56 protein-coding genes and 2 riboswitches (2 of these 58 only partly in view) are annotated in these 53,829 nt (G+C 67.9%); of the genes, 32 read left to right on the top strand and 24 right to left on the bottom strand.

Annotated elements, in window-relative coordinates:
- A protein-coding gene (locus tag ACIQC0_RS04390) for a glycoside hydrolase family 65 protein (RefSeq protein ID WP_400532886.1) crosses the window boundary here: on the top strand, positions 1-426 show its end. It extends 1,917 nt beyond the left edge of the window; 426 of the gene's 2,343 nt are visible here — the last part of the coding sequence; its start codon lies off the left edge, out of view; it ends in the stop codon at positions 424-426.
- Positions 427-438: 12 nt separating this feature from the next.
- Here ACIQC0_RS04390 and ACIQC0_RS04395 read toward each other — a convergent pair whose 3' ends face one another.
- The 7 genes from ACIQC0_RS04395 to gcvP form a co-directional block, all read right to left on the bottom strand.
- Positions 439-1,728: an MFS transporter gene (locus ACIQC0_RS04395; protein WP_377216603.1), complete on the bottom strand. Its 1,290-nt coding sequence runs from the start codon at positions 1,726-1,728 to the stop codon at positions 439-441.
- Positions 1,729-1,773: 45 nt separating this feature from the next.
- A complete protein-coding gene (gene lipA / locus ACIQC0_RS04400; protein ID WP_400532888.1) occupies positions 1,774-2,787 on the bottom strand; it encodes a lipoyl synthase in 1,014 nt (337 codons plus the stop codon).
- 13 nt (positions 2,788-2,800) lie between these two features.
- Positions 2,801-4,198: an L-serine ammonia-lyase gene (locus ACIQC0_RS04405; RefSeq protein ID WP_400532890.1), complete on the bottom strand. Its 1,398-nt coding sequence runs from the start codon at positions 4,196-4,198 to the stop codon at positions 2,801-2,803.
- A 92-nt stretch (positions 4,199-4,290) separates the two neighbouring features.
- Positions 4,291-5,598 (bottom strand): serine hydroxymethyltransferase, encoded by a 1,308-nt coding sequence (glyA, locus tag ACIQC0_RS04410; RefSeq protein ID WP_400532892.1) that lies wholly within the window; start codon positions 5,596-5,598, stop codon positions 4,291-4,293.
- Complete coding sequence (gene gcvH / locus ACIQC0_RS04415) at positions 5,595-5,978, bottom strand: glycine cleavage system protein GcvH (RefSeq protein ID WP_377216754.1); 384 nt, start codon at positions 5,976-5,978, stop codon at positions 5,595-5,597. The genes glyA and gcvH overlap by 4 nt, the downstream gene beginning before the upstream one ends.
- 98 nt (positions 5,979-6,076) lie before the next feature.
- Entirely contained in the window at positions 6,077-7,198 is a 1,122-nt protein-coding gene (gcvT, locus tag ACIQC0_RS04420; RefSeq protein ID WP_400532894.1) for a glycine cleavage system aminomethyltransferase GcvT, read from the bottom strand.
- A gap of 13 nt (positions 7,199-7,211) precedes the next feature.
- Complete coding sequence (gcvP, locus tag ACIQC0_RS04425) at positions 7,212-10,085, bottom strand: aminomethyl-transferring glycine dehydrogenase (protein WP_400532896.1); 2,874 nt, start codon at positions 10,083-10,085, stop codon at positions 7,212-7,214.
- Positions 10,086-10,240: 155 nt separating this feature from the next.
- Positions 10,241-10,341: riboswitch (glycine riboswitch) on the bottom strand.
- Between the two features lie 256 nt (positions 10,342-10,597).
- Positions 10,598-10,697: riboswitch (glycine riboswitch) on the top strand.
- Positions 10,698-10,849: 152 nt separating this feature from the next.
- Here gcvP and purU point away from each other — a divergent pair.
- From purU to ACIQC0_RS04440, 3 genes are all read left to right on the top strand, one after another.
- Complete coding sequence (gene purU / locus ACIQC0_RS04430; RefSeq protein ID WP_400532898.1) at positions 10,850-11,764, top strand: formyltetrahydrofolate deformylase; 915 nt, start codon at positions 10,850-10,852, stop codon at positions 11,762-11,764.
- Positions 11,765-12,280: 516 nt separating this feature from the next.
- Positions 12,281-13,093 (top strand): hypothetical protein, encoded by an 813-nt coding sequence (locus ACIQC0_RS04435; protein ID WP_377216758.1) that lies wholly within the window; start codon positions 12,281-12,283, stop codon positions 13,091-13,093.
- Positions 13,077-13,826: a LamB/YcsF family protein gene (locus ACIQC0_RS04440; RefSeq protein ID WP_377216759.1), complete on the top strand. Its 750-nt coding sequence runs from the start codon at positions 13,077-13,079 to the stop codon at positions 13,824-13,826. Before ACIQC0_RS04435 ends, ACIQC0_RS04440 begins: the two co-directional genes overlap by 17 nt.
- 32 nt (positions 13,827-13,858) lie before the next feature.
- On the opposite strand, the gene ACIQC0_RS04445 is transcribed toward ACIQC0_RS04440, so the two are convergent.
- Positions 13,859-15,208, bottom strand: a complete 1,350-nt coding sequence (locus ACIQC0_RS04445; RefSeq protein ID WP_400532900.1) for a DUF445 domain-containing protein — start codon at positions 15,206-15,208, stop codon at positions 13,859-13,861.
- A 49-nt stretch (positions 15,209-15,257) separates the two neighbouring features.
- Between ACIQC0_RS04445 and ACIQC0_RS04450 the strand changes: the two genes are divergently transcribed.
- From ACIQC0_RS04450 to ACIQC0_RS04470, 5 genes are all read left to right on the top strand, one after another.
- Positions 15,258-16,163, top strand: coding sequence for a glycerophosphodiester phosphodiesterase (locus ACIQC0_RS04450; protein WP_400532902.1), 906 nt, complete (start codon positions 15,258-15,260; stop codon positions 16,161-16,163).
- Positions 16,164-16,171: 8 nt separating this feature from the next.
- A complete protein-coding gene (locus tag ACIQC0_RS04455) occupies positions 16,172-16,702 on the top strand; it encodes a hypothetical protein (protein WP_400532904.1) in 531 nt (176 codons plus the stop codon).
- Positions 16,699-17,478 carry an AzlC family ABC transporter permease gene (locus ACIQC0_RS04460; protein WP_400532906.1) on the top strand — a complete coding sequence of 260 codons (780 nt, stop codon included), beginning with the start codon at positions 16,699-16,701 and terminating at the stop codon, positions 17,476-17,478. The genes ACIQC0_RS04455 and ACIQC0_RS04460 overlap by 4 nt, the downstream gene beginning before the upstream one ends.
- Entirely contained in the window at positions 17,475-17,786 is a 312-nt protein-coding gene (locus ACIQC0_RS04465) for an AzlD domain-containing protein (RefSeq protein ID WP_377216764.1), read from the top strand. Before ACIQC0_RS04460 ends, ACIQC0_RS04465 begins: the two co-directional genes overlap by 4 nt.
- 395 nt (positions 17,787-18,181) lie before the next feature.
- Complete coding sequence (locus ACIQC0_RS04470; protein ID WP_400532908.1) at positions 18,182-18,388, top strand: hypothetical protein; 207 nt, start codon at positions 18,182-18,184, stop codon at positions 18,386-18,388.
- On the opposite strand, the gene ACIQC0_RS04475 is transcribed toward ACIQC0_RS04470, so the two are convergent.
- Together ACIQC0_RS04475 and ACIQC0_RS04480 are read right to left on the bottom strand one after the other, a co-directional pair.
- A complete protein-coding gene (locus ACIQC0_RS04475; RefSeq protein WP_400532910.1) occupies positions 18,366-18,605 on the bottom strand; it encodes a hypothetical protein in 240 nt (79 codons plus the stop codon). The two genes, ACIQC0_RS04470 and ACIQC0_RS04475, sit on opposite strands and share 23 nt — an antisense overlap.
- A gap of 159 nt (positions 18,606-18,764) precedes the next feature.
- Positions 18,765-19,373: a TetR/AcrR family transcriptional regulator gene (locus tag ACIQC0_RS04480; protein ID WP_377216768.1), complete on the bottom strand. Its 609-nt coding sequence runs from the start codon at positions 19,371-19,373 to the stop codon at positions 18,765-18,767.
- A gap of 118 nt (positions 19,374-19,491) precedes the next feature.
- Here ACIQC0_RS04480 and ACIQC0_RS04485 point away from each other — a divergent pair, with 118 nt between their 5' ends.
- Together ACIQC0_RS04485 and ACIQC0_RS04490 are read left to right on the top strand one after the other, a co-directional pair.
- Positions 19,492-19,815 carry an MTH1187 family thiamine-binding protein gene (locus ACIQC0_RS04485; RefSeq protein ID WP_377216769.1) on the top strand — a complete coding sequence of 108 codons (324 nt, stop codon included), beginning with the start codon at positions 19,492-19,494 and terminating at the stop codon, positions 19,813-19,815.
- A 49-nt stretch (positions 19,816-19,864) separates the two neighbouring features.
- The gene (locus tag ACIQC0_RS04490; protein ID WP_400532913.1) at positions 19,865-20,542 is read left to right on the top strand and encodes an O-methyltransferase; all 678 of its coding nucleotides are present in this window, start codon (positions 19,865-19,867) and stop codon (positions 20,540-20,542) included.
- Between the two features lie 52 nt (positions 20,543-20,594).
- On the opposite strand, the gene ACIQC0_RS04495 is transcribed toward ACIQC0_RS04490, so the two are convergent.
- The 6 genes from ACIQC0_RS04495 to ACIQC0_RS04520 form a co-directional block, all read right to left on the bottom strand.
- Complete coding sequence (locus tag ACIQC0_RS04495; RefSeq protein WP_377216771.1) at positions 20,595-20,771, bottom strand: CsbD family protein; 177 nt, start codon at positions 20,769-20,771, stop codon at positions 20,595-20,597.
- 100 nt (positions 20,772-20,871) lie between these two features.
- Positions 20,872-21,129 (bottom strand): hypothetical protein, encoded by a 258-nt coding sequence (locus tag ACIQC0_RS04500; protein ID WP_377216772.1) that lies wholly within the window; start codon positions 21,127-21,129, stop codon positions 20,872-20,874.
- Between the two features lie 349 nt (positions 21,130-21,478).
- A complete protein-coding gene (locus tag ACIQC0_RS04505; protein ID WP_400532915.1) occupies positions 21,479-22,555 on the bottom strand; it encodes a YihY/virulence factor BrkB family protein in 1,077 nt (358 codons plus the stop codon).
- Between the two features lie 119 nt (positions 22,556-22,674).
- The gene (locus ACIQC0_RS04510) at positions 22,675-23,319 is read right to left on the bottom strand and encodes a DUF3618 domain-containing protein (RefSeq protein ID WP_377216774.1); all 645 of its coding nucleotides are present in this window, start codon (positions 23,317-23,319) and stop codon (positions 22,675-22,677) included.
- A complete protein-coding gene (locus ACIQC0_RS04515; RefSeq protein ID WP_400532918.1) occupies positions 23,316-23,774 on the bottom strand; it encodes a phage holin family protein in 459 nt (152 codons plus the stop codon). The genes ACIQC0_RS04510 and ACIQC0_RS04515 overlap by 4 nt, the downstream gene beginning before the upstream one ends.
- Complete coding sequence (locus ACIQC0_RS04520; protein WP_400532920.1) at positions 23,774-24,724, bottom strand: hypothetical protein; 951 nt, start codon at positions 24,722-24,724, stop codon at positions 23,774-23,776. The genes ACIQC0_RS04515 and ACIQC0_RS04520 overlap by 1 nt, the downstream gene beginning before the upstream one ends.
- A 189-nt stretch (positions 24,725-24,913) precedes the next feature.
- Here ACIQC0_RS04520 and ACIQC0_RS04525 point away from each other — a divergent pair, with 189 nt between their 5' ends.
- Positions 24,914-25,390, top strand: coding sequence for a hypothetical protein (locus ACIQC0_RS04525; protein WP_400532922.1), 477 nt, complete (start codon positions 24,914-24,916; stop codon positions 25,388-25,390).
- Here the strand turns inward: ACIQC0_RS04525 and ACIQC0_RS04530 are convergent.
- On the bottom strand, positions 25,387-26,433 hold the full coding sequence (locus tag ACIQC0_RS04530; RefSeq protein WP_400532924.1) for an NAD-dependent epimerase/dehydratase family protein: 1,047 nt from the start codon (positions 26,431-26,433) through the stop codon (positions 25,387-25,389). The genes ACIQC0_RS04525 and ACIQC0_RS04530 overlap by 4 nt on opposite strands.
- 184 nt (positions 26,434-26,617) lie before the next feature.
- Here ACIQC0_RS04530 and ACIQC0_RS04535 point away from each other — a divergent pair, with 184 nt between their 5' ends.
- The 11 genes from ACIQC0_RS04535 to ACIQC0_RS04585 all read left to right on the top strand — a co-directional run bounded on the left by ACIQC0_RS04535 (position 26,618) and on the right by ACIQC0_RS04585 (position 38,339).
- Positions 26,618-27,448, top strand: a complete 831-nt coding sequence (locus tag ACIQC0_RS04535) for a sigma-70 family RNA polymerase sigma factor (protein WP_377216779.1) — start codon at positions 26,618-26,620, stop codon at positions 27,446-27,448.
- 115 nt (positions 27,449-27,563) lie between these two features.
- Positions 27,564-28,133, top strand: a complete 570-nt coding sequence (locus ACIQC0_RS04540) for a D-glycero-alpha-D-manno-heptose-1,7-bisphosphate 7-phosphatase (protein ID WP_400532926.1) — start codon at positions 27,564-27,566, stop codon at positions 28,131-28,133.
- Positions 28,133-29,221, top strand: a complete 1,089-nt coding sequence (locus ACIQC0_RS04545; protein ID WP_400532931.1) for a glycosyltransferase family 9 protein — start codon at positions 28,133-28,135, stop codon at positions 29,219-29,221. Before ACIQC0_RS04540 ends, ACIQC0_RS04545 begins: the two co-directional genes overlap by 1 nt.
- Entirely contained in the window at positions 29,218-30,279 is a 1,062-nt protein-coding gene (locus tag ACIQC0_RS04550) for a glycosyltransferase (protein WP_400532933.1), read from the top strand. Before ACIQC0_RS04545 ends, ACIQC0_RS04550 begins: the two co-directional genes overlap by 4 nt.
- Entirely contained in the window at positions 30,276-31,529 is a 1,254-nt protein-coding gene (locus ACIQC0_RS04555) for a glycosyltransferase (protein WP_400532935.1), read from the top strand. Before ACIQC0_RS04550 ends, ACIQC0_RS04555 begins: the two co-directional genes overlap by 4 nt.
- On the top strand, positions 31,526-32,245 hold the full coding sequence (locus tag ACIQC0_RS04560; RefSeq protein WP_400532937.1) for an SIS domain-containing protein: 720 nt from the start codon (positions 31,526-31,528) through the stop codon (positions 32,243-32,245). The genes ACIQC0_RS04555 and ACIQC0_RS04560 overlap by 4 nt, the downstream gene beginning before the upstream one ends.
- On the top strand, positions 32,242-33,663 hold the full coding sequence (locus ACIQC0_RS04565) for a PfkB family carbohydrate kinase (RefSeq protein ID WP_400532939.1): 1,422 nt from the start codon (positions 32,242-32,244) through the stop codon (positions 33,661-33,663). Before ACIQC0_RS04560 ends, ACIQC0_RS04565 begins: the two co-directional genes overlap by 4 nt.
- 36 nt (positions 33,664-33,699) lie before the next feature.
- Complete coding sequence (locus tag ACIQC0_RS04570; RefSeq protein WP_400532941.1) at positions 33,700-34,413, top strand: SDR family oxidoreductase; 714 nt, start codon at positions 33,700-33,702, stop codon at positions 34,411-34,413.
- A gap of 43 nt (positions 34,414-34,456) precedes the next feature.
- Positions 34,457-35,872, top strand: coding sequence for an aldehyde dehydrogenase family protein (locus tag ACIQC0_RS04575; protein ID WP_400532943.1), 1,416 nt, complete (start codon positions 34,457-34,459; stop codon positions 35,870-35,872).
- Entirely contained in the window at positions 35,872-37,389 is a 1,518-nt protein-coding gene (rfaE2, locus tag ACIQC0_RS04580; protein WP_400532945.1) for a D-glycero-beta-D-manno-heptose 1-phosphate adenylyltransferase, read from the top strand. The genes ACIQC0_RS04575 and rfaE2 overlap by 1 nt, the downstream gene beginning before the upstream one ends.
- 32 nt (positions 37,390-37,421) lie before the next feature.
- Complete coding sequence (locus ACIQC0_RS04585) at positions 37,422-38,339, top strand: spermidine synthase (protein WP_400532947.1); 918 nt, start codon at positions 37,422-37,424, stop codon at positions 38,337-38,339.
- A gap of 28 nt (positions 38,340-38,367) precedes the next feature.
- Here ACIQC0_RS04585 and ACIQC0_RS04590 read toward each other — a convergent pair whose 3' ends face one another.
- The gene (locus ACIQC0_RS04590; protein WP_400532949.1) at positions 38,368-39,285 is read right to left on the bottom strand and encodes a LysR family transcriptional regulator; all 918 of its coding nucleotides are present in this window, start codon (positions 39,283-39,285) and stop codon (positions 38,368-38,370) included.
- A gap of 137 nt (positions 39,286-39,422) precedes the next feature.
- Here ACIQC0_RS04590 and ACIQC0_RS04595 point away from each other — a divergent pair, with 137 nt between their 5' ends.
- Positions 39,423-40,172 carry a 3-hydroxybutyrate dehydrogenase gene (locus ACIQC0_RS04595; RefSeq protein WP_400532951.1) on the top strand — a complete coding sequence of 250 codons (750 nt, stop codon included), beginning with the start codon at positions 39,423-39,425 and terminating at the stop codon, positions 40,170-40,172.
- A gap of 38 nt (positions 40,173-40,210) precedes the next feature.
- On the opposite strand, the gene ACIQC0_RS04600 is transcribed toward ACIQC0_RS04595, so the two are convergent.
- Positions 40,211-40,588: a winged helix-turn-helix transcriptional regulator gene (locus ACIQC0_RS04600; protein ID WP_400532953.1), complete on the bottom strand. Its 378-nt coding sequence runs from the start codon at positions 40,586-40,588 to the stop codon at positions 40,211-40,213.
- 120 nt (positions 40,589-40,708) lie between these two features.
- Between ACIQC0_RS04600 and ACIQC0_RS04605 the strand changes: the two genes are divergently transcribed.
- From ACIQC0_RS04605 to ACIQC0_RS04625, 5 genes are all read left to right on the top strand, one after another.
- The gene (locus ACIQC0_RS04605) at positions 40,709-41,572 is read left to right on the top strand and encodes an SDR family oxidoreductase (protein ID WP_400532955.1); all 864 of its coding nucleotides are present in this window, start codon (positions 40,709-40,711) and stop codon (positions 41,570-41,572) included.
- A 177-nt stretch (positions 41,573-41,749) separates the two neighbouring features.
- Positions 41,750-42,562: an IclR family transcriptional regulator gene (locus tag ACIQC0_RS04610; RefSeq protein WP_400532957.1), complete on the top strand. Its 813-nt coding sequence runs from the start codon at positions 41,750-41,752 to the stop codon at positions 42,560-42,562.
- Between the two features lie 125 nt (positions 42,563-42,687).
- Positions 42,688-44,406: a urocanate hydratase gene (locus ACIQC0_RS04615; protein ID WP_400532959.1), complete on the top strand. Its 1,719-nt coding sequence runs from the start codon at positions 42,688-42,690 to the stop codon at positions 44,404-44,406.
- 8 nt (positions 44,407-44,414) lie between these two features.
- Positions 44,415-46,007, top strand: a complete 1,593-nt coding sequence (gene hutH, locus ACIQC0_RS04620; RefSeq protein ID WP_400532961.1) for a histidine ammonia-lyase — start codon at positions 44,415-44,417, stop codon at positions 46,005-46,007.
- A 160-nt stretch (positions 46,008-46,167) separates the two neighbouring features.
- Positions 46,168-46,404 carry a hypothetical protein gene (locus ACIQC0_RS04625; RefSeq protein ID WP_377216796.1) on the top strand — a complete coding sequence of 79 codons (237 nt, stop codon included), beginning with the start codon at positions 46,168-46,170 and terminating at the stop codon, positions 46,402-46,404.
- Between the two features lie 72 nt (positions 46,405-46,476).
- Here ACIQC0_RS04625 and ACIQC0_RS04630 read toward each other — a convergent pair whose 3' ends face one another.
- Genes ACIQC0_RS04630 through ACIQC0_RS04645 form a run of 4 tightly spaced genes read right to left on the bottom strand, consistent with a single transcriptional unit; the run spans position 46,477 to position 49,939 of the window.
- Positions 46,477-46,866, bottom strand: coding sequence for a universal stress protein (locus tag ACIQC0_RS04630; RefSeq protein WP_377216797.1), 390 nt, complete (start codon positions 46,864-46,866; stop codon positions 46,477-46,479).
- Positions 46,867-46,896: 30 nt separating this feature from the next.
- The gene (locus ACIQC0_RS04635) at positions 46,897-48,435 is read right to left on the bottom strand and encodes a tripartite tricarboxylate transporter permease (RefSeq protein ID WP_400532963.1); all 1,539 of its coding nucleotides are present in this window, start codon (positions 48,433-48,435) and stop codon (positions 46,897-46,899) included.
- Complete coding sequence (locus ACIQC0_RS04640) at positions 48,435-48,938, bottom strand: tripartite tricarboxylate transporter TctB family protein (RefSeq protein WP_377216799.1); 504 nt, start codon at positions 48,936-48,938, stop codon at positions 48,435-48,437. The genes ACIQC0_RS04635 and ACIQC0_RS04640 overlap by 1 nt, the downstream gene beginning before the upstream one ends.
- Positions 48,935-49,939, bottom strand: a complete 1,005-nt coding sequence (locus ACIQC0_RS04645; protein WP_377216800.1) for a Bug family tripartite tricarboxylate transporter substrate binding protein — start codon at positions 49,937-49,939, stop codon at positions 48,935-48,937. Before ACIQC0_RS04645 ends, ACIQC0_RS04640 begins: the two co-directional genes overlap by 4 nt.
- A 255-nt stretch (positions 49,940-50,194) precedes the next feature.
- Here ACIQC0_RS04645 and ACIQC0_RS04650 point away from each other — a divergent pair, with 255 nt between their 5' ends.
- Positions 50,195-51,769, top strand: coding sequence for an ATP-binding protein (locus tag ACIQC0_RS04650; RefSeq protein WP_400533270.1), 1,575 nt, complete (start codon positions 50,195-50,197; stop codon positions 51,767-51,769).
- Positions 51,766-52,434: a response regulator gene (locus ACIQC0_RS04655; protein WP_400532966.1), complete on the top strand. Its 669-nt coding sequence runs from the start codon at positions 51,766-51,768 to the stop codon at positions 52,432-52,434. Before ACIQC0_RS04650 ends, ACIQC0_RS04655 begins: the two co-directional genes overlap by 4 nt.
- Positions 52,435-52,439: 5 nt before the next feature.
- On the opposite strand, the gene hutG is transcribed toward ACIQC0_RS04655, so the two are convergent.
- Positions 52,440-53,399, bottom strand: coding sequence for a formimidoylglutamase (gene hutG / locus ACIQC0_RS04660; RefSeq protein ID WP_400532968.1), 960 nt, complete (start codon positions 53,397-53,399; stop codon positions 52,440-52,442).
- Positions 53,400-53,529: 130 nt separating this feature from the next.
- Here hutG and ACIQC0_RS04665 point away from each other — a divergent pair, with 130 nt between their 5' ends.
- Positions 53,530-53,829 carry the 5' end (the start) of a cation:proton antiporter gene (locus ACIQC0_RS04665; RefSeq protein WP_400532970.1) on the top strand. It continues 1,005 nt past the right edge of the window, so the window shows 300 of its 1,305 coding nt (coding positions 1-300); its start codon is at positions 53,530-53,532; the stop codon falls past the right edge of the window.

Raw genomic sequence — 53,829 nt, forward strand, 5'->3', positions numbered from 1 at the left:
GAGGCGCTGGCACACTTCACTAACGCGGCGTTCATCGACCTCGACGACACCCACGGCAACACGATCGACGGTGTGCACATCGCGTCCACCGGCGGCGTGTGGAGCTCGCTGGTGTGTGGCTTCGCTGGCCTGCGTGACCAGGGCCCCGTGCCGTTCTTTGACCCGCGCCTGCCGGCCTCCTGGGATGGGCTGTCGTTCCACCTGATGATCCGCGGACGGCTCCTGCAGGTAACGCTCGACGCCGGTTCCCTTACCCTGGTGGTGCAGGACGGCGAACCGCTCGAGGTTGACGTGCGGGGGCAGCTGCTCACCGTGGGCGCCGCGCCATTGAAGGTGGCGCTGGGGCCGGTCGACGCGCCCGAGGCGACGGTCTTCCCGAGCCAGCTGCCGACGTCGAGCATTCCTGTGGTGCGAGGCCGCAGCTAAGCGCCTCGTGCGTCAGTCTCCGGCCGCCGTCGTGCGTTCCAGCCCCGGTGAGTGGTCCAGGGGGTGGGCCAGTTCGTCGTCCGGCATCCTGGCGGCGGCCAGCGCGACCACCGCCATGACCGGGCACACGGCCCCGGCCACCAGGAAGATCAGCCAGATGGGCAGCACCTCGGCGGCCGGGCCAGCTAAGGCCATGGACACCGGCATCAGGGCCAGCGAGACGAAAAAGTCCAGGCTGGACACCCGGCCCAGCAGGTGCGCAGGCACGCGCCGCTGCAGCAGTGTGCCCCAGATGACCATACCGATGCTGCCGGTGGCGCCGAAGACGAACAGCGCCGCGGCAACGGCCCAGAAGCTGTCCATGATTCCGACGGCGGCCAGCGGCAGGGTGCCCGTGCCCCACGCCGCCATCATCACCGTGAGGTAGCGGCGGGGGAGCGGCAGCGATGCGGTCAGCAGCGAACCCAGCGCCGAACCAGCACCAAGGATTGCCAGCAGGAAGCCGAACATGCGGGAGTCGCCGCCCAGCTGGTCGCGCACCACAAAGGGGACCAGCACCTCGATGGGGCCGATGAGGAACAGCACGGAGATGCACGCCCAAAGCAGCGTCCAGAGGAGCCAGGGCGTGCGGACTGTGTACGCGACGCCTTCCCGGAGGTCCTGGACGAAGGTGGACTTCCTGGCCGGCTCGGTGCCTGCCTCCGTCCCTGGTGCTGGCCGGCCCAGGAAATTCAGCACGACGAACGCGAGCAGGTGGCACACTGCCACGGCGGTCACCGCGTGCGACGGCGACAGGGCCGCCACCACGACGCCCGCCACCGCGGGACCGGCGGCCTGCTGCAGCACAGGGCGCATGGTCCCTTCCATCCCGTTGGCGGCCAGGAGGTCGCCCGGGGGAAGGATGCGCGGCAGGATGGCGGAGTAGGCCGGGAAGAAGAAGGCTGCGCCCACGCCCAGCACGAACGCTCCTGCCGCCAGGTGCCAGATCTGCAGCAGCCCGGTCATTGCCAGTCCACTCACGGCGGCGATGACGGCGAGGTTGGCACCCTCCACGGCGATGATCAGGCGGCGCTGTGGAATCCGGTCCGCAGCGATGCCGCCGGCCAGAACGAACGCCACGAGGCCCACGCTGCCGGCAGCGGCCACCATGGACAACTCCAGCGGGCCCCCGCCCAAGTGGATGACCTGGTAGACCATGGCCACCGCCCACATGCCCGAGCCGAAGATCGAAATGGCCAAAGCGGAGGTCAGGACCCGATATTCACGGTGGGCAAACGGACGCAGGGCCTTGGGGGTGGGCATCCCCCAATCCTAGTTCCGCACCTCTTAAAGCAGCACGGGGTCGGGTTAGCGGGCGAGGAGGCTGGCGGCTTCCTGGCGGGTGGTGCCGGAGTCCTGGATGCCTTCGGCGATGTGGGCGAGGTGTTCGGGGATTTCGCGTCCCTTTTTGCGCATGGCGGTGGCCCAGAGCCGTCCGGCCCGGTAGGAGGACCGGACCAGGGGCCCGGACATGACGCCGAGGAAGCCGATCTCTTCGGCTTCGTGCTGCAGGTCCAGGAATTCCTGGGGCTTGACCCACCGGTCCACGGGCAGGTGCCGCTCGGACGGGCGCAGGTACTGGGTGATGGTGATCAGGTCACACCCGGCCGCGTGCAGGTCCCGCAGGGCCTCGGAGATTTCCTCGCGGGTTTCGCCCATGCCCAGGATCAGGTTGGACTTGGTGACCATGCCCAGGTTCCGGCCCTGGGTGATGACATCCAGGGACCGTTCGTACCGGAACGCGGGCCGGATCCGCTTGAAGATCCTGGGCACGGTCTCGACGTTGTGCGCGAAGACCTCCGGGGCGGAGTCGCAGATCGCCTTGATGTGCCCGGGGTTGCCGGAGAAGTCAGGGATCAGCAGCTCCACGCCGGTGCCGGGGTTCAGTTCGTGGATCTTCCGGACCGTTTCGGCGTACAGCCACACGCCCTCATCGGCGAGGTCGTCGCGGGCCACCCCGGTCACGGTGGCGTAGCGCAGGTTCATCGACTGGACCGACCGGGCCACCTTGGTGGGTTCGAACATGTCCACCGGGGACGGTTTGCCGGTATCGATCTGGCAGAAATCACACCGCCGGGTGCATTCGGACCCGCCGATCAGGAACGTCGCTTCCCGGTCTTCCCAGCACTCGAAGATGTTCGGGCAGCCGGCCTCCTCACACACCGTGTGCAGGCCCTCTTTCTTGACCAGGTTCTTCAGTCCGACGAACTCCGGCCCCATCTGGACCTTCGCCTTGATCCACTCCGGCTTCCGCTCCACCGGGACAGCCGCGTTACGCTGCTCAATCCGCAGCATCTTCCGGCCCTCAGGTGCCAATGTCATCAGTACTCTTTCCTTAGCATTCCACGACGTTGACGGCGAGGCCGCCCATGGCCGTTTCCTTGTATTTGGAGGACATGTCCTTGCCGGTTTCGCGCATGGTCACGATGACCTCGTCAAGGGAAACACGGTGGGTGCCGTCGCCCCACAGCGCCATCTTCGCAGCATTGATGGCCTTCGCTGCAGCGATCGCGTTGCGTTCGATGCAGGGAACCTGCACCAGGCCGCCGATCGGATCGCAGGTCAGGCCCAGGTTGTGCTCCATGGCGATTTCCGCGGCGTTTTCCACTTGTTGGGGCGTGCCGCCCATGACTTCGGCCAGGCCGGCGGCGGCCATCGACGACGCCGATCCCACCTCGCCCTGGCAGCCTACCTCGGCGCCCGAAATCGAGGCCTGTTCCTTGTAAAGCACCCCGACGGCGCCGGCGGTCAGCAGGAACTTGACCACGACGTCGTCGCGATCTTGCTGTGTGGCCTTGTCCATGCCCGGGGCGTAGTGGAGCGCGTAGTAGAGGACGGCGGGAATGATGCCGGCTGCGCCGTTTGTGGGGGCGGTGACCACCCGTCCGCCGGAGGCATTTTCCTCGTTGACGGCCAAGGCGATCAGGTTCACCCATTCCTGCCAGTACTTCGGGTCCCGGTCCTTGTCCTCCTTCAGGAGGCGTTCGTGCCAGTCGGGCGCACGACGGCGGACCTTCAGTCCGCCGGGCAGCAGCCCCTCGCGCTTCAGCGACGTTTCCACGCACGCTTCCATGACCGCCCAGATTTCCAGCAGCCCTTCGCGGATCTCCTCCTCGGAGCGGGAGGCGCGCTCGTTGACGAACATGATCTCGCCGATGGACAGGCCCTTGGACTGGCAGCGGCCCAGGAGCTCCGCGGCGGTCCGGAACGGCAAGGGCAGTTCCTTCTTGGACTCGTCCAGTTCCTTGAGGGCCGCATCTTCTTCGCCCTCGCGGACGATGAAGCCGCCGCCCACGGAGAAGAACGTGGCGGTGTGCAGGACTTCGCCGTCCGTGCCGGTGACGGTGAAGGTCATGCCGTTGGTGTGGCGGGGCAGGACGGTCAAGGGGCGGAGCACCATGTCCTTCACGCCATAAGGCAGGGGAATGGAACCTGCGAGCTGGAGGGTGCCGGTTTCGGCGATGGCCGCAAGCCGGTCCTCTACTTCCTGGGGCAGGATCTTCTCGGGGTGGAAACCTTCCAGGCCCAGCAGGATGGCGGTCATGGTGCCGTGCCCGTGGCCGGTCGCAGCCAGGGAACCGTAGAGGTCCACCCGCAGGCCAGCCACGTTGTCCAGGGCGCCGGAAGCCTTGAGCTCCTCGGCAAACACCGCGGCAGCCCGCATAGGGCCCACGGTGTGCGAACTCGAGGGCCCGATCCCAATGGAAAAAAGATCAAAGACGCCAACGGCCATGACAGGTTCCTAACTAAAAGTTATGTGCCGAGATGGCAGTTCACACCAATGTTCTTCCGAATCATTGCCGTGAACTGCCATCTCGCGCATAGTTAAAGCCCCGGGTAGAGCGGGTGCGCAGCGGCGAGTGCCTCCACGCGGTGACGCAGGCCGGAAAGGTCAGCGTCGGCGTCGGCCGTCAATGCCTCGGCGATGATATCCGCAACCTCGGCGAAGGCAGCCTCGCCGAAGCCACGGGTGGCCAGGGCAGGGGTGCCGATGCGGAGGCCGGAGGTGACCATCGGCGGGCGAGGGTCGAACGGAACGGCGTTGCGGTTGACGGTGATGTCAATCGCGGCCAGGCGGTCTTCGGCCTGCTGGCCGTCCAGCTCGCAGTTGCGCAGGTCAACGAGGACCAAGTGCACGTCCGTGCCGCCCGAGACCACGCTGATGCCCTTGGCGGCTACGTCAGGCTGGACCAGGCGCTCGGCCAGGATGCGGGCACCGGCCAGGACGCGCTCCTGGCGCTCCTTGAACTCCGGCGAGCCTGCGATCTTGAAGGCCACGGCCTTGCCGGCGATCACGTGTTCCAGCGGGCCGCCCTGCTGTCCCGGGAACACGGCCGAGTTGACCTTCTTGGCGATATCGGCGTCGTTCGAGAGGATGATGCCGCCGCGCGGACCGGCGAGGGTCTTGTGCGTGGTGGAGGTGGTGACGTGGGCGTGCGGCACCGGTGACGGGTGCAGCCCGGCGGCCACCAGGCCGGCGAAGTGGGCCATGTCCACCATCAGGTAGGCGCCGACGGAATCGGCAATCCGGCGGAACTCGGCGAAGTCCAGCTGGCGTGCGTACGCGGACCAGCCGGCCACGATCAGCTGCGGCTTGTGCTCCTGCGCCAGGCGTTCCACCTCAACCATGTCAATGGTGTGGGTGTCTTCGCGGACCTGGTAGGGGACCACGTTGTAGAGCTTGCCGGAGAAGTTGATCTTCATGCCGTGCGTCAGGTGGCCGCCGTGGGCCAGGTTCAGGCCCATGATGGTGTCGCCGGGCTTAATGAGCGCGTGCATCACTGAGGCGTTGGCCTGCGCACCGGAGTGCGGCTGGACGTTGGCGTATTCGGCGCCGAACAGGGCCTTCACGCGGTCGATGGCCAACTGTTCGATGACGTCAACGTGCTCACAGCCCCCGTAGTAGCGCTTGCCCGGGTAGCCCTCGGCGTACTTGTTGGTCAGCACGGAGCCCTGCGCCTGCATTACGGCCACCGCGGTGTGGTTCTCCGAGGCGATCATCTCCAGGCCGTCGCGCTGGCGGCCCAGTTCGGCGTCGATCTTTACTGCAATCTCCGGGTCCAGGGCGGACAGGTCTGCGTTCAGGCTCGGAGCGTCCACCTGCTGGAAAGCGGCGGTGGCGGCGGCGCTCACAGCTCGCCGCCGTTGGCTGCTGCGTATTCCTCAGCGGTCATGAGGGGGCCTTCCTCGGACACGGCAACCTTGAAAAGCCAGCCTGCGCCGTAGGGGTCGCTGTTGATGAGGGCGGGATCGGCCACAACGGCTTCGTTGATCTCGGTGATCTCGCCGGTCACGGGGGCATACAGGTCCGAGACGGACTTGGTGGACTCCACCTCGCCACAGGTTTCGCCGGCGGTCACGGTGGAACCGACCTCGGGCAGGTCCACGTACACGATGTCGCCCAGTGCTTCGGCGGCGACGGCGGAGATGCCGATGCCGGCGGGGCCGTCGCCATCGGCGGCAACCCACTCGTGCTCGGCGGAGTACTTCAGTTCAGCGGCAACTTTAGCCATGGTGATATTTCCTTAAGTTCGGGTGTCAAAAAGTGAGAGAGCGTCGGTCCAAACCGCGCATCAAGTGAGAGAGCGTCCGGGAGTGGCCGGCCACTCGTTTACTTCTGGCGCTTGTAGAACGGCAGGGCCACAACCTCGAAGGGTTCGGCCTTGCCGCGGAGATCGATGTCCAGGGCGGTGCCCACCTCGGAGTGTTCGACGTCGACATAGGCCATGGCGACCGGGTAACCGAGCGTGGGGGAGGGCTGGCCGGAGGTCACCTCGCCCACGACGTTTCCGTCCTTCAGCACGGGGTAGTGGGCGCGGCCGGCGCGGCGGCCCAGGCCCTTGAGGCCCACGAGCCTGCGCCCGATGGTGGAGCCCGCGCCGGCTGCCTTGAGCTCGGCCAGGGCGGCCTTGCCCACGAAGTCGGACTCCTTGGCCAGGGAAACAACCGGGCCAAGGCCTGCGGCGTAGGGGTTTCCTTCGCGGGAGAGCTCGTTGCCGTAGAGCGGCATGCCGGCTTCGAGGCGCAGGGAGTCGCGGCTGGCGAGGCCGGCCGGGATGAGGCCCTGGTCCTTGCCGGTTTCGAGGAGTGCGTCCCACAGGCCGGAAGCCTGGCCATTGGGCACGTAGATCTCGAAGCCGTCTTCGCCGGTGTAGCCGGTGCGGGCCAGGAGCAGGTCCAGACCGTTGATGCCTACCTCCACCGCCGCGTAGTACTTCAGTTCGCTCACCAGGCTGTGCTGGTCCGCGGGGACCAGGGTCAGCAGGATTGCTTCGGCGTTGGGGCCCTGCACCGCGATGAGCGAGGTTTCGGCGGAGACATCCTCCACCGTGACGTCGAAGTTGGCGGCGCGCTCGGCCAGGGCGGCGGCCACAACAGCGGCGTTGCCGGCGTTGGGAACCACCAGGTACTTGTCTTCGGCGCGGCGGTAGGAGATCAGGTCATCGATGATGCCGCCATCTTCCTGGCAGATCAGCGAGTACTTGGCCTTGCCCACGGCCACGGCGGAGAGCTTGCCGGCCAGGGCGTAGTCCAGGAATGCCGCGGCGTCCGGGCCGGTAACCCAGACTTCGCCCATGTGGGAGAGGTCGAACAGGCCGGCGGCGTTGCGCACGGCGTGGTGTTCGGCCAGTTCGGATTCGTACTTGAGCGGCATCTGCCAGCCACCGAAGTCGGTGAAGGAGGCGCCGGCCTTCTTGTGCTCGTCGTAGAGCGCAGTGAATTTCTCGGTCATTGGAGCGTGTCCTTTAGTTGTCGGAACCGGCCGCGGAGTCCTCAAACTCCTCAAGCGGCGGGCAGGAGCAGATGAGGTTGCGGTCGCCGGCTGCGCCGTCGATGCGTCCTACGGGCGGGAAGTACTTGTCCTGCTTCAGGGACGGCAGCGGGAACGCGGCCTGCTCGCGGGGGTAGCTACGGTCCCAGCCGGTGTTGACGACGGCGGCTGCCGTGTGGGGGGCGTTGCGCAGCGGGGAGCCGGCCAGGGTGAAGTCACCGTTGGCAACCTGCTCGATCTCGGCGTGGATGCTGATCATCGCGTTGATGAAGCGGTCGATCTCGCCGAGGTCCTCGGATTCGGTGGGCTCCACCATCAGGGTTCCGGCCACCGGGAACGCAAGGGTGGGGGCGTGGAAGCCGTAGTCGATGAGGCGCTTGGCCACGTCCTCGGCGGTGACGCCGGTGCGGGCCGTCAGTTCACGCAGGTCCAGGATGCACTCGTGTGCCACGAGTCCGCCTTCGCCGGTGTAGAGGACGGGGAAGAAGCCGTTCAGGCGGGCTGCGACGTAGTTCGCTGCCAGCAGCGCGGACTTGGTGGCCTCGGTCAGTCCGGCGCCGCCCATGAGCTTGACGTAGGCCCAGGAGATGGGCAGCACGCCGGCGGAGCCGTAGCGCGAGGCGGAGATCGCCACGCCGTGGCCTTCCTCGTGCGCGGCCTTGTTGGCGTCGCCGGGCATGAAGGGGGCCAGGTGCGCCTTGGCTGCAACGGGGCCGACGCCGGGTCCGCCGCCGCCGTGCGGGATGCAGAAGGTCTTGTGCAGGTTCAGGTGCGAGACGTCGCCGCCGAACTTGCCCGGCTGCGCCAGGCCCACCAGGGCGTTCAGGTTGGCACCGTCAACGTACACCTGGCCGCCCGCAGCGTGCACGGCGTCGCAGACGTCGCGGACGTCGCCGTCGTATACGCCGTGCGTGGACGGGTAGGTGATCATGATGCAGGACAGGACGTCCTTGTTAGCCTCGATCTTCGCCGTCAGGTCCGCGTGGTCGATGGTGCCGTCCGGTGCGGTGGCAACCACGACGACCTTCATGCCGGCCAGGACCGCGGAGGCGGCGTTGGTGCCGTGCGCGGAAGCCGGGATGAGGCAGACGGTGCGCTGCTCGTCGCCGCGGGACAGGTGGTAGCCGCGGATGGCCAGCAGGCCGGCGAGCTCGCCCTGGGATCCGGCGTTGGGCTGGATAGACACCTGGTCATAGCCGGTGATCTCGGCAAGGTCGGATTCCAGGCCTTCGATCAGTTCACGCCAGCCGGCGGTCTGGGATTCCGGTGCGAACGGGTGGATGGAGGCGAATTCCGGCCAGGAGATGGCTTCCATCTCGGCGGTGGCGTTCAGCTTCATGGTGCACGAGCCCAGCGGGATCATGGTGCGGTCAAGGGCCAGGTCGCGGTCGGAGAGCCTGCGGATGTAGCGCAGCAGCTGGGTTTCGGAGCGGTGCGTGTTGAACACCGGGTGCTCGAGGTAGCCGGAGGTGCGGACGACTTCGGCGGGCAGCTCGAAGCCGGAGGCGTCACCCACCGGACCGGCACCGAAGGCGACGGCCACCGCGGAGAGAGTTTCCGTCGTCGTGGTTTCATCCACGGACACACCCACCGTGTCCTCGTCGACGAAGCGGAGGTTGATGCCGCGCGCCTCGGCGGCGGTGATGACCTTGCGTGCCTTGCCCGGCACGCGGACGGTCAGGGTGTCGAAGAAGGTGCCGGACACCAGTTCGCGACCGGCGGTTTCCAGCGCGGTGGCCAGGATGCGGGCGTTGTTGTGGACGTTCTCGGCGATCGCCTTCAGGCCGTCCGGGCCGTGGTAGACGGCGTAGAAGGAGGAGACGATGGCCAGCAGGGCCTGCGCGGTGCAGATGTTGGAGGTGGCCTTCTCGCGGCGGATGTGCTGCTCGCGCGTCTGGAGGGCCAGACGGTAGGCGGGGGCGCCGGCGTCATCCTTGGACACGCCCACCAGGCGGCCGGGGAGGGAACGCTCCAGGCCCTTCTGGACGGCCATGTAGGCGGCGTGCGGGCCGCCGAAGAACAGCGGAACACCGAAGCGCTGGGTGGAACCGACGGCGATGTCGGCGCCCTGCTCACCTGGAGGGGTGATCAGGGTCAGGGCCAGGAGGTCTGCGGCGACGGTGACCAGCGCGCCGCGGGATTTGGCCTCGGCGATGACGCCGGCCTGGTCCCACACGCGCCCGGACACGCCGGGCTGTTGCAGGACGATGCCGTTGATCGTGCCTTCGGGGAGGCCCGCGGACAGGTCGGCGACTTCCACCTCGAAGCCGAGGGCCTCTGCGCGGCCCTTCACGATGGCGATGGTCTGGGGCAGGACGTCAGCGTCCAGGACCGTCTTGCCGTCCTTGGCATCCTTGTTCTTGTTGGCCCGGCGCATCAGCAGCACGGCTTCGGCCACGGCGGTGGCTTCGTCCAGCAGCGAAGCGTTGGCGATGGGCAGGCCCACCAGGTCCTGGACCATGGTCTGGAAGTTCAGCAGTGCTTCAAGGCGGCCCTGGGAGATTTCCGGCTGGTACGGCGTGTACGCGGTGTACCAGGCGGGCGCTTCCAGGATGTTGCGGCGGATCACGGCCGGGGTGATGGTGTCGTAGTAGCCCTGGCCGATCATCTGGACGGCAGTCTTGTTCTTGGCGGCCAGGCGGCGCAGCTCGGCGAGGACTTCGACCTCGCTGAGTGCGTCCTGCAGGCGAAGGGCAGTCTCCTGGCGGATGGCTGCCGGAACCGCCACGTCTACAAGGCCGTCCACGGAGTCGTAGCCAACGGTCTTGAGCATGGTGTCGATATCGGACTGGCGGCGGGCGCCAATGTGCCGGTCAACGAACGTTGATTGAAGGGACTGAATCGTCATGAGGAACTCCAGGTCTGGCCTGCCATTAGGGTGGCGCGGTATACGGTGGGTTCCTCCCCGCTCTGTATTGGACCTGAGAGATTCCGCAGGATCATGAAGATCCGCTTGCACCGTCGGTGAGCCAGGCGCGATGCCTGGCTGCTTTCCAGAGTTGCCTCGCCGCGACGGTACATGGGCCTGAGAGATTCCTGGGGAGGATTTGCTCCTACGGCGCCTGCCCGGATGTCGTCCGGGAGAACTCTCCCGCCGCAGCTCGAAAGGCTTATTAAAATGTGGGTGATTCGGCTCACAAGGTACACGAAATCAGGGCCAAAGGCAAATTTGGGGCGCTTCATCCGGGTGGAAAGCAGCTGCCCTGAATCCTCCTTCGGCAGGCCGGCAACGGCACAGGTTTGACATTCTCTGGTGGCCGGCAACACACTGATTCCGGACCGTGCGGCACGGACCGGGGCGGCCTCTCGGGGCAGCCTGCGGACCGGGCTTTATCCCGTACGACAACCGAAAAATGCCTTTGACCTGTGGCGGGAGAGATCTGCCCGGTACATCCAGCAGGCGCCGTAGGAGCAAATCCTCCCCAGGAAACTCTCAGGCACCCGGTACCGCCGCGGCGAGGCGACTCTGAAAAGCAGCCGGACTCCGGCTCACCGACGGTGCAAGCAGCGGACCCCGCCAACGGGGCGCTGCGGAATCTCTCAGGTCTATACAGAGCGGGGAGGAGCCGAATCCCTGCGGCGCCCGGCGCTGCTTGAACGATGGAGTTCCACATGACCGTTCCTTCCTCCCCGTCTGCCGGTGCGGCAGCGCCGCGCAACGAGCTCCGGCAGCCAAGCGCCGATGGGTTTGTCCTCGCGTTCCAGTGCCCCGATTCCCTGGGGATCGTCCAGGCCGTGGCGGGATTCCTGCTCGCGCAGGAGTGCTACATCCTGGACATCAAGCAGTTCGGCGACCAGGCCAGCGGCCAGTTCTTCATGCGGGTCCACTTCACGGCCCCCGAAGGCGCCGGGGCCGAGCGGCTCCGCGGGGATTTCGCGCCCGTCGCCGCCGACTGGCAGATGGAGTGGCAGCTGGAGCGGCACGGCCGGAAACAGCCCATCCTGGTGATGGTGTCCAAGTACGACCACTGTCTCCGCGACCTGCTCTTCCGGGCCCAAAACGGCGAGCTTCCGGTGGAGATCGTGGCCGTCGTCTCCAACCACCCGGACCTGGCCGCGCTGGTGGACTGGCACGGGGTCCCGTTCCACCACATTCCGGTCACCCCGGAGACGAAACCCGACGCCGAAGCGCAGCTTTTGGCGCTCGTGGACAGTTACGGGGCGGAGCTGGTGGTCCTGGCGCGCTACATGCAGGTCCTCAGCGACGGTGCCACGGAGCGGCTGAGCGGGAAAGCCATCAACATCCACCACTCGTTCCTGCCCAGCTTCAAGGGTGCCAAGCCCTACCACCAGGCCTACGAACGCGGGGTCAAGACCGTGGGCGCCACGGCCCACTACGTCAACTCCGAACTGGACGAAGGACCCATCATTTCCCAGCAGGTCATCGAGGTGGACCACACCTACAGTGCGGCGGACCTGGTCACGGTGGGCAAGGACGCCGAGTGCAAGGCGCTGACCAACGCCGTCCGCTGGCACGCCGAGGGGCGCATTCTCCTCTCCGGGAACCGCACGGTCATCCTGCGGTAAACGGTCCCGGGTGTGTGTTGTCCGGCCCCCTTCCACAGTCCGTACTGTTTTCGACGCGCATCTTCGTGGGCGCTGCGCATGTCCCCTGACGCACCCCATATATGGGCGTCGCCGGCGAGGATGCGCCTCGACCACAATTTTGCGCGTCGAAACCCGACGGCGCAGGGCCGATCCAGGCGGTCAAGGCTTCCGGCACACTGCGTGGGGTGCTGTTCGGGCGGCGGGACCGGGGTTCGACGGCATCCAGGCGGCCATCGCGGTGAGGGCGAGAATGATGACTTTGTGCTTCGACGTGGCCCATCGTGCCAACCCGCGGGGTGTCAAACGATGTCCCGACATGCGTCAACTATGTCGTGAAACCAGGCATAACCGCACCGGCTGCGGCGCCTGCGCGCGCAGTGGCCGGACCGCTGGACGGTAACCGGGCCAGTAAACCTGAAGCATGCTTAGTATTGCCCGTAGGATGGAGGAAAACGCGGCAGCTGCTGCTGCCGCCGGACGCGAACGAAGGTGACCATGGCCAGGCGCAGCAATCCCGCATTCCGCATCGCCCAGGAAGCCGCGCACAACGCGGTGTTCGACGCAGACGGCAAGCCCAAGCCCGGTGTCCACAACGTGCTCCTGCGCGCTGTGGAAATCCAGCGGCCCCTGGTCCTGGCGTACATCAAGAGGCTCCAGCGTAAACACCCGCGGGCAACGGCGGCGCAGCTGGCCGCGTTCCTGGAGCGCGACTACCTGCGCGCCGTGGCAGGCGGGGGCGCCGTGGTAGGTGCCACCGCCGTCGTTCCCGGTGTGGGGACCGTGGCGTCGCTGGGACTTTCCGCGGCCGCAACCGTGGGCTTCCTTGAGGCCACGGCGCTGTACGCCACCTCGCTGGCGGAGCTGCACGGCATCAGGATGACCAACCCGGAGAAGGCCAGCACCATGGTCATGGCCATCATGCTTGGCGAGGAGGGTGCCATGCTGCTGGGCACGCTCAGCGGGCAGGCCGCCACCAATGGCATGGGGGGTACCGCGGCCTGGGACAGTGTCCTGTCGAAGGCGATGCCGGGCTCCGGCTGGGGAATGGTGCGTAAGCGGATCCAGAAGGCGTTCCTGAAGAACCTGCTGAAGCGGCAGGGGACTGCCCTGTTCGGCCGTGCCCTGCCCTTCGGCATCGGCGCGGTAGTGGGCGGAGCGGGTAACCTCGTGATGGGCCGTGCTGTGGTGGCCAACGCCAAAGAGGCGTTTGGTCCCATGCCGGACACCATTCCCGGGGAGCTCTCGGCCGCCGCCGCAGCTCCGGACAACCCCGCGTTGGAAGGCGACACTCTTGGATCTCAACGCTGACCTCGGCGAATCATTCGGCTCCTGGACCATGGGGGACGACGCCTCCATGTTCAGCCTGGTCACCAGCGCCAACGTGGCATGCGGCTTCCACGCCGGAGATCCCGTCACCATGCTGGACAGCTGCCGCGCCGCCTACGAACTCGACGTCACGGTAGGTGCGCACGTCGGCTACCGTGACCTCGCGGGGTTCGGGCGGCGGAGCATCGACATGAGCTTCGATGAGCTGTTCGGGGACGTGCTCTACCAGCTGGGCGCGCTCGACGGCGTTGCGCACGCCGTGGGTGCCTCCGTGGACTACGTGAAGCCGCATGGCGCGCTGTACAACCGCATCGTCACCGACGCCGAGCAGGCGTCAGCAGTGGTGGCCGCCGTCAACTCCTACGATCCCGGCCTGCCCATACTCGGGTTGCCGGGCTCGGAACTGCTCAAGCAGGCACAGGACGCCGGTCATCCCGTGTTCGTGGAGGCCTTTGTGGACCGCGCCTACCTGGCGGACGGCAGCCTGGTGCCGCGCTCCCGGGAGGGTGCCGTGCTGCACGACGTCGACGCCATCGTGGAGCGGGCCGTGCGCCTTGCGACCAAGGGCGAGGTGGAAGCCATCGACGGTGCCGTGGTCCGGGTCAGGCCAGACTCACTGTGCATCCACGGGGACACCCCGGGTGCGGTGGAAATGGCAGCGCGAGTCCGGACCGGCCTGGAATCTGCAGGCGTGGAACTGGCCTCCTTCGCCTGACTCCAGCCGTACCTGCAGTCAAGGAATGGGGGCTAGCCGAAGACCAGGTGCGCAACGGAGAAGATGGCCAGTCCGGCCAGCGAACCCACCACGGTGCCGTTGATCCGGATGTACTGCAGGTCCCGGCCCACCTGCAGCTCGATCTTCCGGGACGTTTCTTCGGCATCCCAACGGGCCACCGTGTCCGTGATGACGCCGGCGATATCGGAGCGGTAGGTCCGCACCAGATACCCCGCAGCGTCGCCGATCCAGGCGTTGACCTTGCCGGCCAGCTCCGGATCGGTCACCAGGCGGGAACCGAAATCCCGCACTGCGGCCTTGAACTTGATTGTCAGGTCGCTGTCCGGGTCGTCCACGGCGCCGAGCAGGGCGCTCTTCACGGTGTCCCAGGTGCGCGAGGCCAGTTCGCGGACCTCCGGATCGCCCAGCACCTGCGCCTTGATCCCCTCGGCCCGGGCGATCATGACGGGGTCGTGCTGCAGGTCCCGGGCCAGGTCGCCCAAGTACGTGTCGATCTGCCGGCGCACCTGGTGGTTCGGGTCGGCTTGCACCGCCCGCACGAACTTCAGGATCTCCACGTACACCTTGTCGCCCACAAGTCCGTCCACGAACTGCGGAACCCAGGTGGGGGACCGGTCCGAGACCAGCCGGGAGACGGTTTCGTGGTTGTCGTCAACCCAGTCGGCTGCGCGGTCGACCAGCAGGTCCACCAGGGCGTGATGGTGCCCGTCGTGAAAAATCCGCTCGGCGAGCCGTCCCAAGGGCGGTCCCCACGGCGGAGTCAGCAGATGCTTGCGCACCATGCCTTCGATGACTGCCTGGACGTCGTCGTCATTGAGGACCCTGAAGGCGCCGCGGATGACGGCGGCACCCTCCTTGGCCACCCGGTCCGCGCCGGCCGGAGTGGCCAGCCACTCCCCGGCGCGGCGGGCAATGTTCACGCTGGCCAGCTTCTCCTGCACCACCTGCTCGGAGAGGAAGTTGGTCTCCACGAACTCACCCAACGACGCGCCGATCTGGTCCTTGCGGCGCGGAATGATGGCGGTGTGCGGGATCCTGATGCCCATCGGGTACTTGAACAGCGCGGTCACCGCGAACCAGTCGGCCAGCGCGCCCACCATGCCGCCCTCCGCTGCCGCCCGCACATACTGCAGCCACGGGTACTCGTCCTGCAGCGCAAACGCCACCACGAAAACCACCGCCATCGCGACCAGCAGCGCCAGGGCCAGCGCCTTCATTTTCCGCAGCGCTGCCGCCTTTTCGGCGTCCGCCTCCGTCAGCTGGTGGCGTACGACGGCGGTGCGGCCACGCGTGCGCGGTGCCGCCTCGGGGGCCGGGGCGCGCGGGTCGTTGCGGGTAGTTGGCTCAGAGTTCACCTGCATGTGCCCAGCCTAGTCCCGCACCCAGGGTCCGGTCGGCTAGCGTGGCTCCATGACAGTTGACGGACCAAGCCAGCACCGGCCGCTCGTCTTTGCCCACCGCGGCGCGAGCGGGGCGTTCGCCGAACACACCCGCGCGGCCTACCTGCAAGCCCTGGCCGACGGCGCTGACGGCGTGGAGTGCGATGTCCACCTCACCCGGGACCAGCACGTGGTCCTCCTGCATGACGCCAACCTGGACCGCACGTCGGACGGCACCGGCCCCGTGGCTGAGCGCACGCTGCAGGAGCTGCAGCACCTCGACTTCTCCTCCTGGAAGGGCGCCCGGATCCCGGAAGCCTACGGAGCCAGGTCTGAGCAGTTCCTGACCCTGCCGGACCTCCTGGACCTGCTTCGCGCGGCTGGGCGTCCGCTGCGGCTCGCCATTGAGCTCAAGCACCCCAGCCCGTACCAGCTGAAGCTGGAAGACCGGGTCCTGGAGGTCCTGCGCGCCGAGGGCTGGAACTCGGAAAACTCCACCCTGGACAACGTGGAGGTGACCTTCATGAGCTTCAGCCCCGAATCCGTCCGCCACCTGCTGGAATCCGTCGCTGCACGCTATGTATGCCAGCTGGTGGACAACATCGACATCCACGAGATCCGGGACGGCCTGGGCCTGGGGCCCCTCACGGGCGGCGCGGTGGCCAACCTGATGAAGGCCACCCAGTTGGAGGCCGAACGGATCCTTGACGCCGGCACTGCCGCACTGGCCGGGCCCGGCATCGACTACGTGCGCGAGCATCCGGAGACCATCCGGCGCTGGCACGACGCCGGGCGGCGGTTCCGGGTGTGGACCGTGGACACGCCGGAGGATGTGGAGCTGTGCCAAGCAGCCGGCGTCCACGAGATCACCACCAACCTCCCGGCGCAGGTGCTGGACCAGCTCCGGGTTACAAGTGGCGGCGGTTGCTGTGATTGAGTTGGGGCATGTTGTTTCCCCGGTCCCGAAGGGCAGCCCGTAGCCTTCCGGGAGATGCCCGGAACCTCTCCGCCCCGGCCATGAGCGCACTGCTCCTGGCCAGTGCCTGGCACCACTTCCGGAACCCGCGCTTCTACCACCAGGTGGTGCCGAGCTTCCTGTGCCGCGAAGACGCGCCCGCTCCGGGCGAAACTACCAAAGCAGCGCACGACGCCGGCGCCCCCCGCAGCGCCAACCGGCCCCTCGCGGTGCTGACCCGGGAGGAATGGATTGCGGTAAGCGGCCTGCTGGAGCTCGCTGGCGCCGTCGGAATCCTTCTCCCGCCGACGCGGAAGGCGGCCGCCGCCGCGCTCACGGCGATGTTCACCGCGTTCCTGGCCGGCCACGTGGATGCGCTTCGCCGGGCCTATGGGCCGCGCGGGACGCCGCTGCAGCGGAGGATCCACACCCTGCGCCTGCCCCTGCAGGCGCCGCTGATTGCCTGGGCCTGGAGCTTGCGCAAGCCGGGCGGCACGCGGGCCGGCGGAGTCCGGCCGTGACGCTGCTGGCGTCGCCGGCGGTCCGGGTAGGCATCTCGATCAGCATCGCCACCGGGCTGTACGGGGTCTCCTTCGGGGCGCTGTCCGTCACCTCCGGGCTGGACTTCTGGCAGACCATGGCCTTGAGCCTCCTGCTGTTCAGCGGCGGCTCGCAGTTCGCATTCATCGGAGTGGTGGCCGGTGGCGGCTCCGGCATCGCCGCGATGAGTGCTGCCACTCTGCTGGGCATGCGCAATGGGATCTACGGCATGCAGCTCAATGCGCTCTTCCGGCCATCGGGCTGGCGCAGGTACGTGGGTGCGCAGCTGACCATCGACGAGTCCACCGCAACTGCAACAGGCCAGTCCGATCCCCTCGAACAGCGCCGCGGGTTCTGGACGGCGGGCATCGGCATCTACGTCCTGTGGAATCTGTTCACGGCCGTTGGCGCGCTCGCCGGCAGCGGGCTGGGGGATCCCAAGCAGTGGGGCCTGGACGGGGCCGCCGTCGCCGCATTTCTGGCCCTGCTGTGGCCGCGGCTCAAGGGCCGGGAACCCATCGCCATTGCGGTAGCGTGCGCCCTGGCCACGGTTGTTGCCGTGCCCTTCGTGCCGGCCGGCGTGCCCATCCTGGTGGCCGCCTTGGTGGCGGCGGTGATCGGCTGGTTCAGCCACGGCCGCAGCGACGAAGGGCTCGAGCCGGACGTCGAACCGTATTCGGCCCACGGCAGGCATTCCCAGGCGGCACCCACCGCCGACAGCCCGCAGGCCGGGCATTTCTCCGGAGGGGGCGCATGAACCTGTGGATCTGGCTGTTAGTCGCCTGCGCGCTGGCCTACGCGTGGAAACTGGTGGGGTACCTGGTGCCGGCCAGGCTCCTGGAGAACCCCCGCACATCGCGGATTGCCGGCACCATGACCATCGGCCTGCTGGCTTCCCTCACCGTGGTCAACGCGATGGCGTCGGGGCAGCAGCTCGCAGCAGATGCCCGCCTTGGCGCCCTGGCGGCCGCCGCCGTCGCCCTCGCCTTCCGTGCCCCGTTCCTGGTGGTGGTGATCGCCGGAGCCGGAACCGCCGCCGTCCTGCGCATGCTGGGCTGGAACTGACGCAGCCATCCCTCCGACCAAGATTTTAGTGTGGGGCGCATCACTATTACCGCTGCCGGGCGGTTGTAGGATGAAAGTGGCTATGCAGTTGGCCTTGGGAACTTCTTCTGAACGGTGACCATGGATCATCAACTGCAGGCGGCCGGAGACAGGGCAGGCCGGCCCGCCCACACAAACGGCCGACGGCGGGCAGGACTTCCAACCAAACGCTTCTTCAGGCGGTTTGTCGGCTTTGCCGACGTCCCTGACCAGGAACTTGAGCTGCTCGCGGCGGGGCTCCGGAAAGCCGTTGAGCTCGGCCCGGCGTCTCCGGTGCCGGCATTGAAGGCCGTGGTTCGCCGCGAGGTGGCCAGGCGGAAGCGGGCAGGGCAGCCCGAAGGCACAGAGGAGCCGGAATGAATGAGCAGGAGCAGGTAAGCGGCGCGGAAGTCGAACACGGCATTCCGGGAAAATCCCGGCGGGTTTACCGGGACCCGCGGGGGTCGGAGGCCACCCGGGAGTTGCGGGACACGGCCCGGCGCCGGCGTGACGCGGAAGAGAAGCTGCAGCAGCACCTCATGGAAGCGAAGAACCACATCCCTAACGAGTTCCGCCAGCACTAGCTGGGGCGATCCAGTCCCGGGCTTCCATCCGGAGGCGGTTCTCTTCCACGGCCATCTCATACCAGGTCTGCGCCCCGAACTCCGGCTCCGGGGTGTCCAGGTTCTGGAACAGGGCGTCGAGTAACGTGGCCAGGTCCGCAGAGGACATGGCAGGCAGGATTTCTTCGGGGCCGCGGGGGTCGTTGAGGTAGCGGAAGAGCAACGTGGAGTGGTTCATTTCCGTGCAGCCAGTGAGCGCCGGACGGACGAAGCTTGCTTCAAGGGGGCCTCCATCCTGAGACTTCCAAGGGCTGGCTGCGTAACCCTCTTTGAGTGTATGGCACCCGCTGGGTGCCCACAATGGTCCGGCCTGTTCCCCCCCCGGGCGTCAGCCTGCTCAGGCGGGTACCGGCACCTGTGGCGGCAGTGGCCGCGCCGGGCGTTCGGCGCGGATGGCGTCCTCCACCAGTGCAAGGGGGCGCCGCCACGCGTCCGAGCCGGGTTCCATGGTGTCCACCACGCTGATCAGCATGGCCAGCAGCCGGAACATGTCCGTCATGGTGATGTCCGCCCTGAGGCTGCCCTGGCCCTGTCCGCGCACCAGCAGGACGCTGATGGATTCGACCAGGGAACCGGTGATGCCGGTCAGGAGTCCCCGGCGGCCCGCAACGGCTCCCAGCAGGTTTGCGTCGGTGCTGGCCGCAGCCATGATCGCTTCCATAACCCTGAACAGACCGGCGGCGGCGTCAATATCGGCCAGGGCGCCGTCCATGACCGGATCCACGGTGAGCCGCAGTTGGCGGTTAAGCGTGGCGAGCACCAGTTCTTCCTTGTCCGCGAAATTGCGGAACAGGGTGGCCGGGCCAACGCCTGCGGTGATGGCGATGGTCTGCAGAGGGACATCGGGGCCGAAATCGCGGAAACACTGACGCGCCGCCGTGATGATCTTGTCCACGTTCCGCGCGGCATCGGCGCGGAGGGGTTTGCGGGCGGCGATGACACTCATGGCAAAAAGCGTAGCAACGCTGCTCCCGCCCTACACCGTTACCGGAGGGTAGGAGGTAATGTGACACGTCGCCGCCCTCCCGGGGCGCTATGATGCCGGGCCGTGGCACACTGGGCGCATGTTGCTTGCCTTTTCTGTCGCCCCTTCCGGCGTCCCCGCCAGCGGTGTCCGGCCTGATGATGCCTCCGTGCACGATGCCGTTGCCGCCGCAGTGAAGATCGTCAGGGAGTCCGGACTGCCCAACCGCACCAGTTCCATGTTTACCGAAATAGAGGGGGAGTGGGACCAAGTGTTCGATGTCGTGAAACGTGCCACCGAGGCGGTGGGCCAGTACGGCAGCCGCGTTTCCCTGGTAATCAAGGCAGACATCCGGCCGGGGTACACCGGGGAATTGACCGCCAAGGTCGAGCGTCTGGAAGAGGCCATCGGCGAAGCCCCCTAAGCTCGGTTCTGCTCTGGACCGCCGACTGTCGTCGTGCCAGACTGTGGCAATGTTCGAGCACAAGCCCCTGCCCGGGTGGATCGACACGGAAAGGTTCCTGTCCGACGTCGTTGTTCACCCCGGCGAGGCGCTGCAGCGCGTGGCGGCTGCCGCGGAAGAGGCCGGCCTGCCGCCTATCGAAGTGGCGCCTAACGCCGGAAAGATGCTCAAGCTGCTGGTGCAGCTGACGGGTGCCCGGCGAGTCCTGGAGATAGGCACCCTGGCCGGATACAGCACCATCTGGATGGCGCAGGGGCTTCCCGCCGACGGCACCGTGGTCACCTGTGAATTCCTGCCGAAGCACGCCGAGGTGGCATGGGCCAACATCGACGCCGCTGGCCTGGGGGAGAAGGTGGAGATCAGGCTCGGCCCCGCACTGGATACCCTCGCCGCACTCGAGGAAGAGGGGCGTGAGCCGTTCGATTTCATCTTCATCGACGCGGACAAGGAAAACGACAGCAAATACCTCGACTGGGCCGTGAAACTCGGCCGGCGTGGTGCGGCCGTCGTCCTGGACAATGCGGTGTGGAAAGGGGCAGTGCTGGACCCCGGCATGGATCCGGCGAATGCCCCCGGGATCGTTGAGGCACTCAAAGTCCTGGGCTCGCACCCCCGGCTGGACGCCACCGTAATCCAGACCGTGGGGGCCAAGGGCTGGGACGGGTTCGCCCTCGCCCGCATTACGTGAAGCATGGAAAACGGGCCGCTGCGTGTGCAACGGCCCGTTCGCGTAAGGTTGGCTAGTCCTGCTTGAAGGCGTCCTTTACCTTCTCGCCGGCCTGCTTGAGGTCCGCCTTGGTCTGGTCCATTTGGCCTTCGGTACGGAGGCTTTCATCATTCGTCGCCTCGCCGGCGGCTTCCTTTGCCTTGCCGCCCATCTTCTCGGCGGTGTTCTCGATCTTGTCGTCCAAACCCATGGCATTGCTCCCTTCGGCTGGTGACCGGCAGACCCTTCCGCCGGCCATGCCCCCATGCTAGCCAGCAACTGGGCGCTGCAAAAGGCCCGGAAGAGTGGACTTAAACCAGGTCCGGGGCGCTGGCCACGATGTAGTCGGCGGCGGCGGGGCCGGTCATGGACAGGTTGTTGCTGTCGGGGTCGATCCCGTGGGCCAGCATGGCTGCCCAGAGGGACTCGGGAGGCTGCAGCTGCGCCTTCTGGATCAGGCACCAGCTGGTGTAAAGGCCGTAGAGCTCATCGCGTCGGAGGCCGAGGCCCGGCTCCCTGTCAGGGACAACTGCTTCGGCAAGAAAATCTTCAAAATGTGTAGCAGGCATGTCCGCTCGTTTTCGGGGTCGACCGTGGAGCCGCCGGATCTGCTTCAGCGGCGCTGCGGGCTCCGGTTCGGAACCAGCAGAGTAATCATGAAATTATTCCAGACGGCGCACATTGTAAAGTTGCCTGTCTGTTACATCCCTGCGCGCCTACCCCTGCACGCTCCACGTAGACACGGCGCCGACACAACGAGGGGGCCGACGGCGACTGGGGGGACTGGCCTCGGTCTCAGTAGAGGCCATCTCACCGCCGACCCCGCTAACGCCCCGGACTGCCGACCGCCAGCCTCAGTAAACCCGGGAAATCAAAGGGACCTACAGGACAATTTTCCTCCTTGAAGAGGCGTTCTGCCTAGTCCTTCTTCTGCGCGGACCCGTACTGCTCCCGGAGCTCGCGGCCGCGCCTGATGTCCTCTTCCTCCTGCGCCTGCAGCTTCTTGCTTTTCTTCGTGTCACGCGGGGGAAGCTGGATGGTTTCCTCCGCCTCGATGCCCGCTTGGAGCTGGCGGCCACGCTCCATCTCAGCGTCGAACTCCGCGCCGAAGAGCAGAGCCATGTTCAGGATCCACAGCCAGAGGAGCATGACGATCACACCGCCGAGCGCCCCGTACGTCTTGTTGTAGTTTCCGAAGTTGCCAACGTAGAAGCCAAAGCCGAGGGAGGCCAGCAGGAAGACCACGAGGGCGATTCCAGAGCCTAGGCTCATCCACTTGAAGCGGGGCTGTTTGACGTTGGGGGTGGCGTAGTAGAGGACGGCGATGATCACGATGATGAGGGCCACCATGACCGGCCACTTGGCGATGTTCCAGACCGTCAGGAAAGCGCCGCTGAGCCCGATAAGGCCGCCCACGGCCTCCGCCACGGGGCCGCTGAGCACCAGCATGCCGCCCAGGAGCGCCACGATGACGATGGCCAGGAGCGTCACGGCCAGCATGGTGCCGCGCAGCTTGACGAAGCCGCGGCCCTCGTCCACTTCATAGATGCGGTTCATGGCCCGGCCAAACGCGCCGACGTAACCGGAAGCGGACCAGAGTGCGGTGGCAAGACCGATGACCAGGGTGAACCCCGCAGCCGGCGCGCTGGCCAGCTCTTCGACCGTTCCGCCCACGGTGTCCACGGTCTCGGCAGGCGCAAAACCGCGGACGATCTCGATCAACGCGTTCGTGGTCTTCTCGGGATCCCCAAAGAGCCCTACCAGCGAAACGAGGGCCAGCATGGCAGGGAAGAGGGACAGGATTCCGTAGTACGTCAGGGACGCCGCCAGGTCAGGACACTGGTCCTTGGAGAACTCACGGAGGGTCTTCTTGGCAATGTACTTCCACGACGGCTTTTCTACGTCGGTGGGGCTCTCCGGTTTGCGGGTGTCATCCGGCGCAGGGGCCTGTCCCGCCTTTGCAGTGCTGGTTTCGGATGAGTCGTGAGTGGCCATCGGGTTTCCTCTCGATCAGGGGGTGACAGCTGACAGGCCGGCCCCGCGGTGGGCGGGGCCGGCCTGTCCGGTAGCGCGTTTGCCCTTGCGGGTTCCCGCCAGAGCGTCCGGCCGCCTGGTTAGGTGTTTTGGACGTTGGTTTTGGCGTCGGTGGCGCGGTCTTTGACGTCGGTCGCGGCGTGTTGGCTGTCGGTTTTGACGTGGTCGGCTGCGTCGGTCGCGGTGGTTTTGAGGTTTTCCATGGCTTCGCGGGCTGGTTCTTTGAGGTTCTCGGCCATGTCTTTGGCGGCTTCGGTGACCTGGTTGGCCAGGGGTTGGGCTGCGGTTTTGAGCTGGTCCGCGGCTTCGCGTTCTTTTTGGCTGGCCGGGATCAGGGAGGAGACGATCATCCCGGCGCCGAAGGCGATCAGGCCTGCGGCGAGGGGGTTGCCCTGGGTTTTGGCTTTGACCTGGTCGGGTGCGTGGGAGACCGCGGTCCCGGCGTCGGAGAGCCGGGCGGCGGCGGTGTCCTTGGCGTTGTGGAGGGTGCCGGTGGTGTGTCCGGTGCCGGTGTGCAGGGTGTCCTGGACGCGGGTGGTGGCGTGGTCTGCTGTGCCCATGATTTTCTCCTTCACGCCGGTGAGGGCCTCTTTGGCCTTGTCGGTTTGGCGGTGGACGATGTTGGACGGGCTGACTTTGTCCGCGACGGCGTCCACGTTGGTTCCGAGGCGGGCGCGGGTGGCTTCTATGTCGGAGCGGATGGCGTCCGGGTTCTCGTTGGTCATCGGTTTACCTCACCTGGTTTGAGGGTCGGGGGGATTTCGGAGAGTGTTTCGCCTGTCTGGGGCAGGCCTTTGATGTGTTTGAGTTCCTTGCGGCCGGTCGCGGCGAGGACCGCGGCGGTAATGCCCCAGATCACCGCGAGGATTAGGGCGGCCCAGCCCAGGGGCATGAGCGCGCCGAGGGCGAACATCAGGGCCAGGGAGAGGAAGAGCAGGACGAAGTGTCCGGCCACGCCGGCGCCGGCGAGCATGCCGCCGCCTTTCCCGGCGCGGGTCGCGGATTCTTTCGCTTCGGCCTTGGCCAGTTCCACTTCCTGGCGCATCAGCGTGGACAGGTCCCGGGTCACCTCGCCAAGCAGGTCACCGAGCGAGGTGTTCTCCGCTTTCTGGTGCGCCGCGCTGCCCTCGCCACTGACTGGACCCGCGCCGGCGGGAAACTCCGAATACTGGCCACTCATCACAGCCTGCCAGACTCGCCGTTCGAGGAACGGTCGCGCGTCAGGGGGTCCCCGGCCATGGGATCGTCGGCAAGGTCACGCCCGGCCAGCGGATCATCGGCGGTGCGGTTGCCCGACCAGGGCTCCTCAACCAGCTGGGGGCTGTCCAGCGGGCTGGCGGGACGCGCATAGTCCGGGTAGCTGCTGCCCGGTGCGCCGCCGTCGAACCCTGCCGTGGTGGATGCCGGGCCGGGAAGCTGGACCGGCGGAGGCGGTACGGTGCCGCCCGCAGGAACATAGGACCCGCTGTACTCATCGCCGTAGGCGGTGCCCGAATACTGGCCTGCCAATCCCGTCGTCCCCGTGGCGCCCGTCGTCGCTGAAGTTTCGGGGGCTCCGGCGGTGAGGCCGCGGGTGAGGCGGCCGGCGAGGACTCCGGCTCCTGCGGCGAGCAGGAGGAAGGTCCCGGGGCGGTTCCGGGCGAACGATTGCACCTCGGTCAGCAGCGAGCCCGGGTCGCGGTTTTCCAGCCAGTCGGCCAGCGTTGAGGTGCGCTGGGCGGCCTCACGGACCAGGTCGGCGGCGACTCCCGGCTGGTCCGGGGCGGTGGCCATGCGGTGCAGTTCGCTGGAGATGTTCCGGATTCCTTCGGCGGCCTTCTGCTGCTGCGCCCCGGCCTGGCTGCTCAGCCCGGTCCGGGCCTGCTCCAGCAGGTCCTGGGCGCTGGCCTTGGCCTCGGCGGCAACGTTTGCCGCTTCCTCCTTGGCCGTGGCGGCAACATCCTGCGCCGCGGACTTCGCCTGCCCTGCAACCTGCGAAGCCTCTTCCTTCGCAGCATCCTTCCGGGAAGTGCCCTCGCCCGGGGCGGCGGTAGTGGCAGGGAAGCTGGCTGCGGGCCGTTCTCCCGGAATTCCTGTACCAGCCGGAGGCGTCGTGTAAGCGCGGTCCTCGGGCCATTGGTTCTCTGTCATCTTCGCTCTCTCTTTCCAAGAAGGCCGGTTGTTGATCAAGAACCAGCAATACTGGCCGTAAAATCATAAGCATGATTACTAATAGAAGGTAAGTACCCTTGCTAGATGGGTTGTAACGATTTCCGAAAGCATTAGCCCGAAGCGGCGGCCGCCGGTCCGGGTCATATCGAGAGGAAAGTGGTGGACAGCATGGAGACATCTGTATGGGTCTGGGTTGTGGTTGCGCTGGTAGTGGTGGCGCTGATCGTGCTGCTGCTCATGATGGGCAAGCGCAGGAAGGTTGAGCAGGAGCGGCGCGATGAGGTGCACCGCAAGGAAGCGGCCGAAATCCGCCGTGAAGCCGAAGGCATGGAGCTCGACGCCAGGGAGCGGGAGGCTAAGGCGGCCCGTGCCCGCGCGGATGCTGAAGAGGCCCAGGTCAAGGCAGAAAGGCTGCGCCACGAAGCCGAGCGCCGTGCAGGCGAGGCTGAGGAATTGCGCGAGGATGTCACCCGACGCACCCGGCACGCTGACGAAGTGGATCCCGGCGGACATGCCGCGGACCGTCACCCGGATCGGGCTGACCGCCACCCGGATGCGGGTCCGGAGCATCGGGCTGACCGCCATCCGGACCGTGCTGACCGCTCGACGGATGCCGGCCCGGAGCATCCCCGTAACGGGATCTAGCGTTTAACGCCACGGGGCGCGAGGACGGGGGAGGGCGGAATGCCCTCCCCCTTTCCCATGCCCGCCAGCACTTCCTTCACGGCATCCACGGACGACGTCGCCGCCTCCCAGCCGAGGATCCGCCGGGCGCGGCGGGTGTCCATGACGGGTGCTGCCGCCGCCATGTCGATCCAGCCGGCGTCCGTGGGCTGGAGGTGAAGCCGCCACGTCACATCGACGAGTCGGCGGAGTAACTCCATGGGGATCGGCAGTATCCGCCGTGCACCGAGCGGCCGTGCCAGCTCCTGTGGGGTGAGAACCGGCTCGGCCGCAATGTTGAAGGAGCCGGAGGCGCGGTCATCGATCACCCGCCAATACGCCTCAGCCACATCGTCCGCGTGGACCGCCTGGAACACCAGTCCGTCCGGAACCGGCAGGATTGGTATGCGGATCCTGGCGGGCAGCAGGCGTGGAATCAGCGGCCCCAGGAAGTAGCGGCCGATCTCGCTGCCGGCTTCCCGCTGGAAGATCAGGCCCGGCCGCAGCCGTGCCACGGCGATGGCAGGTTCGGAAGCGGCAAAGCTGTCCAGGAGTGCTTCCTGTTCCGCCTTGTGCCGGCTGTAGTGCGAGCCGGGTATGCCGCGGGCCGGCCATGACTCCGCGGTCCGCTGGTCCTTGGGGGCGCGGCTGTAGGCACCCACCGACGATGCGCACACCACCTGCTTGACGCCGGCCTTCCTGGCCGCGTCCAGCACATTGCGCGTGCCGGTGACGTTGGTCCGGTACAGCTGGTCCAGGTTCCGGTTCGGCTGGATCTGCCACGCCAGGTGCACCACGCTGTCAATGCCCTGGAGCGCCGCCTCGAGCCGAGGCATGTCGCCTTCCAGCCCCACATCCAGTGGATGCCAGTCGACTCCGGTGTAGGGCATTCGGTCCGTGTCCGGGCGGCGGCGGCTGATCCCCGTCAGGTGCAGGCTGCCGGGCTTTTTAGCCAGCTGCCCCTGCAGGTTCCGCAGCAGCGCGGTTCCGGCATTTCCGCTGGCTCCGGTAATGGCAATACGCATGGCAAGCTCCCTCGGCAAAGGCTGCGGACGGGGCGCGCGGCTGGTCGCCCACCGTTCCGAGCCTACCCGCGGCCGGTCAAGTTCATAAGCACCCTTACGGATTGCTTAATAAGCAGCCTTATGGTTTCCTGCTTCTAAGTCTTGCCGCAGGCTTTCGGAACCAGTACCGAGGGAAACCAAAGACATGCCCGAATACTTTGGCGCGCCTGCCGTGCATGCTGCGCCGGCTGCTCCACGAACCACACCAAGCCCCCAGCAACGCCGCCCTCTCGCCCGGTGCGGACAGCTGCGGGAAACCTTCGAGAACGACCTGGTCCTGGGGTATCTGGATCTGGCTGAAGCCCTCGCAGCCCGCTTCGAATCAAGGGGCCGCGAACGCGCGGATCTGAACCAGGTGGCCTATCTGGGCCTGGTCAAGGCGGCCCGGGGTTTCGACCGGGACAAGGGAGAAAGCTTCCCCGCCTATGCCGCACCCACCATCACTGGGGAACTGAAGCGGTACCTCCGCGACAGAACCTGGGTGGTGCGGCCGCCAAGGAACATCCAGGACCTCCGCACCCGGATGTTCAAGGCCGAGCCGGCACTGACCCAAGCCTTGGGTCGGTACCCCACCGCTGCCGAACTGGCGCGGGAACTTGGCGCCGATGAGGCTGCAGTGCAGGAAGCGATGTGCGCGTCCACCAGCATGCATCCGGACTCGCTCGATGCCGCCAACCCCCACTCGGACGCGCCGTCCGTCGGGGAAACCCTGCCCTGCCTTGAGACGCCGCTGGAACGGTTGGAAGAGCTCGCCTGCCTCCGCGGAGCCATACAATCTCTCGGCGCCGCGGACCGGGAACTGCTGTACCGGCGCTACTTCTGCGAGGAAACCCAAATACAGCTGGGACGTCGGCTGGGGATGTCGCAAATGCAGGTGTCCCGCCGGCTGGCGAAGCTCCTGGTGCAGCTCCAGCGTGCGCTCAGCCCGGGTGTGGAGGCGACCCGCCGCGATTCTCCGGACGCACCGGCCCGCTAACCGGCACCCTGGACTCCTACGGCCCCGGGCCACGCTGCGGGGACAACATGGGAAATCACGGCGGACTCCTCGGAGGCCTGTTTAGGACCGCGGGCAGCGGGGAACAAGGTTGTTTATGGAAAGCTCTTCGATGCCAAAACTTCGGGCTGTCCTTTTCGACCGGGACGGTACCCTGGTGGCCGACGTGCCGTATAACGGCGACCCCGCACTGGTCCGGCCCATGCCCGGTGCCGGGGACGTCCTGGCCTCGCTCCGGGCGCGCGGCCTTGCCACGGGGGTTATCAGCAACCAGTCCGGCATTGCCCGTGGCCTGCTCACCGAAGCCCAAGTAACAGAGGTCAATGCCAGGGTAGAGGAACTCCTGGGCCCGTTCGACGTGTGGGAGGTGTGCCCGCATTCGCCAGAGGACCGGTGCTGCTGCCGCAAGCCCGCCCCTGGCATGGTGCACAACGCCTGCCGGAAGCTGGGCATCCACGAATCGCAGGCAGCACTGATTGGCGACATCGGTGCCGACGTCGGCGCCGCAGAGGCAGCCGGCGCCGTGGGGGTACTGGTGCCCACCCCGGTGACCCGGGCTGAGGAAGTGGGCAGCGCCCGGTTCGTGGCCGGGGACCTGGCCGCCGCCGTCGCACTCCTCGCAGCGGAAGGCATGATCCAGGATGCTCGCGCGGAGGAGAGCGCCTGATGGGCCGGGTGCTCGTGGCCCGGCTGGACAGCATGGGCGACGTCCTCCTGGCCGGCCCCGCCGTCCGGGCAGTGGCCCACGGACGGAAGCCCGACGGCAGCGCACCCAATCACGTGGTGATGCTATGCGGCCGTCAGGGGGAGGCCGCGGCGGGGCTGCTGCCGGGGGCGGCCGAAACCTACACCTGGGACAGCCCCTGGATCATGAACCCGGCGCCGGACATGACCGGTCCGCATGCCGAACGGCTGATCGGGTTCGTCCGGAATTCGCGGATCACCGAGGCCGTCATCCTGACCTCGTTCCACCAGTCACCGCTGCCCCTGGCGCTGCTCCTCCGCCTGGCCGGCGTGGAACGCATCACCGGCGCCTCCACGGACTACGCCGGCTCGCTCCTGGACGTCCGGCTCAAACCCGGCGAAGACTTCCCGGAGGATCAGCCCGAAGCTGAACGCGCCTTGGGCATTGCCGAAGCGGCCGGTTTCCGCCTCCCGGCCCGGGACGACGGGAAGCTGCACGTGAAGGAGGTCCCGGACGTCACGGACCTGGTGGGGGAGGGGCCCTATGTGGTGGTCCACCCGGGAGCCGCCGTTCCCGCCAGGGCTTGGCCGCCCCTTCACCACGCCGCCGCCGTCGAACTCCTCGAAGGCGCCGGCCGCCGCGTGGTGGTCACCGGCGGACCGGGGGAAACGTCCCTTACCGCCACGGTGGCCGGGCCTTCCGCCCTGGACCTGGGTGGGCGGACCGACCTGCGCCGGATGGCCGGAGTCATGGCAGGCGCGGAGGCCGTGGTCACCGGGAACACCGGCCCGGCTCATCTTGCCGCCGCTGTCGGGACGCCGGTGGCCTGCCTGTTTTCGCCGGTGGTGCCCGCCATCCGCTGGGCGCCCTATGGCGTTCCGCTGGAACTCCTTGGCGACCAGAACGCCCCCTGCCGGATGACACGTGCCCGCATTTGCCCGGTTCCCGGCCACCCCTGCCTCGACTCCGTCTCGCCCGAGGACGTGGTGGCGGCAGTGGAGCGGCTGATCGGCGGCGTCAGTTCTTTCAGCACCCACGTCAGCACGCGTAGAAAGGCGCGCAACAGATGAGGATCCTGCTCTGGCATGTCCACGGCTCGTGGACAGATGCGTTTGTCCGCGGCCGGCATGAATACCTGCTGCCCGTCCTCCCGGAAGGAGGAGCCTGGGGACTGGGCCGCGCGGGCCGCGACTGGCCGGCCTCGGTGCGGGAGATCGAGTTGGCGAGGCTGGACGCGGAGGCGGTGGACGCCGTCGTCCTCCAGCGCCCGGAGGAGATCGCCGAGGTGGCCCGGCTCCTGGGCCGCGCCCCGGGACGCGACCTTCCGGCGGTTTACGTCGAGCACAACACGCCCAAGGGCGATTTTCCGTTCACCCGGCACCCCCTGGCGGAGCAGGACCGGATCCCGGTGGTCCACGTGACGCACTTCAACCGTCTCGCGTGGGACAACGGCTCTGCGCCGGTGCTGGTGGTGGAACACGGCATTCCGGACCCGGGCTACCTCTACACGGGAGAGCTGCCCGACCTGGGCGTGGTGGTCAACGAGCCGGTGCGTCGCGGCCGGGTGACGGGCACCGACCTGCTCTCCGCCTTCGCCTCCGTGTCGCCGCTGCAGGTGTTCGGCATGAAAACCGAGGGGCTGGCAGCGGCAACCGGTATGGACCCGGAGCACGTCAGCCCCCGCGGCGACCTCCCGACGTCCGCCCTCCACCGCGAACTGGCCCGCTGCCGGGCTTACGTGCACCCGATGCGCTGGACGTCGTTGGGACTGTCACTCCTGGAAGCCATGCACCTGGGAATGCCCGTCCTGGTGGTGGCGGCAACGGAAGCGCCGCGGGCGGTTCCGCCGGAAGCCGGGGCGGTGTCAGCGGACATTGACGAACTGCTGCGTACCGCGCGTCAGCTGGTCGCGGATCCGGAGGAAGCACGACGGCGGGGACTCGCTGCCCGCGCGGCGGTGCTGGAGCGCTACGGGCTGGGGAAGTTCCAGGACCGCTGGGACGGCATCCTCGCCGACCTGGTACCGGATCCGGTGCACCGGAGCGCCGGGCACCGGGACGGCGGACCGGCCAATGACCACCCGGGCGAGCAGATTCTTGTCCCTGCGCGAGAGAGGAACATTTCATGAGAATCTCCATGATTTCGGAGCACGCGAGCCCGCTTGCCGCCCTGGGCGGTGTGGACGCCGGCGGCCAAAACGTACACGTGGCCGCCCTGTCCGCGGCGCTGGCACGCCGAGGCCATCACGTGACCGTCTACACCCGCAGGGATGCAACGGAACTCCCCGCGCGGGTCCAGGCCGGGCCGCGCTTCGAAGTGGTCCACGTGGACGCGGGCCCTGCCCGGCACGTGCCCAAGGACGAGCTCCTGCCCTACATGGGCGAGTTGGCGGCGGGCGTGGCCCGGGACTGGGGACACCGGCCGCCGGACGTGGTGCATGGCCACTTCTGGATGTCCGGGCTCGCAGCGCTGGATGCCGCCCGCCGGCCGGACTCCGGTTACCGGGTCCCGGTGATCCAGACCTTCCACGCCCTGGGCACCGTCAAACGCCGGCACCAGGGCGCGGAGGACACCAGCCCGGAGGAACGCCGCTGGCTTGAGCCCGGCGTGGGCAGGTCCGCGGACCGGATCATCGCTACCTGCTCCGACGAGGTGTTCGAGCTCAAGGCCATGGGCATTGACACGGGGAAGGTGTCCATCGCCCCGTGCGGCGTGGACCTGTCGTTCTTCTCCGCGGACGGACCCGCGGCCGCCAGGACCCGGCGGCACCGCATTCTGTCCGTGGGCCGGCTGGTGCCGCGCAAGGGCGTGGACCTGGTGATCCGGGCGTTGCCATACCTGCGGGAGGCGGGGTTCGACGACGTCGAACTCTTCATCGTGGGCGGCGGCGGCGATTCCGGGGCACTGCACGCTGACCCTGAGGTCCGTCGGCTCCTGGGCCTGGCGGACGCGCTGGGCGTGGCGGACTCCGTGACCTTGCAGGGGCAGGTGGCCAGGACGGAAATGCCCGGGATTTTCCGCAGCGCCGACGCCGTGGTGTGCGCCCCCTGGTACGAGCCGTTCGGCATTGTTCCCCTTGAGGCCATGGCCTGCGGCGTGCCCGTGGTGGCCGCGGCTGTGGGCGGCCTGCAGGACACTGTGGTGGACCAGGCCACCGGACTGCACGTGCCTCCGCGGGACCCGGCAGCCATTGCGTCCGCGCTCGCCGTGCTGCTCGCGGATCCGGGCCTTCGGTCCAGGCTCGGCACCGCGGGTGTGCAGCGGGCCCGGAGCAGATACTCCTGGGACCGTGTTGCCGCTGAGACGGAGAAGGCCTACCAACTGGCAGTGGCCGGCGCACCCGCCGGCGCCATTTCGATGGAAGGAGCCGCACTGTGAGTGCTGACTGGTCCCTGCGCGAGGCCGACCTGCGGGCCCTGGCCACACCTCCGATGCCTGATCTGCTGCCCGCCCTCCCTCCAGGGGCCGGGACTCCGGACGCGGATTGCACCGACGTCGTCAGGACGCACCTGGACAACGTCCTGCCCGCGCTCGAATCGCTCCGCAGCCAGTCCGGCCGGCTGGCCGCCTGGGGAGTGGAGCTTGCCCAGCGCCTGATGCGGGGGCAACGGCTCCTCGCCGCGGGAAACGGCGGCTCCGCGGCCGAGGCCCAGCACCTGACGGCAGAGCTGGTGGGACGGTTCGACGGCGAGCGGGTGCCGTTTTCCGCCATCTCGCTGCACGCGGAATCATCCGCGGTCACAGCCATCGCGAACGACTACGGGTACGACGATGTCTTCGCCCGGCAGGTCCGCGCCCATGGCCGCTCCGGCGACGTCCTCGTCCTGCTGTCCACCAGCGGGGGCAGTCCCAACCTGCTGCGCGCGGCAGAGGCTGCATCCAGGCTCAACGTCACCACCTGGGCGCTGACCGGTTCCGGGCCCAACCCCCTGGCGGACGTCTGCGACCAGGCCGTCATGATCGAAGCCCTCAACGCCAACGCGCAGGAAGGCCACCTGATCGCCCTGCATGCTCTGTGCCGGGCCTTCGACTTGGAGGTGTCGCGCCGCAGCCCGGCCGCGGTCCCCGGCATGAACGGCGGTGCCAAGCCATGAGGATCGTGGTGGTGGGCGACGTGATGCTGGACGTGGACCTGACCGGCGAAGCCACCAGGCTGAGCCCAGACGCACCTGTGCCCGTGGTGGACATTGTGGCGGAGAATCGCCGCGCCGGAGGTGCCGGGCTGGTGGCCCTCATGCTGGCGGAGGAGGGCTGGCCTGTCACCCTTGTCACGGTGCTGGGTGATGACGACGCCGGACGGCAGCTGGCGGACCAGCTTGCCGGGGTGCGGCTCGTCTCCGGGCCCAGCGGGGCGCCGTCGCCGGTGAAGACCCGGGTCCGGGCGGGATCGCACCCGGTGGTCCGCTTCGACCAGGGCTGTGCCCGGGCGCCCGTACCGGATGTCACCCCCGCCATGTTGTCAGCGGTGGAAGACGCAGCAGTGGTGGTGGTGGCTGACTATGGCCGCGGGCTCGCCGCCAACCCGCAGTTGCGCGCACTCCTGGCCCGGCTGGCCACAGACGTGCCCATCATCTGGGACCCGCATCCGGCAGGCCCGGATCCCGTGCAGGGCGTCGCGGTGGTCACGCCCAACCTCGCCGAGGCGACCCGGGCGGCTGCGGCACCCGGTGCCGCCGCCGACGTCCAGGAGCCCGACGCGGGCACCCACGCCGGGCACCTGGCGGGATTGCTCCGCGAACGCTGGGGCAGCCAGGCAGTCCTGGTCACCCGGGGCGGTGACGGTGCCGTGCTGGTGAGCGACGACGGACAGGCACCCACGCACATTCCCGCACCCCGCGTGGAAACCGGCGATCCGTGCGGAGCCGGCGACCGGCTGGCGGCGGGGCTTGCTGTGCATTTGCTGGCAGGCTGCGGTCTTCTCGAAGCGGCCCGGTTGGCGGTCCACGAGGCCGCAGATTTCCTCGCCGCCGGCGGAGTGTCGTCCCTGCCTAAACCCGCGGCCCGAATTGCAGCCATCACGCCCGGACGCCCGGAACGCCACCACGTGGAACCCAGCCGCGGGGACGCGCTGCTGCTGGCCCGCGCCGTGCGGAACCGCGGCGGAACCGTGGTGGCGACCGGTGGCTGCTTCGACCTCCTCCACGCCGGCCACGTCCGCGCGCTCGCCGCCGCCCGAGCCATGGGGGACTGCCTGGTGGTGTGCCTGAACTCGGATGCCTCGGTGCGGAGGATCAAGGGCCCGGACCGGCCCATCATTGGCGAACATGACCGGGCAGAACTCCTGCTGGCCCTGGCCTGCGTGGACGCCGTGATGGTCTTCGATGAGGACACCCCCGAGGCAGTTCTGGGACGGCTCCGTCCGGACCTCTGGGTCAAGGGAGGCGACTATCAGGGAACCCGGCTTCCGGAGGCGGACCTGGTGGAAAGCTGGGGCGGCCGGTGCCTCACCGTCCCGTACCACCCTGCCCGCTCCACCACCGGACTGGCCACCGCGCTCGCAAAAGTGGGCTGACCGCACCTTCCACCCGGTTTGATCGAAAGGAACACCATGACCGCAACTGCCAACACGCCCGCTTCTTCGCCCGGCCGCGTCCTCGTTACCGGAGGTGCCTCCGGGCTGGGAGCCGCCGTCGTCGACGCTGTCCTGCAGGCGGGCGGCACCCCCGTGGTGCTGGACCGCGACATCCGCACCGTCTCCGCCGTGAAGGCATACGAGGTGGATGTTGCGGACCGTCCTGCCGTGGAGGCTGCCGTCCGTGAAGCCGCGGAGACGCTGGGAGGCCTGGACGCCGTCGTCACCGCAGCCGGGATCGACCGGTGCGGCAAGCTGGCGGACGTCGCTGCGGACGAATGGGAAAAGGTTATCGGCGTTAATCTGATGGGCACCGTCTCCGTAGTCCGCGCCGCACTGCCGTACCTCACGGCCTCGCATGGCCGCGTTGTGACCGTCGCCTCCACCTTGGGCAAGCGGGCCGTTGCGGACGCCACCGCCTACTGCGCCTCCAAGTTCGGCGTGGTCGGCTTCAGTCATGCGCTCGCGGCGGAGACCGGCGGGCAGATCGGGGTGACCACCATGATCCCCGGCGGCATGAAGACCCGGTTCTTCGACGACCGCACCGAGCAGTACAAGCCCCAGGACGATTCGCGCCTCAACGATCCCGGCAACGTGGCGCAGGCCATTCTCTTCGCACTGCGCCAGCCGGCCGGCTGCGAGGTCCGGGAAATGCTCATCTGCCATGAGGAAGAAGGCTCCTGGCCCTAGCCCCCGCCCCCGGGACGCTGACTACCAACCACGGGAGGAACCCATGCCCACAACAGCCACAGAGACAGTCCCCGGCCTGGATCCCGCACCCGGATCCGGCATCTCCATCCACGATCCCCGGACGGGGGAGTTCCTCTGGACGGTCGCGGAAGCCGGTCCCGAGGAGGTGGGCCGGGCCGTACAGACAGCCCGGGACGCGGCGGCCGGCTGGGCACAGACCGCGCCGGCGGAGCGCGGGGCTGCCCTCCGCACCGCCGCCAAGGCCCTTGACGAGGCCGCCCAGGAGTTGGCCGGACTCAACGCCAGCGAAACCGGCCGCCCGGTGGATGAAGCCCTGGCCGGTATAGGCGCGGCCGTCTCCACGCTGGAACAGTACGCCGAACTCGGTCCGCTGCACCGCGGCCACAGCCTCCGCGGCAACCCCCTCGCCTCCGACTACACGGTGGCGGAACCACGCGGCGTCGCCGTCCTCCTCACCCCATGGAACGACCCCGTGGCGGTGGCCGGCGGCCTGATCGGTGCGGCGCTGGCCACCGGGAACGCGGTGGTTCACAAGCCGAGCGAACGGTGCCCGCGGCTCGGCGAAGCGCTCGGGAAGGTGCTCGCACCGGCGTTCCCGCCCGGCGTGTTCAATACCGTCTCCGGTGGTTCCGGGACCGGCGCATTGCTGACCCAGGCGGAGGTGGACGTGATCGCCCACGTGGGTTCCAGCGCTTCGGGAGCGCGGATCGCCCGGGCCGCCTCGCTCACCGGTGCGCACGTGATCCGCGAAAATGGTGGCAACGATCCGCTGCTCGTTGATGCCGGCGTCGATCCAGCCTGGGCGGCGGAACAAGCGGCGATCGGGGCCTTCAGCAACAGCGGCCAGATCTGTACCGCCGTGGAACGGATCTACGTCCACCGGGACATCGCGGAGCAGTTCTGCGCAGCCCTGGCCGCGGAAGCGGGCCGCCGCAACAGCGAGGGATCGGTGGCACCGCTGGTGGACCGGCGGATGCGCGACGAAGTCCATGCCCAGGTAGCCGAAGCACTCAGCCGGGGTGCCCGGGCCGTGGCCGGCGGGGCGCTTCCGGAGGGGCCCGGCAGCTTCTACCCGGCCACCGTGCTCCTGGACTGCACGGACGGGATGCAGGTCATGACCGAAGAGACGTTCGGCCCGGTTGCCCCGGTGCAGGTGGTGGAAACGTTCGACGACGGCCTCCGCCTGGCGTGCAGCGGCAGGTACGGCCTCGCGGCCACAGTCCTGAGCGGCGACCTGGCGCACGTCCACCAGGCGGTGGTGGCCCTGCCCGTGGGAACCGTCAAGGTCAACGAGGTGTTCGGCGGCGCCCCCGGCGGTTCGGCGCAGCCCCGCGGGGACAGCGGCGCCGGGTTTGGCTACGGGCCCGAACTGCTGGACGAATTCTGCCGGGTCAAGGTGGTCCATATCGCAGCCCCGCCTGCCGGGAAGGCATGCTGATGGAATCGCCCCAGCCCGTGGACCTGCGGAACCAGCGGGCACTGTCCGACTGGCTGCCGGGACGGCTTGCCGCCGAGGAACCGGAGATCCTGGTGGTCGGCGACGTGATGCTGGACGGCTGGTGGAGCGGCAGCATCGAACGGCTCTGCCGCGAGGCGCCGGCCCCCGTGGTCGACCTGCAGTCCCGCGAATCCGCGCCCGGGGGAGCAGCCAATACCGCCATGAACCTGGCTGCCCTCGGGGCCCGGGTGGCAGTGGCCGGGATCATCGGCACGGACGACGCCGGCACGGACCTGCGCCGGCAGCTTCAGGCCGCCGGCATCGACGTCCGGCACCTCTACGCCCATCCGGACATGGTGACCACCACCAAAATCAGGATCAGCAGCGGCGGGCAGGTTATGCTCCGCCTCGATGACTCGGCCCGTACCGTCCCGGCCGCCGCGCTGGGGGCGCTGGCCGGGGCGGTGCGTGCCGCCGTCGTGCGCAAGGCAGCGGTACTGGTCTGCGACTACGGAACCGGGGTCCTGGCAGAACCGGTACGAAACACCCTGGTGCAGGCCCTCGAGGGGGACGGGCGTCCGCTGGTGGTGGTGGACGCCCACGACCCGCGGCCGTGGGCGGTGCTGCAGCCGGACCTGGTCACCCCGAACGCGCAGGAGACCGCCCGGCTCCTGGACCGGCGGCTCCCGGACGGGCCGGCCCGGGCGGACGCCGTAGGGGCCGAAGCGGACGCGCTGCTTGCTGCCACCGGGGCGCGGGCCGTGGTGGCGACGCTGGACCGGGACGGCACCGTCTTGCTGGCGCCCGGCGGTGCGGCGCACCGGACCTGGGCGCGGCCGGCGGCGGAAAAGCAGGCGTCGGGGGCGGGGGACACCTTCGTGGCCGCCCTGACCCTGGCACGCTCGGTGGGGCTGCCGCTGACGGCGAGCCTGGACCTTGCCCAGGCGGCGGCGGACGTGGTGGTTCACCAGCCCGGCACGTCCGTGTGTAGCACGGCGCAGCTGAGCCGCTACCTGGAGGCTTTCGCAGATACCGCACTCGACGCCGACGAGCTGGAACGCCAGCTTGAGGCCCACCGCGCGCAGGGCCAGCGGATCGTGCTGACCAACGGCTGCTTCGACGTGCTGCACAGCGGACACACCCGTTACCTCAACCAGGCCAAGCAACTGGGCGACATCCTGGTAGTGGCGCTGAACAGCGACGACTCGGTGCGCAGGCTCAAGGGGCCCGACCGGCCGATCAATGCGGTGGCGGAGCGGGCCGCCGTGGTGGCAGCGCTGAGCTGCGTGGACTACGTGACCGTCTTCGATACGCCCACCGCCGGGCCGTTGATCCGCCAGCTGCGGCCCGAGGTGTACGCCAAGGGTGGGGACTACACGCCGGAGATGCTGGCCGAAACACCGGACGTCGAGGAGCACGGCGGCCGGGTGGTCATCCTGGACTACGTGGCGGAGCGCTCCACCACCGCCGTCGTTAACAGGATCCGCGCCGGTGAGGGGGCGGCGCAGGTCAACTAGGGTTGAAGCCATGACGGGATCGCGGGGCGGGCATGGGTAAGCGTGGCAAGTCCGGCGGCCGGGGCAGGGCAGCGGGCGGGCGGACGACGGCGGGAGTCGTCGAAGTACCGCAGGGAACCCTCCCGGACGGTCCTGCCGAGGGGGTCTACTACATCGACACCGGCGACTGCGAGCTGGTGGCCGACCAGGACAATTCCAATGGCTGGCTGCTGAAGATCAACGGGGTCATGAGCTCGCACATCGACCTCACCGACCCGCTGTTCCTGGATTTCGAGTACATGCGCTGGATGGCCGCGCTGATCGAGTCGCGATGGCCGCCTGGCAGCGCGAAACTGCGGGGCCTGCACCTGGGCGGCGGCGCCTGCTCGCTGGCCCGCTATTTCCACGCCGTGTACCCCGACGCCCGCCAGGTGGTGGTGGAGCTGGACGGCAAGCTTGCCGCCTACGTCCGCGCCTGGTTCGACCTGCCGAAGGCACCCTTGCTGCGGATCCGGGTGGGGGAAGCCCGCGCGGTCACGGAGACCCTCACCGAGGGCACCCGGGACCTCATCATCCGGGACGTCTTTGCCGGATCGGTGACCCCGCTGCCGCTGACCACCGCCGAGTTCAACCAGCACATCAGGCGCGTCCTGGCGCCGGGCGGGCTCTACGTGGTGAACTCCGGGGACGCGCCGGACCTTAAGAACGCCCGGCAGGACGCCGCCACCATCGCCGCCGTCTTTAGGTACACCGTGATCGTCGCCGATCCCGCCATGCTCAAGGGCCGCCGCTACGGAAACATGGTCATTGCCGGCAGCGACACCCCGTTTGAAGACGACCCCAAACTGGCACGCCGGCTCCTGGGCGGAGCAGTCCCCGCGCACCTGTGGGACGACGCCGAGGTCCGGGCCTTCGCCGCGGGTGCCCCGGTCCGCCACGACCCTCCCCTTCCCCCATCAACTGCTCCGTAGAGGTCGTTTTGACGCTTCAAAACGACCTCTACGGAGCAGTGGATGGTGTATTTCCCCTTCCCAGCATCGCCCCCCGCTGCGCCTCCATCTGTTCCCGCAGCGCCTGGACCACGGCGGCCACGGCCGGGCGCCGCAGCGAATCGCGGCGCAGCACCATCCAGTACGGCAGCAGCTCGCCGATCCGGTCCGGCAGCAGGCGGACCAGGTCCTCATGCCGGTCGCCCATGAAGCAGGGCAGGAACCCGACGCCGGCGCCGGCGCGGGTTGCCTCGACGTGGACGAAAACGTTGGTAGAGGTCAGGGCGTCGCGCATCGCGGGGACCAGGCGCCGCGGGGCGTCGAGGTCGTCCACCTGCAGCATCGAGTCCACGAAATAGACCAGGGGATGCGCCTGGAGCTCGGCCAAGCTGGCCGGCGTTCCGTGTTCGGCAAGGTAGGCGCGGGAGGCGTACATCCCCAGCCGGTAGTCGCCCAGCCGGACGGCCTCCGCGCGGTGCACCTGCGGCTCACCCACCACCACCTCGATGTCCAGTCCCGACCGCTGCTGCAGCGCACGCCGGGTCATGGTGATGATTTCCACAGTCAGGCCGGGATGCTCGCGCCGCAGCCCAGCTACTGCCGGGGCTGCGATATAGGCGCTGAAGCCGTCCGTCGCGGTCATGCGGACGACGCCGGTAATCGGGTCGGGTGCCTTGCCCGCAGGTCCCAGCGCGCCCATCACCGTCTCCACCTGCTCCGCGGCCCGGACGGCGCGGGCACCCAGTTCGGTCAGCTCCCATCCTCCGGCCGCCTTCGCCAGGACCCGTCCGCCGAGCGCCTTCTCCAGCGCGGCGATCCTGCGCGACACCGTGGTGTGGTTGAGCCCCAAGGTTTGCGCCGCCGTCGTAAATTTTGCTGACCGGGCCACCGCGAGCAGCACCAGGAGGTCATCGGGATTGACGTTCATATCTGCAATTCTGCACACAACTCGTGCCCGTTTGGCCATTGAAGCGACGTGCCTGTGCAGCAATACTCGGGGAAAGTTGTTCGTAGCGCAGGTCACACGCGCGCCGGACCGCGCGCTGGGAGAAGGAACGGATAGGTATGGAAAACACTCTGAACGGACGAAAGGCACTCGTGACCGGCGGTGCCAGCGGAATCGGCGCCGCATGCGTGCGGGAGCTCGCCGCAAGGGGAGCCAAAGTCACGGTGGCGGACGTTGACGCTGCCCGCGCCGAGGCGCTCGCGGACGAGGTGGGCGGCACCGCGTGGGCCGTGGACCTGATGGATGTGGACGCACTCGCCACGCTGGACCTTGACTGCGACATCCTGGTCAACAACGCCGGAATCCAGCGCATCAGCCCCATCGAGGAGTTTGATCCCGCGGATTTCCGCCGCCTCATCACGCTCATGCTCGAGGCCCCGTTCCTGCTCATCCGCGCGGCGCTGCCGGCCATGTACGCCAATGGGTTTGGCCGGATCATCAACGTCTCCTCCGTACACGGCATCCGCGCCTCCCCGTTCAAGAGCGCCTATGTTTCGGCCAAGCACGGCCTGGAGGGGCTTAGCAAGGTGACCGCGCTGGAAGGCGGCGACCACGGCGTGACGTCCAACTGCATCAATCCCGGCTACGTGCGCACGCCGCTGGTGGAATCGCAGATTGCAGACCAAGCCAAGGTGCACGGGATCCCCGAATCCGAGGTGCTGGCGAAGATCATGCTGACCGAGTCCGCCATCAAGCGGCTGGTGGAACCGGAAGAGGTGGCCTCCCTGGTGGGCTGGCTCGCCTCGGACCAGGCTGCGATGGTCACTGGTGCCAGCTACACCATGGACGGCGGCTGGTCGGCCCGCTGACCCTGCACCGGGGGGGCCTGGAGCAGGCCCCGCCCGCGTCAGCGCGGGCCGTTGATGATGTCCTCGGCGTTGTCGAACGCCCAGCCGACCAGTGGAATGAGCAGGGCGGCGAGTTCATAGCCCTTCTCCGTGAGGCTGTAGTCCACGCGGGGTGGAATGACCGGCTGCGCGTGCCTGCTGACCAGGCCGTCGCGTTCGAGGGTCTTGAGTGTCTGGGCGAGCATCTTTTCGCTAATTCCTTCGGCCCGCCGCCGCAGTTCGCTCCACCGTTGCCCACCTTCGGACAGGGACAGCAGGATCAGCACGCCCCACTTGCTGGTGATGTGGTCCAGCAGCGTGCGGCTGGGGCACCCTGCCGGGAAGACGCCGTCGGCGAAGGTCATCGGCAGGGGAGCGGGACGCGCGGGTGCTTCCATGGCCCAAGCTTACCGCCGGGTCAGTATCTTACTTAAAGGTGCGTACTCTCTTTGGGGAAGTAATTACGTTCGAGGCCTGTTGTGCCTGGTGCCAACATTTACTTCCCGAAAGGAACCACCATGAGTATCGTCGTCACCGGCGCCACGGGCCAGCTCGGCCGCCACGTCATCGAGGCCCTGCTGGAGCGTAGCGTCCCCGCCGCCGACATCATCGCAGCGGGCCGTGCCACGGAAAGGCTCGCGGACTTTGGAGCCCGGGGCGTCCAGGTGCGGTCCATGGACTATTCCGACGCCGGTTCTGTCGCCGCCGCGCTCAGGGGCGCGAAGCGCGTGCTTCTCATTTCGGGCAGCGAGGTGGGCCGGCGGGTAGAGCAACACCGCACCGTGATTGAGGCTGCCAAGGCGGAGGGCGTGGAGCTCCTGGCCTACACGAGCATCGCGAATGCTGAGACCACGGGCATGAAGCTTGCGGGTGAGCACCGGGCCACCGAGGCGATGCTCCGCGGGTCCGGCCTGCCCTTCGTCCTGCTGCGGAACGGGTGGTACCTCGAGAATTACACGGATCAGCTTCCCAGCACCCTCGCGCAGGGGGCGCTCGCCGGCAGCGCGGGCGAGGGCAGGATCAGTGCCGCCTCCCGCGCCGACTATGCCCACGCAGCCGCAGCGGTCCTCACGGCAGAGGACCAGGCCGGCAGGGTGTACGAGCTGGGCGGCGACGAGCCTTTCACCATGGCCGAACTCGCCGCGGAAATCAGTGCAGCAACCGGCAAGGACATCGCGTACACCAACCTTCCGGCGGACGATTACGCAGGACTCCTCGCCGGAGCGGGTGTGCCGGAGGCCTTCGCGGAGATCCTGGCGGATTCGGACCTTGGTATCGCCCGCGGTGACCTTCTGGTCAGCAGCGGAGACCTTCGCCGGCTGATCGGACGCACGACGACGTCCCTCGCCGAAGCGGTCAGGTCCGCCGCAGCGGCGGCATAAGCACCAGGCCAACTCTCAGGCGCACCGGATGCCATCCCCAGCCCGGACTTTCCGCGGGGTGGGGTGGGTCCGGGATTCCAGACACGGGATGGACTGGCTGTTCCCGAAAGCCGAACGGCCAGGGTGCATGCTTGAGTACGGGATACCGGACACACGTCATGGAAAGGGCCGAGAATTATGAGCACTGACGCCGCCGCACATACCGCACCCAGGACCGCTTCGAAGGTGCCTGCAGCAGAAAACACCCTGCGGATCCTGAAACTGCTGGCCTCGCGCCGCGGTCCCATGGCCGCGTCACAGATCGCCTCTACCCTCGGGCTGCCGCGCTCCAGCGTCTACCACCTGCTGGGCGTCATGGAGGCAAATGGCTTCGTGCTCCACCTCCACGAGGAGCAACGGTACGGGCTGGGTATCGGCGCCTTCGAGCTCAGCTCCGCCTATTCGCGCCAGGAACCGCTCTCCAGGCTGGGCCGGCCGCTCCTGGCGTCGCTGGTGGATGCACTTGGCGAAAGCGCGCACCTCGCGGTCCTGCACGGCCGGGACGTGCTCTACATTGTCGAGGAACGCGCCAAGAACCGTCCGTCCTTGGTGACCGACGTCGGCGTGCGGCTTCCGAGCCATCTCACCGCCAGCGGCAGGGCCATCCTTGCGGCGCTTCCCAAGTCGCAGGTCCGCGCGCTGTACCCCAACGCCGCAGCGTTTTCCGCCCGGCACGAAGTGGAGGGCGCCATCATGAAGTACTCCGCGCTGTCCTCGCACCTCGACCGGGTCCGCCAGCGCGGGTATGCCACCGAACACGGGGAGGTGACTCCCGGCTTCGGCTCCATTGCCGCGGCGGTCACCGACCACACCGGCTGGCCCACGGCCGCAATCGCCGTGACCTTCCTCGAAGACAAACTGCCCCAGCCGGAATGGCCTGCCCTGGCGGCCCGGATCCAGAAGACCGCGGATGAGCTTTCCCTGCGCCTGCATGGACGCCGCGGCCAATAACCCCCAACGGGGTGGGGGGCTGTCTGGAATGCCGGACAGTACCGTTCCAAAACCCCTGTGGTCGGCCCCGTTTTGGAGCTTTAGTAGATACAGAACTTCTTCTACCAAACTACAAAGGAGCCACCATGGCACCCGCCGATTTCACCACCGGGGCCCGCCCGGTCAAAGCAGCCCGCGGCACCGAGCTCTCCGCCAAGTCGTGGCAGACGGAAGCTCCTCTGCGCATGCTGATGAACAACCTGGATCCGGAGGTCGCGGAGCGTCCGGATGACCTGGTGGTCTACGGCGGCACCGGCCGCGCCGTCCGATCCTGGGCGGCATTCGACGCCATCACCCGAACCCTGGAGAACATGGAGAAGGACGAAACCCTCCTGGTCCAGTCGGGCAAGCCGGTGGGCGTCTTCCGCACCAACGAATGGGCTCCGCGGGTGCTGCTGGCGAACTCCAACCTCGTGGGTGACTGGGCCAACTGGCCCGAGTTCCGCCGCCTCGAGGCCGAGGGCCTGATGATGTACGGCCAGATGACCGCCGGGTCCTGGATCTACATCGGCACCCAGGGCATCCTGCAGGGAACGTTCGAAACCTTCGCCGCGATTGCCCGCAAGCTCACCGGCGACGACAATGGCACCCTCGCGGGAACCCTGACGCTTACCGGCGGCTGCGGCGGCATGGGTGGCGCCCAGCCCCTCGCCGTCACCCTCAACGAGGGCGCGTGCCTGATTGTTGACGTCGATGAGACCCGCCTGCGCCGCCGGGCCGGCAAACGCTACCTGGACGAGGTGGAAACCGACCTCGACGCCGCCATCGCCAAGGTGCAGAAGGCCAAGGAAGAGCGCCGCGGCTGGTCCGTGGGCTACGTGGGCAACGCAGCCGAGGTATTCCCGGAAATTCTGCGCCGCCACAGGGCCGGCGAGCTGACGGTGGACATCGTCACCGACCAGACCTCCGCCCACGATCCCCTGTCCTACCTCCCCGAGGGCATCACGGTGGAAGAATGGCACCGCGAAGCCGAGGCCGACCCCGAAGGCTTCACCAAGAAGGCCCAGGCGTCGATGGCCCGCCACGTCCAGGCGATGGTCGAGTTCCAGGACTCCGGCGCCGAAGTCTTCGACTACGGCAACTCCATCCGCGACGAAGCACGCAAGGGCGGCTACGAGCGGGCCTTCGAGTTCCCCGGCTTCGTTCCCGCCTACATCCGTCCGCTCTTCTGCGAAGGGCTGGGCCCGTTCCGCTGGGTTGCCCTCTCCGGCGACCCTGAGGACATCGCCGTCACGGACAAGGCCATCAAGGAGCTGTTCCCCGAGAACAAGCACCTGCACCGCTGGATCGACGCCGCCGGTGAGCGCGTGGAATTCGAAGGTCTCCCCGCCCGCATCTGCTGGCTGGGCTACGGCGAGCGCGCCAAGGCCGGCCTGCTCTTCAACCAGCTGGTCAAGGAAGGCAAGGTCAAGGCTCCGATCGTCATCGGCCGCGACCACCTGGACTCCGGTTCCGTGGCCTCCCCGTACCGTGAAACGGAGGCCATGGCGGACGGTTCTGACGCTATCGCCGACTGGCCGATGCTGAACGCCTTGCTCAACACCGCTTCGGGCGCCACCTGGGTGTCCCTGCACCACGGCGGCGGCGTTGGAATCGGCCGGTCCATCCACGCCGGCCAGGTTTCGGTGGCTGACGGTACTGACCTCGCCGCGGAGAAGCTCGAGCGCCTGCTCACCAACGACCCCGGCATGGGTGTCATCCGCCACGCCGACGCCGGCTACGACCGTGCCCTCGAGGTCGCAAAGGAACGCGGCGTCCGCATCCCTATGCAGGAGTCAGCAGATTCCGCAGAAGCAAAGAAGTAGGAATCAAAATGACAACCCTTACCCATGAACCGCTGACCGTCACCCTCGGCTCCAGCGGCGTCACGCCGGAGGACGTGGTCGCCGTCGCGCGTCACGACGCCAAGGTGACCGTCTCACCGGAGGCCCTCGCCGCCGTCGCGAAGGTCCGCGCCCACATCGACGGGCTGGCCTCCAGCGACGTCCCCGCCTACGGAATTTCCACCGGATTCGGTGCGCTGGCCAACCGGCACATCCCCCATGAGCTGCGCACGCAGCTGCAGAAGTCGCTGATCCGCAGCCACGCCGCGGGCATGGGGCCGGCGGTGGAACGCGAAGTGGTCCGCGGCATCATGTTCCTGCGCGCCAAGACGCTCGCGTCGGGCCGCACCGGCGTCCGCCCCGCGGTCCTGCAGACTATGGTGGACGTCCTCAACGCCGGCATCACGCCCGTGGTCCGCGAGTTCGGCTCGCTCGGCTGCTCCGGCGACCTGGCGCCCCTCTCGCACTGCGCCCTGGTCCTCATGGGTGAAGGCGAGGCGGAAGGGCCCGACGGCGTGACGTACGGCGGGCGGGGACAGCGGACGGTCGCTGAGCTGCTTGCGGAACACGGCATCGAGCCGGTCACGCTCGCCGAGAAGGAAGGGCTTGCACTGGTCAACGGGACCGAAGGCATGCTGGGCATGCTCCTGATGGCCATCGCGGACCTCCGCAAACTGCTGACGACGGCGGACATCACCGCCGCGCTCAGCGTGGAGGCCCTGCTGGGCACCGACCAGGTGTTCCTGCCGGAGCTGCACGCGGCCCTGCGCCCGCACCCGGGCCAGGCCGCGTCAGCGGACAACATGCTGCGCGTGCTGTCGGATTCGCCGATCGTTGCCTCGCACCGCGTGGGTGACTCCAAGGTCCAGGACGCGTACTCGCTGCGCTGCGCGCCGCAGGTTGCCGGGGCGGTCAGGGACACCCTTGACCATGCAGCGCTGGTGGCGTCCCGCGAGCTGGACGCCGCCATCGATAATCCTGTGGTGCTCCCGGACGGCCGGGTCAGCTCCAACGGCAACTTCCACGGAGCCCCCGTGGCGTACGTCCTGGACTTCCTGGCCATTGCCGTGGCGGACCTGAGCTCCATTGCCGAACGGCGGACGGACCGCATGCTGGATCCCGCCCGCTCGCACGGACTCCCGGCCTTCCTGGCATCGGACCCGGGTGTCGATTCCGGACTCATGATTGCGCAGTACACGCAGGCCGGACTGGTGTCGGACAACAAGCGGCTCGCGGTGCCGGCGTCGGTGGACTCCATTCCAAGCTCCGCCATGCAGGAGGACCACGTGTCCATGGGCTGGCACGCCGCCAGGAAGCTGCGCAAGGCAGTACGGAACCTGCGCCGGGTGCTGGCCATTGAACTGGTGACGTCGGCCCGCGCCCTGGACATCCGAACCCAGCTTTCCGGCGGTGTCCTCACCCCGGGTCCCGCGGGCACCGCCATCGTGGCGGCTCTGCGGGACGTGGTGGAGGGCCCTGGCACTGACCGGTTCCTTTCCCCGGAACTGGAAGCGGCTGACCTGCTGGTTGACTCCGGTGAGGTGGTCCGGGCGGCCGAATCCGCCGTCGGAACCCTCGCCTGAGCGCGAAGGATCTTCAGTTCCCGACCCTTCCTGTCCAAAGGGCGGAATTAACGCCGCGTTGGTCATCCGGAGGTCCGGAATTGTAGTAGAACTGAAGATGTAGTGAAAGTCACATCAAAGACGCTGTGGCACGGACGTATACAAAGGGGTAGAAGTTCAAATGAAAGCACGTGGGGCAGTCCTGTCGAGGCGCCATGCCCACTCCGCCACGGTATCCGACTGGAAGACCTTCCAGCCCGGTGACCGCGTCGAGATCATCAAGCATGCGCATGTGGTGGCAGCCGGGGAGGTGGAGGAGGTCTCGCAGAGCGGAAACGTGCTGTGGCTCGTCCCCGCCGGTCCGGCTGAAAAGCAGCTCTTCCTTAAATCTGACGGTGTGCAGGTGCGTCGCAGCTAGCAAAACCCCTTAAGAACAGGATCCCCGTCCGCTGCAGCGGACGGGGATCCTGTTCTTAACCAAGGCCGGTGTTCAGGCCTTGACGGCCAGCACCGGGCAGTCGGCTTCGAGGAGGATGCGCTGGGAGACACTGCCCAGGATCAGTTTCCCCACGGGGGTCCGGCGGCGCAGCCCGATCACGATGAGCTGCGCGTCATGTTCCTCTGCGGCGTCCAGGACCTCGGCGGCGGCATCGTGGCCGCGCACCGGCTGCCGGATGACATGGTCCACGCCCTGGATGGCCAACCGGTCCTCGATGGACTGGATCTCCGGCTCCTGTGCGTAGCGGTTGTCCACCAGGGCGTCTCCCTTGGAGGAATTGATCACCAGGAGGGTGGTGCTGCTCCTCTTCGCTTCTGCGATGGCCTGGGTGAGGGCGGCTTCGCCTTCCGGGGTCGGGACGTATCCCACCACGATGGTCATGATGTCTCCTTTGGTGTGGGGTGGGGTTGCTTAGTCGCTGTAGTCAGCTGCGCCGGAATTGGCGGGCACCCGGGATTCCTTCGCCGGACGCTTCCGCCGTACCAGCCGGAAGAGCAGCGGCCAGAGCAGAATGAGCCCCACGAGGATATAAACCACGACGGCGATCGGCTCACTGAACAGCCCTGCCGGGTCTCCGGCGCTGAGCTGGAGGGTCTTCCGCAGCTGCCCTTCGATGCGGGGGCCAAGGATGACGCCCAGGACCAGCGGCAGGACCGGCAGGCCGAACCGCCGCATCATGAAGCCCAGCGCGCCGAGCAGCAGGAGGATCACCAGGTCGAACGCCTGCAGGTTCACTGAGTAGGCGCCCAAGGTGGCGAAGAACAGGATGCCCGCGTAAAGGTAAGGCCGGGGCAGCTGCAGGAGCTTGGCCCACAGCGGCGCCATGGGAAGGTTGATCAGCAGGAGCAGCAGGTTGCCGATGAAGAGGCTGGCGATCAGCGCCCACACCAGCGGTCCCTGGCTGGAGAACAGCTGGGGTCCGGGCTGGATGCCGTAGGTGGTGAATGCGGCAAGCATGACGGCGGCCGTCGCATTGGTGGGCAGGCCCAGGGCCAGCATGGGGGTCAGTGTTCCGGCGGCAGCGGCGTTGTTGGCCGCTTCCGGACCGGCCACGCCTTCGATGGCGCCCTTGCCGAACTCCTCGGGATGCTTGCTCAGCCGCTTCTCGGTCACGTAGGACAGGAATGTGGGGATCTCCGCGCCGCCGGCCGGCAGGGCGCCGAAGGGGAAGCCGAAGGCGGTACCGCGCAGCCACGGCTTCCACGACCGGCCCCAGTCCTTCCTGCCCATCCAGGGCCGGCCTACGGGAATGACATGGAGGGGCGTGCGGCGCAGGTGCGCTGCCACCCAGAGGGCTTCGCCCACCGCGAAGATGGCTACGGCCACCACCACGATGTCCAGCCCGTCAGCGAGCAGCGGCTGGCCGAAGGTGAGCCGCCGCTGGCCGGTGACAGAATCCATGCCTACCAGGCCGATGGCAAGGCCCAGGGACAGTGACGCGAAACCGCGGAGCCGCGAGTTGCCCAGCACGGCGGTGACGGCCAGGAGCGCCAGGATCATGATCGCGAAGTAGCTGGGCGCACCCAGGCTCACGGCGAACTGGACCACCACGGGCGCGAACACGGCGAGGAGCGCCGTGCCGATGGTGCCGGCGACGAACGAGCCGATGGCCGCCGTCGCCAGCGCCTGTGCCGCACGGCCCGCCTTTGCCATTTTGTTGCCCTCAATGGCGGTGACGACGGAGGACGATTCGCCCGGCGTGTTCAGCAGGATCGAGGTGGTGGAACCGCCGTACATGCCGCCGTAGTAGATGCCGGCAAACATGATGAAGGCGCTGGTGGGTTCGAGCGCGTACGTCACCGGGAGCAGGAGCGCTACGGTCATGGCGGGGCCAAGCCCGGGAAGAACGCCGACGGCGGTTCCGAGGATCACGCCGATCATGGCGTACAGGAGGTTCATGGGGGTCAGGGCGGTGGCGAAACCGTCCATCAGGGAGGACCAGATGTCCATCAGAGGACTCCTTCCAGGAGTCCGGCCGGGAGCGCGATGCCCAGGCCGAGGTAGAAGCCGTAGAAGGTCAGGAGCGACAGTGCCACGGAGATGAGTCCGTCGCGGACGTAGCGGCGGCTGCCCAGCGCCAGCACGCTGCCCCAGAACAGCACGGTCCCGGAAACCACCCAGCCCGCCCAGTCGATCAGCAGGATGTTGAGGATAAACGCGCCGGCCAGCGGCAGCACGGTCTTCCAGTCCGCTGGGTGGGTAAGATCCACGTCCTCACCGCCCTCCGCCTCGCCCTGGCCGCCGCGGAGGACGTTGAGGGCAAGGAGGACAGCGCAGGCCACCAGCATGCCGGCCACGATGAAGGGAACGGTCTTGGGCCCCACCGGGTCGGACTGGGAGTACGGGGCGACCAGTCCGTTTGCGTCCAGGAAGACCAGGACGCCGGCTGCGCCGAGCAGGAGGGCTACCCCCAGCTCGGCGCGGCCTTTGAGGCTGGCAGCCAAAGAGCTCACGCCAGGCCCAGTTTCGTCAGGACGTCCTCCACCCGCTGGTCCTGCTCGGAGAGGAAGGTCTCGAACTCGTCACCGGTGATGAACGCATCAGTCCAGCTGTGGGTCTTCAGGGTTTCCTTCCATGCCTCCGTGCCGTGCATCTTCTCCAGGGCGGCGATCAGGGACGCCTTGTCCTCGTCGCTGATGCCCGGAGGAGCCACGACGCCGCGCCAGTTGGTGAACACCAGGTCGATGTTGGATTCCTTCAGCGTCGGGGCGTCAACACCTTCCAGTCGCTCTTCGCCGCTGGTGGCAAGGACGCGGACTTCGCCGGACTTGATCTGCTGCAGGTACTCGCCCGCGCCGGAGGCGGCGAACCCTAGCTTGTTGCCGAGGATTGCGGGCAGCAGGTCGCCGCCGCCGTCGTAGGACACGAAGTTGACCTTGGTGGCGTCAATGCCCACCGCGCCGGCCAGCTGCATCGGCAGGAGGTGGTCCGGACCGCCGGGGGACGAGCCGCCACCGACGGCGATGGAGCCGGGATCAGCCTTCCAGGCCTTCACCAGGTCATCAATGGTCTTGAACGGGGAGTCCTTGCCCACCATGATGGCGCCGGGCTCTTCGATGAGGCGGGCCAGCGGGGTGGTCTCGGTCAGCTTGGACTCGGACTTGTTGGTGTAGCTGGCGCCCACAACGCCCAGACCCATGAGCATGGCCAGGTCGCCGTTGCCCTTCTCGTTGACCACGCGGGCCAGGCCCACGGTGCCACCGGCACCTGCGAGGTTGAAGACCTCGGTGTTGGTGGCGATCTTCTCGTCGTCGAGGACCTTCGCGGCGGCTCGGGCGGTGGTGTCGTAACCGCCGCCGGGGGTGTTGGGAACCATGATCTGGAGCTTGGTGATCGGCCCGGCGGCGCCGGTGCTTTCGGAACCGGAAGTCTTGCCGGTGGCACCGCAGCCGGTGGCCATCAGGGCGATGCCGGCGGCAACGGCGGCAACTCGCAATGCGCGGATCTGGCGCATGGTATTTCCTCTTCTCGTAAAACTGGTCAGCACTGCTGAACGGGTATGTCCGATGCTAGGTTCGGCCGTGATGCCGGTCACTCTTGTGTACGCAGAGAAAGTTAAGTTCATTGCGTTCACGCCGGGCGGGCTCCTGCATGGGAGTGCGGAGGCGCCCCCGAGGCGGCCCTGCGGTATAGTTCCGGTACCCGCGCCGGAGGCCGGGAGCCTGCGATCCACCCTAAGGAACCAACACCAGTGACTCGACGAAGAGGGATGTCCCTGGCCGGACAGTACCTGGTGCTGCAGCTGCTCATCGTGCTGGCCGTACTGGTGGGCGTGGTGGCCATTTCCCTGGCCCAGTCCGCCGCCACCTTTGAACGAGTGGAAGGGCGAAGGGCACTTTCCGCCGCAGAAGCCCTGGGCAACAACCCGACGGTCCGCGCCCTCCTGCCCGATGCCGAGCCGCGAACCGGATCGGCGCTGCCGGCCGTGGCGGAGTCCGTCCGCACTGTCTCCGGGTCCGCGCAGGTGACGCTCGCGCGGGCGGACCGTACCGTCGTCGCGTCTTCCGATCCCAACCTGCTGGGCCGGCAGCTGGAGCTGGGCCCCAGCCGGGTCATGGAAGGCAGGGCGTGGACCGGCGTGGTGGGCGGGAACCGCACCGATATCCTCTCCGCGCACGTGCCGGTTCTCAACGACGCCGGCGAGATGATCGGCATCGCCTCCATTAGCCGGAACTTTCCCACCGTCATGGAGCGGCTGGTCGGCGCCGTTCCCAACCTCCTGACGTACCTTGGCGTTGCCAGCGTGCTCGGCGTGGCAGGATCCCTGCTGCTCTCCCGGCGCGTCAAGCGGCAGACGCTCGGCATGGAACCCAGCGAGATCACCGGCCTGGTGGAAAACCGGGAGGCCATGCTTCGCGGCTTGAAGGAGGGAGTGGTGGCGCTGGACCTCAATGAGCGCATCACGGTGGCCAACGACAGTGCCCGGGCCCTGCTGGGCCTGCCGGCCGACTGTGTTGGCAGGAGCCTGGGCTCGCTTCCGGTGGACCCTGCGCTGAAGACGGTGCTGACGCGCGACCAGCCGGACCCGGACCAGCTCGTGCTGGTAGGGGAGCGGCTGGTGGTGCTGAACCGGGTACCGATCAGTTCGCGCGGCCGGCAGATCGGTTCCGTCACCACCCTCCGTGATCGAACCGAGCTGTCCTCCCTGGAGCGCGAACTCGGTGCCACGCGCACGGCCACGGACACGCTCCGGGCCCAGGCGCACGAATTCGCCAACCAGCTGCACGTCATTTCAGGGCTGATCCAGATCGGTGACTACGATTCGGTGGTCCAGTTCGTCAACGGTGCCACGGTGGACCGCACCAGGCTCAATGATGAGGTCACCAGCCGCATCCACGACCCCGCGCTCGCCGCTCTCCTGATCGCCAAATCCAGTCTCGCCACTGAACGCGGGGTGCAGCTCCAGCTCAACCCGGACTCCCGCCTTGGCCCGGTGAGCGATGAGCTCTCGCGGGACCTCGCCACGGTGGTGGGGAACCTGGTGGACAACGCGTTCGACGCCGTCACGGGACTTCCGCACGCGGCCGTCAGGGTGCTGGTGGCCGACGATGGGGAGCAGGTCACCGTGACGGTCCGGGACACCGGGCCGGGCGTGCCGGCCGGGGCGGAAGAGGATATCTTCCGGCAGGGCTTCAGCACCAAGGACTCCGGACGCGACGGCGGCCGCGGCTTTGGCCTGGCCCTGTCCAGGGTGGTTTGCCGGCGTTCCGGCGGCGACCTCACTGTGGCCAACAACGACGGGGCAGTATTCACTGCCCGCTTCACCAGGAAGACAGCAGGATGATCAAGGTACTGATCGTTGACGACGATTTCATGGTTGCCAAGGTGCATGCCGGCTTTATCCAACGGACCCCGGGGTTCGCGGTGGTGGGAGCCGCGCACACCGGTGCCCAGGCCATCGCCGAAACCGAGCGGCTGCAGCCGGACCTGGTGCTGCTGGACATCCATCTGCCTGACATCAACGGCCTGGACCTCATGCACCGGCTGCGGGAGGTCGCACCGGAGCTGGACGTGCTGGTGATCAGCGCGGCCCGCGAGGTGGAGACGGTGCGGAGGGCGCTGCGCGGCGGCATCGTCCATTATCTGATCAAGCCCTTCTCGCAGGCGGACCTGCAGGAGCGGCTGGAGCATTACCGGAGCGCCTACCAGGGCCTGGACTTGGCCAAGGACGTGGCGGAACAGTCTGATGTCAACCGTGTTTTCGGGCTGGACCGGGTGGAGCGTCCGCTGCCGAAGGGCTGCAGCGCCGAGACCCTGAAGCTGGTGGAGGCGGCACTGGCCACGGCTCCGGGTGACCTGTCCGCGGCCGAGGTTGCCGAGCAACTGGGAACATCCCGGGTGAGCGCCCGCCGCTACCTCGAATACCTGCATGATGAGGGGGCGCTGGACGTGCGGCTGAAATACGGGGTAGGACGCCCGGAGCGCCGCTACGTGGTCAAGGGGCGGTAGCAGCGTCAGCGCAGCAGCGTGTTCAGCAGCCGCGCGGCCACCTTCGCGGTCCGGGCGTCGAGGTCGAATTCCGGGTTCAGCTCCGCCACGTCCAGGTGCAGCAGCTTTCCGCTGGCGGCCACCTGGCGGCACACGGCGCTGATCACCGGCAGCGGCACGCCGTAGGCGGCGGGGGCGCTGACGCCGGGGGCCACCGATGCGGGCAGCACGTCCAGGTCGATCGTCAGGTACAGCACGTCGATGTCCGCCAGGAAGCCAGCCACAAAGGCCTCGGTGCGCTCCGCGCTGCAGTCTTCGTCCAGGAGGTACTGCACGGCCAGCTCATCTGCGGTGTCAAAGAGCGCGCGGGTGTTGTTGGGTTCGGAGATTCCGACGACGGCGTACCGGAGTTCGCGGCCGGCGGCGGCTTCTGCGCGGGCCATCTGGAGGAACGGGGTGCCGGAACTCGGGACCGGCTCGTCGCGCAGGTCGAAGTGCGCGTCAAGGTTCAGGATGCCCAGCCGGCGGCCGCCCTGAACGCCTGCGGAGGCGGCGACCCCGAGGTAGCTGGCGAACGCGGTTTCGTGGCCGCCGCCGAGCACCACGGTGAGGTGTCCGGCGTCGAGCATGGCAGCGACGGCGCGGCCCGCCCGCTCCTGGCCGTCCTCCAGGGACCCGCCGGTGACGGTGACGTCGCCGGCGTCGGACACGGCCCTGTCCAGGTGGAAGGCGAGGGGGCCCAGCGCTGCGCGGATTGCGGCTGGCGCAGCGGCTGCACCCTGCCGGCCCTTGTTCCGGCGCACGCCTTCATCGCTCGCGAAGCCCAGCAGGGCAGCCGGCCTGGCGGCCTGCGACGTCGTGGCTTCCGCCGGTCCGGAGTAGGGCTGCACCGCCTGCCACCAGCGGCGGTGGGCGGCAGCGTCGCCGTCGTTCCTTCCTGTCCAGGGCTGGGGCGGGGTGTCGACGGCGGGGTTCACGGCTGGCATGGTCCAAGCTCACCAAACGGGCCGGACAAAAACCAGCAGCGCCGCCGTCGGCTTGTCTGGAATCCAAGAACATCCGCCGGGCGAGCGGCACGGGCTAAGGTTGAGCAACCCGACGCCGGAGGACGCCCCCGTGTTTGAAGCCCCCAGCATTGTCTTTGCCGCAGCAGGCCTGGCTGTGTTTATTGCTGCCGTGCTGCCCAAGTTATTGCGCAACATGCCCTTTTCCATGCCCATGGTGTTCCTGGGCGCCGGAATGGCGGCTTTTGCGCTGATTCCCTCGCTGCCGGACCCTGATCCGCTGGCCCACCAGGACTTCGTGGTGCACCTTACCGAAGTGTGCGTCATCATTTCGCTGATGGGTGCAGGCCTGGCGCTGGACCGGCCTGCGGGGCGGAAGCGCTGGGCTACTACGTGGCGGCTGCTGGGCGTG

The sequence above is a fragment of the Pseudarthrobacter sp. NPDC092419 genome, from assembly GCF_044755045.1.
In the GTDB taxonomy this organism is placed as follows: domain Bacteria; phylum Actinomycetota; class Actinomycetes; order Actinomycetales; family Micrococcaceae; genus Arthrobacter.

Bases quoted from the DNA above. Each gene is read 5' to 3' on its own strand.
- ACIQC0_RS04540 (WP_400532926.1), top strand. From the start codon at position 27,564: ATGGAAAGCTCTTCGATGCCAAAACTTCGGGCTGTCCTTTTCGACCGG.
- purU (WP_400532898.1), top strand. From the start codon at position 10,850: ATGACCGTTCCTTCCTCCCCGTCTGCCGGTGCGGCAGCGCCGCGCAAC.
- ACIQC0_RS04605 (WP_400532955.1), top strand. From the start codon at position 40,709: ATGAGTATCGTCGTCACCGGCGCCACGGGCCAGCTCGGCCGCCACGTC.
- ACIQC0_RS04435 (WP_377216758.1), top strand. From the start codon at position 12,281: ATGGCCAGGCGCAGCAATCCCGCATTCCGCATCGCCCAGGAAGCCGCG.
- ACIQC0_RS04500 (WP_377216772.1), bottom strand. From the start codon at position 21,129: ATGCCTGCTACACATTTTGAAGATTTTCTTGCCGAAGCAGTTGTCCCT.
- ACIQC0_RS04470 (WP_400532908.1), top strand. From the start codon at position 18,182: ATGAATGAGCAGGAGCAGGTAAGCGGCGCGGAAGTCGAACACGGCATT.
- ACIQC0_RS04630 (WP_377216797.1), bottom strand. From the start codon at position 46,866: ATGACCATCGTGGTGGGATACGTCCCGACCCCGGAAGGCGAAGCCGCC.
- ACIQC0_RS04555 (WP_400532935.1), top strand. From the start codon at position 30,276: ATGAGAATCTCCATGATTTCGGAGCACGCGAGCCCGCTTGCCGCCCTG.
- ACIQC0_RS04480 (WP_377216768.1), bottom strand. From the start codon at position 19,373: ATGAGTGTCATCGCCGCCCGCAAACCCCTCCGCGCCGATGCCGCGCGG.
- ACIQC0_RS04465 (WP_377216764.1), top strand. From the start codon at position 17,475: ATGAACCTGTGGATCTGGCTGTTAGTCGCCTGCGCGCTGGCCTACGCG.
- ACIQC0_RS04490 (WP_400532913.1), top strand. From the start codon at position 19,865: ATGTTCGAGCACAAGCCCCTGCCCGGGTGGATCGACACGGAAAGGTTC.
- ACIQC0_RS04495 (WP_377216771.1), bottom strand. From the start codon at position 20,771: ATGGGTTTGGACGACAAGATCGAGAACACCGCCGAGAAGATGGGCGGC.
- ACIQC0_RS04395 (WP_377216603.1), bottom strand. From the start codon at position 1,728: ATGCCCACCCCCAAGGCCCTGCGTCCGTTTGCCCACCGTGAATATCGG.
- ACIQC0_RS04565 (WP_400532939.1), top strand. From the start codon at position 32,242: ATGAGGATCGTGGTGGTGGGCGACGTGATGCTGGACGTGGACCTGACC.
- ACIQC0_RS04570 (WP_400532941.1), top strand. From the start codon at position 33,700: ATGACCGCAACTGCCAACACGCCCGCTTCTTCGCCCGGCCGCGTCCTC.
- hutH (WP_400532961.1), top strand. From the start codon at position 44,415: ATGACAACCCTTACCCATGAACCGCTGACCGTCACCCTCGGCTCCAGC.
- ACIQC0_RS04585 (WP_400532947.1), top strand. From the start codon at position 37,422: ATGGGTAAGCGTGGCAAGTCCGGCGGCCGGGGCAGGGCAGCGGGCGGG.
- gcvH (WP_377216754.1), bottom strand. From the start codon at position 5,978: ATGGCTAAAGTTGCCGCTGAACTGAAGTACTCCGCCGAGCACGAGTGG.
- ACIQC0_RS04485 (WP_377216769.1), top strand. From the start codon at position 19,492: ATGTTGCTTGCCTTTTCTGTCGCCCCTTCCGGCGTCCCCGCCAGCGGT.
- ACIQC0_RS04645 (WP_377216800.1), bottom strand. From the start codon at position 49,939: ATGCGCCAGATCCGCGCATTGCGAGTTGCCGCCGTTGCCGCCGGCATC.
- ACIQC0_RS04650 (WP_400533270.1), top strand. From the start codon at position 50,195: ATGTCCCTGGCCGGACAGTACCTGGTGCTGCAGCTGCTCATCGTGCTG.
- ACIQC0_RS04510 (WP_377216774.1), bottom strand. From the start codon at position 23,319: ATGACCAACGAGAACCCGGACGCCATCCGCTCCGACATAGAAGCCACC.
- ACIQC0_RS04535 (WP_377216779.1), top strand. From the start codon at position 26,618: ATGCCCGAATACTTTGGCGCGCCTGCCGTGCATGCTGCGCCGGCTGCT.
- ACIQC0_RS04590 (WP_400532949.1), bottom strand. From the start codon at position 39,285: ATGAACGTCAATCCCGATGACCTCCTGGTGCTGCTCGCGGTGGCCCGG.
- ACIQC0_RS04530 (WP_400532924.1), bottom strand. From the start codon at position 26,433: ATGCGTATTGCCATTACCGGAGCCAGCGGAAATGCCGGAACCGCGCTG.
- hutG (WP_400532968.1), bottom strand. From the start codon at position 53,399: ATGCCAGCCGTGAACCCCGCCGTCGACACCCCGCCCCAGCCCTGGACA.
- ACIQC0_RS04575 (WP_400532943.1), top strand. From the start codon at position 34,457: ATGCCCACAACAGCCACAGAGACAGTCCCCGGCCTGGATCCCGCACCC.
- ACIQC0_RS04635 (WP_400532963.1), bottom strand. From the start codon at position 48,435: ATGGACATCTGGTCCTCCCTGATGGACGGTTTCGCCACCGCCCTGACC.
- ACIQC0_RS04595 (WP_400532951.1), top strand. From the start codon at position 39,423: ATGGAAAACACTCTGAACGGACGAAAGGCACTCGTGACCGGCGGTGCC.
- ACIQC0_RS04600 (WP_400532953.1), bottom strand. From the start codon at position 40,588: ATGGAAGCACCCGCGCGTCCCGCTCCCCTGCCGATGACCTTCGCCGAC.
- ACIQC0_RS04445 (WP_400532900.1), bottom strand. From the start codon at position 15,208: ATGCAGGTGAACTCTGAGCCAACTACCCGCAACGACCCGCGCGCCCCG.
- ACIQC0_RS04655 (WP_400532966.1), top strand. From the start codon at position 51,766: ATGATCAAGGTACTGATCGTTGACGACGATTTCATGGTTGCCAAGGTG.
- ACIQC0_RS04405 (WP_400532890.1), bottom strand. From the start codon at position 4,198: ATGGCCGTTGGCGTCTTTGATCTTTTTTCCATTGGGATCGGGCCCTCG.
- ACIQC0_RS04450 (WP_400532902.1), top strand. From the start codon at position 15,258: ATGACAGTTGACGGACCAAGCCAGCACCGGCCGCTCGTCTTTGCCCAC.
- gcvP (WP_400532896.1), bottom strand. From the start codon at position 10,085: ATGACGATTCAGTCCCTTCAATCAACGTTCGTTGACCGGCACATTGGC.
- ACIQC0_RS04615 (WP_400532959.1), top strand. From the start codon at position 42,688: ATGGCACCCGCCGATTTCACCACCGGGGCCCGCCCGGTCAAAGCAGCC.
- rfaE2 (WP_400532945.1), top strand. From the start codon at position 35,872: ATGGAATCGCCCCAGCCCGTGGACCTGCGGAACCAGCGGGCACTGTCC.
- gcvT (WP_400532894.1), bottom strand. From the start codon at position 7,198: ATGACCGAGAAATTCACTGCGCTCTACGACGAGCACAAGAAGGCCGGC.
- ACIQC0_RS04610 (WP_400532957.1), top strand. From the start codon at position 41,750: ATGAGCACTGACGCCGCCGCACATACCGCACCCAGGACCGCTTCGAAG.
- ACIQC0_RS04550 (WP_400532933.1), top strand. From the start codon at position 29,218: ATGAGGATCCTGCTCTGGCATGTCCACGGCTCGTGGACAGATGCGTTT.
- ACIQC0_RS04545 (WP_400532931.1), top strand. From the start codon at position 28,133: ATGGGCCGGGTGCTCGTGGCCCGGCTGGACAGCATGGGCGACGTCCTC.
- ACIQC0_RS04475 (WP_400532910.1), bottom strand. From the start codon at position 18,605: ATGAACCACTCCACGTTGCTCTTCCGCTACCTCAACGACCCCCGCGGC.
- ACIQC0_RS04505 (WP_400532915.1), bottom strand. From the start codon at position 22,555: ATGGCCACTCACGACTCATCCGAAACCAGCACTGCAAAGGCGGGACAG.
- lipA (WP_400532888.1), bottom strand. From the start codon at position 2,787: ATGACATTGGCACCTGAGGGCCGGAAGATGCTGCGGATTGAGCAGCGT.
- ACIQC0_RS04525 (WP_400532922.1), top strand. From the start codon at position 24,914: ATGGAGACATCTGTATGGGTCTGGGTTGTGGTTGCGCTGGTAGTGGTG.
- ACIQC0_RS04455 (WP_400532904.1), top strand. From the start codon at position 16,172: ATGTTGTTTCCCCGGTCCCGAAGGGCAGCCCGTAGCCTTCCGGGAGAT.
- ACIQC0_RS04515 (WP_400532918.1), bottom strand. From the start codon at position 23,774: ATGAGTGGCCAGTATTCGGAGTTTCCCGCCGGCGCGGGTCCAGTCAGT.
- ACIQC0_RS04520 (WP_400532920.1), bottom strand. From the start codon at position 24,724: ATGACAGAGAACCAATGGCCCGAGGACCGCGCTTACACGACGCCTCCG.
- ACIQC0_RS04625 (WP_377216796.1), top strand. From the start codon at position 46,168: ATGAAAGCACGTGGGGCAGTCCTGTCGAGGCGCCATGCCCACTCCGCC.